56 protein-coding genes (1 of these 56 only partly in view) are annotated in these 55,470 nt (G+C 63.6%); 31 read left to right on the top strand and 25 right to left on the bottom strand.

The features are described from left to right. Positions 1–317 carry the 5' portion of a Zn-ribbon domain-containing OB-fold protein gene (locus AC0GNR_RS13275; protein ID WP_472901421.1) on the bottom strand. The gene continues 82 nt to the left of window position 1, outside the view, so only the first 317 of its 399 coding nucleotides appear in the window; it begins with the start codon at positions 315–317; its stop codon lies off the left edge, out of view. A gap of 138 nt (positions 318–455) precedes the next feature. Between AC0GNR_RS13275 and AC0GNR_RS13270 the strand changes: the two genes are divergently transcribed. The 3 genes from AC0GNR_RS13270 to AC0GNR_RS13260 all read left to right on the top strand — a co-directional run bounded on the left by AC0GNR_RS13270 (position 456) and on the right by AC0GNR_RS13260 (position 2,748). Continuing rightward, positions 456–1,151: an SDR family oxidoreductase gene (locus AC0GNR_RS13270; RefSeq protein ID WP_472901420.1), complete on the top strand. Its 696-nt coding sequence runs from the start codon at positions 456–458 to the stop codon at positions 1,149–1,151. Further along, the gene (locus AC0GNR_RS13265; RefSeq protein WP_472901433.1) at positions 1,151–1,675 is read left to right on the top strand and encodes a bacteriohemerythrin; all 525 of its coding nucleotides are present in this window, start codon (positions 1,151–1,153) and stop codon (positions 1,673–1,675) included. Before AC0GNR_RS13270 ends, AC0GNR_RS13265 begins: the two co-directional genes overlap by 1 nt. 62 nt (positions 1,676–1,737) lie before the next feature. After that, the gene (locus tag AC0GNR_RS13260) at positions 1,738–2,748 is read left to right on the top strand and encodes a fumarylacetoacetate hydrolase family protein (RefSeq protein WP_472901419.1); all 1,011 of its coding nucleotides are present in this window, start codon (positions 1,738–1,740) and stop codon (positions 2,746–2,748) included. 34 nt (positions 2,749–2,782) lie between these two features. Here the strand turns inward: AC0GNR_RS13260 and AC0GNR_RS13255 are convergent, their stop codons facing one another. After that, positions 2,783–3,415, bottom strand: a complete 633-nt coding sequence (locus AC0GNR_RS13255) for a TetR/AcrR family transcriptional regulator (RefSeq protein ID WP_472901418.1) — start codon at positions 3,413–3,415, stop codon at positions 2,783–2,785. Positions 3,416–3,513: 98 nt separating this feature from the next. On the opposite strand from AC0GNR_RS13255, the gene AC0GNR_RS13250 reads away from it, so the two are divergent. The 5 genes from AC0GNR_RS13250 to AC0GNR_RS13230 are packed head-to-tail and all read left to right on the top strand — an operon-like array spanning position 3,514 to position 9,063. Further along, positions 3,514–4,263, top strand: coding sequence for an SDR family NAD(P)-dependent oxidoreductase (locus AC0GNR_RS13250; protein ID WP_472901417.1), 750 nt, complete (start codon positions 3,514–3,516; stop codon positions 4,261–4,263). A 54-nt stretch (positions 4,264–4,317) separates the two neighbouring features. Beyond that, positions 4,318–5,601 (top strand): acyl-CoA dehydrogenase family protein, encoded by a 1,284-nt coding sequence (locus tag AC0GNR_RS13245; protein WP_472901416.1) that lies wholly within the window; start codon positions 4,318–4,320, stop codon positions 5,599–5,601. Continuing rightward, the gene (locus AC0GNR_RS13240; RefSeq protein ID WP_472901415.1) at positions 5,598–6,647 is read left to right on the top strand and encodes a phosphotransferase family protein; all 1,050 of its coding nucleotides are present in this window, start codon (positions 5,598–5,600) and stop codon (positions 6,645–6,647) included. Before AC0GNR_RS13245 ends, AC0GNR_RS13240 begins: the two co-directional genes overlap by 4 nt. Beyond that, entirely contained in the window at positions 6,644–8,272 is a 1,629-nt protein-coding gene (locus tag AC0GNR_RS13235; protein WP_472901414.1) for an AMP-binding protein, read from the top strand. Before AC0GNR_RS13240 ends, AC0GNR_RS13235 begins: the two co-directional genes overlap by 4 nt. Before the next feature lie 23 nt (positions 8,273–8,295). Next, positions 8,296–9,063, top strand: coding sequence for an SDR family NAD(P)-dependent oxidoreductase (locus tag AC0GNR_RS13230; RefSeq protein WP_304834773.1), 768 nt, complete (start codon positions 8,296–8,298; stop codon positions 9,061–9,063). Positions 9,064–9,078: 15 nt separating this feature from the next. Here AC0GNR_RS13230 and AC0GNR_RS13225 read toward each other — a convergent pair whose 3' ends face one another. Next, positions 9,079–10,191, bottom strand: coding sequence for an aldo/keto reductase (locus AC0GNR_RS13225; RefSeq protein ID WP_472901413.1), 1,113 nt, complete (start codon positions 10,189–10,191; stop codon positions 9,079–9,081). A gap of 139 nt (positions 10,192–10,330) precedes the next feature. On the opposite strand from AC0GNR_RS13225, the gene AC0GNR_RS13220 reads away from it, so the two are divergent. The 8 genes from AC0GNR_RS13220 (at position 10,331) to AC0GNR_RS13185 (ending at position 19,681) form a co-directional block, all read left to right on the top strand. After that, a complete protein-coding gene (locus tag AC0GNR_RS13220) occupies positions 10,331–11,350 on the top strand; it encodes an amidohydrolase family protein (protein ID WP_472901412.1) in 1,020 nt (339 codons plus the stop codon). A gap of 391 nt (positions 11,351–11,741) precedes the next feature. Next, positions 11,742–13,142, top strand: a complete 1,401-nt coding sequence (locus AC0GNR_RS13215; protein ID WP_310565290.1) for an aromatic ring-hydroxylating dioxygenase subunit alpha — start codon at positions 11,742–11,744, stop codon at positions 13,140–13,142. Between the two features lie 37 nt (positions 13,143–13,179). Next, complete coding sequence (locus AC0GNR_RS13210) at positions 13,180–13,749, top strand: aromatic-ring-hydroxylating dioxygenase subunit beta (RefSeq protein WP_348683918.1); 570 nt, start codon at positions 13,180–13,182, stop codon at positions 13,747–13,749. Positions 13,750–13,785: 36 nt separating this feature from the next. Then, positions 13,786–15,066: a cytochrome P450 gene (locus AC0GNR_RS13205; protein ID WP_472901411.1), complete on the top strand. Its 1,281-nt coding sequence runs from the start codon at positions 13,786–13,788 to the stop codon at positions 15,064–15,066. Positions 15,067–15,195: 129 nt separating this feature from the next. Beyond that, positions 15,196–16,506 (top strand): amidohydrolase family protein, encoded by a 1,311-nt coding sequence (locus tag AC0GNR_RS13200; protein WP_348683915.1) that lies wholly within the window; start codon positions 15,196–15,198, stop codon positions 16,504–16,506. Between the two features lie 83 nt (positions 16,507–16,589). After that, complete coding sequence (locus AC0GNR_RS13195; protein WP_472901410.1) at positions 16,590–17,516, top strand: quinone oxidoreductase family protein; 927 nt, start codon at positions 16,590–16,592, stop codon at positions 17,514–17,516. A gap of 175 nt (positions 17,517–17,691) precedes the next feature. Further along, complete coding sequence (locus AC0GNR_RS13190) at positions 17,692–19,092, top strand: aromatic ring-hydroxylating dioxygenase subunit alpha (RefSeq protein ID WP_310565294.1); 1,401 nt, start codon at positions 17,692–17,694, stop codon at positions 19,090–19,092. A gap of 52 nt (positions 19,093–19,144) precedes the next feature. After that, positions 19,145–19,681, top strand: a complete 537-nt coding sequence (locus AC0GNR_RS13185; protein ID WP_348683909.1) for a 3-phenylpropionate/cinnamic acid dioxygenase subunit beta — start codon at positions 19,145–19,147, stop codon at positions 19,679–19,681. Between the two features lie 15 nt (positions 19,682–19,696). On the opposite strand, the gene AC0GNR_RS13180 is transcribed toward AC0GNR_RS13185, so the two are convergent. Further along, complete coding sequence (locus tag AC0GNR_RS13180) at positions 19,697–20,437, bottom strand: DUF2889 domain-containing protein (protein ID WP_472901409.1); 741 nt, start codon at positions 20,435–20,437, stop codon at positions 19,697–19,699. A 122-nt stretch (positions 20,438–20,559) separates the two neighbouring features. Between AC0GNR_RS13180 and AC0GNR_RS13175 the strand changes: the two genes are divergently transcribed. Further along, positions 20,560–21,360, top strand: coding sequence for an SDR family NAD(P)-dependent oxidoreductase (locus tag AC0GNR_RS13175; protein WP_348683905.1), 801 nt, complete (start codon positions 20,560–20,562; stop codon positions 21,358–21,360). A gap of 20 nt (positions 21,361–21,380) precedes the next feature. On the opposite strand, the gene AC0GNR_RS13170 is transcribed toward AC0GNR_RS13175, so the two are convergent. Beyond that, the gene (locus AC0GNR_RS13170) at positions 21,381–23,012 is read right to left on the bottom strand and encodes an ATP-dependent acyl-CoA ligase (protein ID WP_472901408.1); all 1,632 of its coding nucleotides are present in this window, start codon (positions 23,010–23,012) and stop codon (positions 21,381–21,383) included. A 146-nt stretch (positions 23,013–23,158) separates the two neighbouring features. Between AC0GNR_RS13170 and AC0GNR_RS13165 the strand changes: the two genes are divergently transcribed. After that, positions 23,159–23,953 carry a TetR/AcrR family transcriptional regulator gene (locus AC0GNR_RS13165; protein WP_472901407.1) on the top strand — a complete coding sequence of 265 codons (795 nt, stop codon included), beginning with the start codon at positions 23,159–23,161 and terminating at the stop codon, positions 23,951–23,953. 28 nt (positions 23,954–23,981) lie between these two features. Here AC0GNR_RS13165 and AC0GNR_RS13160 read toward each other — a convergent pair whose 3' ends face one another. Next, positions 23,982–25,028, bottom strand: coding sequence for a universal stress protein (locus AC0GNR_RS13160; protein ID WP_472901406.1), 1,047 nt, complete (start codon positions 25,026–25,028; stop codon positions 23,982–23,984). A 224-nt stretch (positions 25,029–25,252) separates the two neighbouring features. Between AC0GNR_RS13160 and AC0GNR_RS13155 the strand changes: the two genes are divergently transcribed. The 10 genes from AC0GNR_RS13155 to AC0GNR_RS13110 all read left to right on the top strand — a co-directional run bounded on the left by AC0GNR_RS13155 (position 25,253) and on the right by AC0GNR_RS13110 (position 33,447). Next, positions 25,253–26,329, top strand: a complete 1,077-nt coding sequence (locus tag AC0GNR_RS13155; RefSeq protein ID WP_472901405.1) for an amidohydrolase family protein — start codon at positions 25,253–25,255, stop codon at positions 26,327–26,329. Further along, complete coding sequence (locus AC0GNR_RS13150) at positions 26,326–27,171, top strand: fumarylacetoacetate hydrolase family protein (RefSeq protein WP_472901404.1); 846 nt, start codon at positions 26,326–26,328, stop codon at positions 27,169–27,171. Before AC0GNR_RS13155 ends, AC0GNR_RS13150 begins: the two co-directional genes overlap by 4 nt. Positions 27,172–27,190: 19 nt before the next feature. Continuing rightward, positions 27,191–28,096 carry a 3-hydroxyacyl-CoA dehydrogenase gene (locus tag AC0GNR_RS13145; protein ID WP_472901403.1) on the top strand — a complete coding sequence of 302 codons (906 nt, stop codon included), beginning with the start codon at positions 27,191–27,193 and terminating at the stop codon, positions 28,094–28,096. Beyond that, complete coding sequence (locus tag AC0GNR_RS13140) at positions 28,093–29,268, top strand: thiolase family protein (RefSeq protein WP_472901402.1); 1,176 nt, start codon at positions 28,093–28,095, stop codon at positions 29,266–29,268. The genes AC0GNR_RS13145 and AC0GNR_RS13140 overlap by 4 nt, the downstream gene beginning before the upstream one ends. Continuing rightward, positions 29,265–29,798 (top strand): carboxymuconolactone decarboxylase family protein, encoded by a 534-nt coding sequence (locus tag AC0GNR_RS13135; protein WP_472901401.1) that lies wholly within the window; start codon positions 29,265–29,267, stop codon positions 29,796–29,798. Before AC0GNR_RS13140 ends, AC0GNR_RS13135 begins: the two co-directional genes overlap by 4 nt. After that, complete coding sequence (locus AC0GNR_RS13130) at positions 29,795–30,343, top strand: glutathione peroxidase (RefSeq protein WP_472901400.1); 549 nt, start codon at positions 29,795–29,797, stop codon at positions 30,341–30,343. The genes AC0GNR_RS13135 and AC0GNR_RS13130 overlap by 4 nt, the downstream gene beginning before the upstream one ends. Continuing rightward, entirely contained in the window at positions 30,330–31,526 is a 1,197-nt protein-coding gene (locus tag AC0GNR_RS13125; RefSeq protein WP_472901399.1) for an MFS transporter, read from the top strand. The genes AC0GNR_RS13130 and AC0GNR_RS13125 overlap by 14 nt, the downstream gene beginning before the upstream one ends. A 65-nt stretch (positions 31,527–31,591) precedes the next feature. Beyond that, on the top strand, positions 31,592–32,170 hold the full coding sequence (locus AC0GNR_RS13120; RefSeq protein ID WP_472901398.1) for a glutathione S-transferase family protein: 579 nt from the start codon (positions 31,592–31,594) through the stop codon (positions 32,168–32,170). A 64-nt stretch (positions 32,171–32,234) separates the two neighbouring features. After that, complete coding sequence (locus AC0GNR_RS13115; protein WP_472901397.1) at positions 32,235–33,011, top strand: SDR family oxidoreductase; 777 nt, start codon at positions 32,235–32,237, stop codon at positions 33,009–33,011. A gap of 1 nt (position 33,012) precedes the next feature. Continuing rightward, positions 33,013–33,447, top strand: a complete 435-nt coding sequence (locus tag AC0GNR_RS13110; RefSeq protein WP_472901396.1) for a dihydroneopterin aldolase — start codon at positions 33,013–33,015, stop codon at positions 33,445–33,447. On the opposite strand, the gene AC0GNR_RS13105 is transcribed toward AC0GNR_RS13110, so the two are convergent. Genes AC0GNR_RS13105 through AC0GNR_RS13070 form a run of 8 tightly spaced genes read right to left on the bottom strand, consistent with a single transcriptional unit; the run spans position 33,441 to position 41,097 of the window. Next, positions 33,441–34,661: an MFS transporter gene (locus AC0GNR_RS13105; protein ID WP_472901395.1), complete on the bottom strand. Its 1,221-nt coding sequence runs from the start codon at positions 34,659–34,661 to the stop codon at positions 33,441–33,443. The two genes, AC0GNR_RS13110 and AC0GNR_RS13105, sit on opposite strands and share 7 nt — an antisense overlap. Positions 34,662–34,707: 46 nt before the next feature. Beyond that, a complete protein-coding gene (locus AC0GNR_RS13100) occupies positions 34,708–35,550 on the bottom strand; it encodes an SDR family NAD(P)-dependent oxidoreductase (protein WP_472901394.1) in 843 nt (280 codons plus the stop codon). After that, positions 35,547–35,969: a nuclear transport factor 2-like protein gene (locus AC0GNR_RS13095; protein ID WP_472901393.1), complete on the bottom strand. Its 423-nt coding sequence runs from the start codon at positions 35,967–35,969 to the stop codon at positions 35,547–35,549. Before AC0GNR_RS13095 ends, AC0GNR_RS13100 begins: the two co-directional genes overlap by 4 nt. A 24-nt stretch (positions 35,970–35,993) precedes the next feature. Next, positions 35,994–36,344, bottom strand: coding sequence for a Cif family virulence factor (locus AC0GNR_RS13090; protein WP_472901392.1), 351 nt, complete (start codon positions 36,342–36,344; stop codon positions 35,994–35,996). 15 nt (positions 36,345–36,359) lie between these two features. Next, positions 36,360–37,391, bottom strand: coding sequence for a hypothetical protein (locus tag AC0GNR_RS13085; protein ID WP_472901391.1), 1,032 nt, complete (start codon positions 37,389–37,391; stop codon positions 36,360–36,362). Between the two features lie 17 nt (positions 37,392–37,408). Next, positions 37,409–38,698, bottom strand: a complete 1,290-nt coding sequence (locus AC0GNR_RS13080) for a cytochrome P450 (RefSeq protein WP_472901390.1) — start codon at positions 38,696–38,698, stop codon at positions 37,409–37,411. Between the two features lie 52 nt (positions 38,699–38,750). Next, complete coding sequence (locus AC0GNR_RS13075) at positions 38,751–40,328, bottom strand: phytoene desaturase family protein (protein WP_472901389.1); 1,578 nt, start codon at positions 40,326–40,328, stop codon at positions 38,751–38,753. A gap of 43 nt (positions 40,329–40,371) precedes the next feature. After that, on the bottom strand, positions 40,372–41,097 hold the full coding sequence (locus AC0GNR_RS13070) for a TetR/AcrR family transcriptional regulator (RefSeq protein ID WP_472901388.1): 726 nt from the start codon (positions 41,095–41,097) through the stop codon (positions 40,372–40,374). 249 nt (positions 41,098–41,346) lie between these two features. Between AC0GNR_RS13070 and AC0GNR_RS13065 the strand changes: the two genes are divergently transcribed. The 3 genes from AC0GNR_RS13065 to AC0GNR_RS13055 are packed head-to-tail and all read left to right on the top strand — an operon-like array spanning position 41,347 to position 44,407. Further along, positions 41,347–42,618: a cytochrome P450 gene (locus AC0GNR_RS13065; protein ID WP_472901387.1), complete on the top strand. Its 1,272-nt coding sequence runs from the start codon at positions 41,347–41,349 to the stop codon at positions 42,616–42,618. A gap of 13 nt (positions 42,619–42,631) precedes the next feature. After that, positions 42,632–43,618 carry a Bug family tripartite tricarboxylate transporter substrate binding protein gene (locus tag AC0GNR_RS13060; protein WP_472901386.1) on the top strand — a complete coding sequence of 329 codons (987 nt, stop codon included), beginning with the start codon at positions 42,632–42,634 and terminating at the stop codon, positions 43,616–43,618. Between the two features lie 9 nt (positions 43,619–43,627). Then, positions 43,628–44,407 (top strand): SDR family oxidoreductase, encoded by a 780-nt coding sequence (locus tag AC0GNR_RS13055; RefSeq protein WP_472901385.1) that lies wholly within the window; start codon positions 43,628–43,630, stop codon positions 44,405–44,407. On the opposite strand, the gene AC0GNR_RS13050 is transcribed toward AC0GNR_RS13055, so the two are convergent. The 11 genes from AC0GNR_RS13050 to AC0GNR_RS13000 form a co-directional block, all read right to left on the bottom strand. Further along, complete coding sequence (locus AC0GNR_RS13050; protein WP_472901384.1) at positions 44,404–44,817, bottom strand: VOC family protein; 414 nt, start codon at positions 44,815–44,817, stop codon at positions 44,404–44,406. The two genes, AC0GNR_RS13055 and AC0GNR_RS13050, sit on opposite strands and share 4 nt — an antisense overlap. A gap of 58 nt (positions 44,818–44,875) precedes the next feature. Then, positions 44,876–46,063 carry an MFS transporter gene (locus tag AC0GNR_RS13045; protein WP_472901383.1) on the bottom strand — a complete coding sequence of 396 codons (1,188 nt, stop codon included), beginning with the start codon at positions 46,061–46,063 and terminating at the stop codon, positions 44,876–44,878. Positions 46,064–46,111: 48 nt separating this feature from the next. Further along, positions 46,112–46,432 carry a 2Fe-2S iron-sulfur cluster-binding protein gene (locus AC0GNR_RS13040; protein ID WP_305335799.1) on the bottom strand — a complete coding sequence of 107 codons (321 nt, stop codon included), beginning with the start codon at positions 46,430–46,432 and terminating at the stop codon, positions 46,112–46,114. 28 nt (positions 46,433–46,460) lie between these two features. Beyond that, complete coding sequence (locus AC0GNR_RS13035; RefSeq protein WP_472901382.1) at positions 46,461–47,585, bottom strand: acyl-CoA dehydrogenase family protein; 1,125 nt, start codon at positions 47,583–47,585, stop codon at positions 46,461–46,463. Between the two features lie 29 nt (positions 47,586–47,614). Further along, entirely contained in the window at positions 47,615–48,430 is an 816-nt protein-coding gene (locus tag AC0GNR_RS13030; protein ID WP_472901381.1) for a crotonase/enoyl-CoA hydratase family protein, read from the bottom strand. Next, positions 48,427–49,542, bottom strand: a complete 1,116-nt coding sequence (locus tag AC0GNR_RS13025; RefSeq protein ID WP_472901380.1) for an acyl-CoA dehydrogenase family protein — start codon at positions 49,540–49,542, stop codon at positions 48,427–48,429. Before AC0GNR_RS13025 ends, AC0GNR_RS13030 begins: the two co-directional genes overlap by 4 nt. A gap of 9 nt (positions 49,543–49,551) precedes the next feature. Further along, on the bottom strand, positions 49,552–50,721 hold the full coding sequence (locus tag AC0GNR_RS13020) for an acyl-CoA dehydrogenase family protein (protein ID WP_472901379.1): 1,170 nt from the start codon (positions 50,719–50,721) through the stop codon (positions 49,552–49,554). Positions 50,722–50,757: 36 nt separating this feature from the next. Beyond that, positions 50,758–52,065 (bottom strand): amidohydrolase family protein, encoded by a 1,308-nt coding sequence (locus AC0GNR_RS13015; RefSeq protein ID WP_472901378.1) that lies wholly within the window; start codon positions 52,063–52,065, stop codon positions 50,758–50,760. Positions 52,066–52,431: 366 nt separating this feature from the next. Then, on the bottom strand, positions 52,432–53,400 hold the full coding sequence (locus AC0GNR_RS13010) for a porin (RefSeq protein ID WP_472901377.1): 969 nt from the start codon (positions 53,398–53,400) through the stop codon (positions 52,432–52,434). Between the two features lie 8 nt (positions 53,401–53,408). Beyond that, on the bottom strand, positions 53,409–54,380 hold the full coding sequence (locus AC0GNR_RS13005; protein WP_472901376.1) for a Bug family tripartite tricarboxylate transporter substrate binding protein: 972 nt from the start codon (positions 54,378–54,380) through the stop codon (positions 53,409–53,411). 103 nt (positions 54,381–54,483) lie between these two features. Next, a partial coding sequence (locus AC0GNR_RS13000) for an IS630 family transposase (protein ID WP_472901375.1) occupies positions 54,484–55,470 on the bottom strand: 987 nt, incomplete at its 5' end.

Genomic DNA, 55,470 nt, shown 5'->3' with positions numbered 1-55,470 from the left:
TGTTCGGGCGGCATCCCCACCACATTGCTGAGCAGGCGCAAGCCGGGCTGATCATCGAGCTCGATGATGGCGACGACGTAATGTTCGGTCAGCTCGGGTTTCCAGGCCTGGTGATTCACGGTGAACGTGGCCACGTGGCCGCGACCACTTGTGGGCTCCGGGGCCACCTCCATCGAGCCGCAGCGTGGGCACATCGGTGCGGGTGGATGGAAGAAGCGCCTGCAGGCGCCGCAGCGATGGATCATCAGCCGACCAGATTCCCCGCCCTGCCAGAAGGCCGACGAATCGCTGGTGATCTGGGGCAGTTTTCGTGGCATGGACAGGTGGTGTGTGAAGCAGACAGCGGGTGTGGTCAGGGTCACCACGAATTGACGTGGAGGGTTCGAACGAGTTTAATAGCTGAACAGATTACGTCAATATGTCTAACTACTGGTTTACACCAACTACCCGCACTTATGACTGAACTTTCTTTGGCGAACCGCCATATTGTTGTGACCGGTGGCCTGGGCGTGCTGGGCCGCGCGGTCGGGGCCGTGCTCGCCGAGCACGGCGCGCGCGTGGTCCTGCTCGATCGTGCCCCAGCTCACGATGTACCCGGAATGGCTGCTGTGATCGGTGGCGTTGATCTGACCGACCCGGACGCCACACGGTCTGCGTTCGACCAGGCTGGTGAGCGGCTCAATGGCTTCGACGGTCTGGTGAACGTGGCCGGTGGTTTCCGCTGGGAAACGCTGGAAACCGGGAGCCTGGAGTCCTGGGACGCACTCTACGCGATGAACCTGCGCAGCACCGTGGTGGCGTGCCGTGAGGCCTTGCCCCGTCTGGTGAAGGCGGGCGGGTCGGGCATCATCAACGTGGGGGCTCTGGCCGCTCAAAAGGCGGGTGCGGGCATGGGTGCCTATGCGGCGTCCAAGGCGGGCGTCGCCCGGCTGACCGAAGCACTGGCCGAAGAACTGAAAGACCGCGGTGTGCGTGTGAACGCGGTTCTGCCGAGCATTCTGGATACCCCCGCCAACCGGGCCGACATGCCCGACGCAGACGCCACGCGCTGGGTGCCACCACGCTCGCTGGCTGCAGTCATCGCATTTTTGTTGTCGGACGACGCCAGTGCTGTCACCGGTGCCTGCATCCCTGTGGCGGGTCGGGTTTGATGATGGACAACCTGAACGTGTTTTCCGAGTCTTCTTCATCCACGGCCGCCGGATCGACGGGCGGCAGCACCATGACATGGTCCGACCGCTACCTGCTCGGGCACAACGGCATGGACGACACCCACCGCGAATTTGTCGAGTGCGTGGCAGCTCTTCAATTGGCAGAAGATGCCGACCTCGCTGAATGCCTGGCCGCTTTCGAGGCACATGCCGTCGAGCATTTCGAACAGGAAAGGCGCTGGATGGACAGCACCGCATTTCCTGCCGCGCAGTGCCACGTGGACGAGCACACCGCGGTCCTCAACTCCGTGCATGAGGTACAGGAGATGCTGCGCAACGGAGGGTCCCGGCAGGTGGCTCGCGATCTCGCCCGTGCGCTCGCGGACTGGTTTCCCGGACACGCGGATTACATGGATGCCTCTCTCTCCCAGTGGCTGATCAAACGCAGTCATGGTGGGAAACCCGTGGTGCTTCGCCGGCGGATGGACCCCGCTGACGCACCGGTTCCGCCCGAGGCCGATTGAATCCTCGCTCACGCCAGGTTCGCTGTTGACCCTGGTTTCCACTTTCCCCAAAGAGACACGCTATGAGACTTGTGACATTTCAGACACCAGGTGAAGCGGCCCGCGCCGGCGCATTCATCGAGAGCGATCAGGCGGTGCTGGATTTGCGGCAGGCCGCACAGGCCGTGCACGGCGGCAGCGCCGATGCGCTGGCCAGCGTGCTGTCGCTGATCGAAGCGGGGCCTGCGGCTTCCGAGCTGGCGCGAGGCTTGATCGCGCGCGCGCCCAGCGTGGCGGTTCGGCAGCGGAGCGAGGTCAAGATCCTGGCGCCCATTCAACCCCCGCCACAGATGCGCGATGCCTCGTGTTTCGAGCTGCACCTGCGCCAGAGCTTCGCGGCCGCGCGGCGGGCCCGCGCGGCGCGCACACCGGACCCAGAAGCCACGCTGAAGGCCATGAACACACGCGCCGACGATCGCGTGATCGAGACCTTTCAGCGCCAGCCCATCTACTACAAGTGCAACCGCTTCGCGACCATCGGCGCGGACGACGATGTGGTCTGGCCCAGCTACAGCAAGCTGCTGGACTTTGAACTCGAGTTCGGTTTCTACATGGGTGCGCGGGCCAAGGACGTGCCCAAAGAGAAAGCGCGCGAGTTCATTTTTGGCTACACGATCTTCAACGACATCAGCGCGCGCGATGCGCAGGCCGTGGAAATGGGCGGCATGCTCGGGCCGGCCAAGGGCAAGGACTTTGACACCGGCAACGTGATGGGCCCCTGTCTCGTGACGGTCGATGAACTGCCCGATCCCTACAACCTGAGCATGGTCGCCCGCGTCAATGGCGAGGAATGGGGGCGCGGCAACTCACGCGACATGTACTGGAAGTTCGAGGACGTGATCGCGCACATTTCGCGCTCCGAAACCCTGTACCCGGGCGAGTTCTTCGGGTCGGGCACGGTGGGCAATGGCTGCGGCCTGGAGCAGATGCGTTACCTCAAGCCCGGTGACATGGTGGAGCTGGAGGTCGAAGGCATTGGCCTGCTGCGCACGCGCATCACCCAGCCATCCACCCAGCCCATCCCCCAGCTCTGAGGAAGGGGCCGCTCGCGGGTACTGGGCGCCGTCGTCATGAAGGGGAGGCGGCGCACAACATGCCTTCGAGCGCCGTGAGCAGGTTGCTTAACGTGCCCTCGGCCGACCAGAACGCATGGGTGGTTTCGGTGCGTTCCAGGCTCGCCTCACGGGCCGCCAGGATGGCGCGCAATGAAATGCTCATGAACACCAGGCGCTGTTCCAGCACCGCCGCAGGGACGGCCGTGACCAGCTGCCGGATGTGCGCCAGGCAACGCTGGTAGCCCGTGTTCAGGCCGCCCTCCAGCACCTCGTTGAGCAGCCCCCGGTTCTGCAGCGCGAGCAGGCTGATGAAGCGCAGGTAGGTGTCTTCCTCGCCGTTGGCCTCGCCCAGGTTGATCGAGGGAAACACCAGCACTTCCAGGACCTGGCGCAGGTGCCTGGGCCCACCCTCGGCCTCCATCTGGTCCAGTGCGGCGTTGCGCCGGTCGTCGATCAGTTTTGCGGTGTCGACGATCAGTTCACGGACGAGGGCGTCCTTGGTCCGGAAGTAGTAGTGCAGCGACCCGGAGTTCTTTTGCTCGCTCGCGGCCACGATTTCCCGCACGGTCACGCCGTCGATACCGCGCCGGGCAAACAGCCGTCTGGCCGAGAGTTTGATGTGCTCACGGGTGTCGTTTCCGCTCATGGATGGCTTCTTTTCTTTGGGGGTTGCATGAATTAGGTCATTTGCTTTAACATGATGACCTAAATGCCCGAGGGCAGGCATTCATCCTACTGGACACCATGGAGGACACCTTGCAAGAACTCAATTTCGACCAGCGCCGCGTGCTGGTGGTGGGGGGCTCCAGCGGCATCGGCAATGGCATCGCCCAGGCATTCCGGGGGCGCGGTGCCGACGTGCACGTGTGGGGCACGCGTGCCAGCGCGGTGGACTACGCGGCAGAAAAGGGCTCCAACCTGGAGGGGTTGCACTACGCGCAATGCGATGTGGCGAACAGCGCTGCCGTTGCCGCCCTGCAGCCCGGTTTTGATGCGCTGGACGTGCTGGTGCTGTGCCAGGGCATTGTTCGGTACGGGCGGGACGAGTTCGAGCCCGAAGGGTTCCGCAACGTGGTGGATGTCAATCTCAACAGCCTGATGGATTGCGCACACAAGTTCCACGGCATGCTCAAGCAGCGCCGGGGGGCGCTGATCATCATCAGCTCGCTGGCGGGCTTTGCGGCCCGCATCGGCAATCCGGCCTATGCGGCTTCGAAGGCGGGTGCCATCTCGCTCACCAAATCCCTGGGTGAGGCATGGGCCCGGGACGGCATCCGTGTCAACGGCGTGGCCCCCGGCCTGGTGCCGTCCAAGCTCACCGGGGTCACCTTTGACGACCCCGATCGGGCCGCCAAGGTGCTGCGTGGCATCCCGGCCGGCCGCTTTGGCACGCCACAGGACATCGCAGGCCCGGTGCTCTTCCTGGCCTCGCCCCTCGCGTCGTACGTGGTGGGGCAAACCATCCTGGCGGATGGCGGCAAAGGCCTGTCCTGACGGACTTGGGCGCCACTCACTCTCCTTCACGAACTTCAAAGACGAGGCATCACCATGGGCTGGGATTTCGAGACCGAACCTGCTTTTCAGGCCAAACTGGACTGGATCACCACCTTCGTGCGCGAGGAGGTGGATCCGCTGGAATTCGTGCTGGGCAACCACTACGACGTCAAGCACCCCGACAACGTGCGCTTGATCCGGCCGCTGCAGCAGCGGGTCAAGGCCCAGGGTTTGTGGGCCTGTCACCTGGGCAAGGAACTGGGCGGGCAGGGCTACGGCCAGGTACAGTTGGCGCTGATGAACGAGATTCTGGGCGCCGCCCGGTTCGGCCCCATCGTTTTTGGCTGCCAGGCGCCCGACACCGGCAACGCCGAAATCCTGGCGCACTTCGGGACCCCCGACCAGAAAGTCCGCTACCTGCAGCCTTTGTTGGACAACCACATCGTGTCCTGCTTCTCCATGACCGAGCCGCAAGGCGGCGCCGACCCGCTGGAGATCCGCACCCGTGCGGTGCTGGAGGGCGATCATTGGGTGATCGAGGGCGAAAAATGGTTCGCGTCCAACGCCAGCCTGGCGGAGTTCTTCATCGTGATGGCGCAGAGCGAGCCCGATGCCGCGCCTCACCAGCGCATCTCGGCGTTCATCGTGCCCGCAGAAACCCCCGGCATCGAGATCGTGCGCGACTGCGGCTACGGCACCGGGACCAAGACCCACGCGTACGTGCGTTTCCATCAGGTCCGTGTGCCGGCCGACCACATCCTGGGCCAGCGGGGCCAGGGTTTTCTGGTGGCGCAAACCCGGCTCGGGGGCGGGCGCATTCACCATGCCATGCGCACCATCGCCAAGGCCAAAAAAGCGCTGGACTACATGCTGCGGCGGGCCGTCTCCCGCAGCACCAAAGGCTCGCTGCTGTCACAGAAACAGATGGTGCAGGAGCGCATCGCGGACTCGTGGATCCAGCTCGAACAGTTCCGGTTGCTGGTCATGCGCACGGCTTGGCTGATCGACAAGCACCAGGACTATCGAATGGTTCGCAAGGACATCGCGGCGGTGAAAGCCGCCATGCCCAAGGTGTTGCACGACATCGCCAGCCACGCGCTGCAGGTGCACGGTTCGCTGGGCTTGTCCGATGAAATGCCGTTCATGCACTGGATCACCGAGTCGTACTTCCTGGGTCTGGCGGACGGCCCAACCGAGGTGCACAAGGTGACGGTGGCAGAACAACTCACGAGGCATGTTGTGCCCGACGACAGCCCCTTTCCCGACTACCACCTGCCGCAGCGCGCACAGGCGGCCAGAGATCGGTATGCCGACATGCTGGAGGCCGATCTGCCATGAGCGATGCACAGGAGAGGCTCGCGTCCATTGACTTTCTGCGCCTGAATCACTGGCTGCGGGTGCAGGGTCTGGCCGATGGGGAGGTGGAAGCCCCCACCCTGCTGGCCGGCGGCACCCAGAACCTGATCGTGCGTTTCCGCTGTGGTGGTCGGGCGTTCGTCTTGCGCAAGGCGGCGGGCACGGCCTACGCCAACGGCAGTGAAACCATGCGTCGTGAAGCCCGGATCCTGGCGGCGCTGGCCGGCACCGACGTGCCCCATGCCCGCCTTATCGCGGCCTGCGACGACGATGCGGTGCTGGGCGGCGCGTTTTACCTCATGGAGCCCGTGGAGGGCTTCAACGTGGGCATGGGCATGCCCGAGCCTCACGCCAGCCAGCCCGCGATGCGGCGCGCCATGGGGTTCGCTCTGATCGACGGGTTGGCCGCGCTGCGACGTGTGGACCCTGTGGCTGCGGGTCTTTCCGACCTGGGCCATCTCGATGGTTTTCTGGAGCGCCAGGTCGGCCGCTGGCGGACCCAGCTGGAGAGCTATGCCCGCTACGAGGGCTGGCCAGGCGCCAACGGGCTGCCGCAGGTGGAAGCTGTAGGGCGCTGGCTGGAGCAACACATGCCCAAAGGTTTCACGCCCGGCATCCTGCACGGCGATTACCACATCAAGAACGTGCTGTTCCGTCCAGACAGTTCGGCGCTGGCCGCCATCGTCGATTGGGAACTGAGCACGGTGGGTGACCCGATGATCGACCTCGGGTGGCTGATGGCCACCTGGCGGGGGCAGGGCGCGGACGACCCCGGATCGCCCATCGAAATCGAGCCCTGGTCGGGGTTCCCCACGGCGGTCGAGCTGGTGGACTGTTACGCCGAGCGCACCGGAGCCGATGTGTCTCAGGCGCGTTGGTACGGCGTGTTGGCCTGCTACAAGCTGGGCCTGTTGCTGGAAGGCACCTTTGCGAGGACTTGCGCGGGCCAGGCCGATCAGGCGCTGGGCCAACGCTTTCACCACAACGCCGTCAATCTGCTGCAACGTGCAGCGAGGTGGACCGAATGAACACACCCATGGACAACACACCGGGGTGGACCACTGGGAACCGCGACACCCCGGTCGCGGCCCTGGCGCGCGCCGTGGCCGCGCACCCGCACAAAGTGCTGTTCGATTTCAGCGGGGAAACCACCACCTACGCCGAGTTCGACGCGCTCACCAACCGAATGGCCCATGCGCTGAGGGCATTGGGGGTGAAGACCGGCGCCACGGTCACCTCCTTGTTCGACAACCACCTCGACGCGGTGGTGCTCTGGATCGCGCTCAACAAGCTGGGTGCCGTGAGCGTGCCGCTGAACACCGCGCTCAAGGGCGAGTTCCTGCGCCACCAGGTGGTGGACTCGGGGGCCGAGATCGTCGTGTGTGACGCGGTCTATGCGCCGCGCCTGTTCGAGGTCTCGGAGCACATCGGCAACGTCAAGCGCGCGCTGGTTCGCGGAACGCTGGAAGTCCGTCCATCCGTTGGCTTTGCGATCGAACACCTGGACGAGCACCGGGGGTTTGATGCCGCGCCCATAGCCGAGCTGCCCGACCCTGCAGCGCTCAACGCCCTGATCTACACCTCCGGCACCACCGGCCCGTCCAAGGGCTGCATGATCAGTGGCAACCAGATGTGCCACGTGGCCCGCCTGCTCTTGCGGGCGGCGCCGTTCGGCCCGGACGATGTGCTCTGGACCCCGCTGCCGCTGTACCACATGAACGCGATCGCGACCGGCGTGGTGTCCACGTTGCTGGTCGGCGCGACGATCTCGATCGCCCCAAGGTTTTCGGTCAGCGGCTTCTGGCCCGCCGTGGAGGCCTCGAGCGCCACCGTGGTGTCGATCCTGGGCGCGCTCGGCACGCTGCTTGCTCAGGCGCCGGACAACGACGCCATGCAACGCTGCTTTGGCCAGATCCACACGGTCAAGGGCAATCCGTTCCCAGAGGAAATCAAGGCCATCTGGCGCACGCGTTTCGGTGCACGCCAGATCGGATCCAACGCTTATGGATTGACGGAGGCACTGATCACATCGGTGCCCGCAGGTGAACCGGTGCCGCCGGGTTCGTCGGGACGCTGTGCGCCCGAGTTTGATGTGCGCATCTTTGACGACCAAGACAATCCGCTGCCGCCGGGTCAGGCCGGTGAGGTGGTGTGTCGCCCCCTGCACCCCGACATCATGTTCAAGGGCTACTGGCGCCGCGCCGAGGACACGCAGAAGGTGATGGGGAACATGTGGTTCCACACGGGCGACATTGGCAAGTTCGACGAGGCCGGGTTCTTCTATTTTGTGGACCGAAAGAAGGACTACCTGCGCCGACGCGGGGAGAACATCTCCAGCTTCGAAATGGAGTCGGCGATCTTGCTGCACCCCGATGTCGAGCAGGTCGCGGTGCATGCCGTGCGGTCGAACCTGGGCGAGGACGATCTCAAGGTCACCGCCATGCTGGTGGCGCACGCCCAACTCACCGAGGAAGCCTTGTGCCGCTGGCTGGTGGACCGGGTGCCTTACTACGCTGTGCCCCGCTACATCGAGTTCCGGTCGGGGCTGCCGGTCAACCCGCAAGGGCGGGTGCTGAAGTACCAGCTGCGCGACGAAGGCGTGACACCCGCCACCTGGGACATCGAAAAGTCCAGCATCAAAGTGCAGCGCTGAAGCTCACGTTCAAGGAAACCCCCATGTCTGTTTCTGAATTGACCGGTCGCCGCATCCTCATCACCGGAGGGGCCAGTGGCATGGGCGAAGGCCTGGTGCGTTCGCTCACGACCATGGGCGCACGGGTGGTGTCCCTGGACCTGAACCGCACCAGCGGTGAAGCCATTGCCACGGCCGCGGGCGCCCGGGGTTTCATCGAGGTCGATGTGGCCGACGAGGCCTCAGTGGCGCAAGCCGTGGACGCTGCCTGCGCCGGTCTGGGTGGCCTGGATGTGCTGATCCACGCCGCCGGCATCGCGCCGTCCTCGCCAGCGCAAGACACCAGCCTGGCGCTGTGGGAGAAGGTCTTCGCGGTCAACGCTACCGGCACTTTCCTGATGAACCGGGCTGTGTTCCCCCACCTGCGGGAACACGGCGGCAGCATCATCAACTTTGCGTCCGCAGCCGGTGCGCTGGGCCTGCCCAACAAATCGGCGTATTCGGCCGCCAAAGGGGCCGTGCTGGCCTGGACCCGCACGGTGGCGCAGGAATGGGCGCCCTACAACATCCGCGTGAACGCGATCGCCCCGGCCATCTGGACACCGATGTACGACAAGACCCGCGCCGAAATGAGCCCGGAACAACTGACCGCGCACGACGCCATGATGGCCAGGGTGATTCCGCTGGGGGGCCAGCTGGGCGACATGGAGCGCGACCTGGTGCCCGTGCTGGCCTTTCTGGCTTCTCCGGGCGCGCGCTTCATGACGGGGCAGACCTTCGCCGTGGACGGCGGTACCCTGATGGTTCGCTGATCGGGAGAAGGCGCATCAGCGCCAGCCGCCGCTGCGGGCTGCGGGGGGCTGATCAAAGTGCGGGGGGCGCACCGACACGCTGGCACCGCCATGCAGGCGCGGCTGCACGGCACCCAGGAAGTTGTACGGGAACAGCGCCGGCAGAGCACCCACCTGGTCCAGCCGGTCGCGCAGTTCGGGCGGCAATTCAAAGTCCAGGGCGCGCAAGCCGTCTTCCAGTTGTTCCAGCCGGGTGGCGCCGAGAATCACCGAACTGAGGGCAGGGCGACCCGACAGCCAGTTGATGGCCACCCGTGCCATGGGTTGCCCCAAGGCCTTGGCGACGGACTCCAGCGCTGCAACGATCTCCCAGTTGCGGGGTGTCAGCTTGTTCAACGCAGGCGTCGCCACCGCAGCGGTGGTCTTGATGCGGCCAGCCTGTTGGGCCTGCGCCTCGACGTTGGGAAGGTACTTTCCGGACAACAGCCCTCCGCCCAAGGGGCTCCAGGCCACCAGCCCGAGCCCCAGCTCCTGGCACATGGCCGGAAACTCGTATTCGATGCCGCGCTGCACCAGCGAATACTCCAGCTGCACGGCGCATGGCCCTTCGAGGCCGTGACCCTGAGCCAGGGTGGTGATGCGGGCGGCGTACCAGGCGGGCACGTCCGAGAGCGCCCAGTGGCGGATCTTTCCGGCCCGCACCAGGTCGTCCATGCTGCGAAGCACCTCCTCTGCCGGCGTGATGCCATCCCACGCATGCAGGTAGTAAAGATCCACGTGGTCTGTTTTCAGCCGCGTCAGCGAGGCTTCGATGGAGCGCATCAGGTTCTTGCGGCCGTTGCCGGCAGCGTTCGGGTTGCCTTGCGGGTTCTGGTGGTTGAAGCTGTATTTGGTGGCCAGGACCACGCGATCACGCGTGCCCGTTTCGGCCATGAGCTCGCCCAGCCAGGTTTCGGCGGTCCCTTGGGTGTAGATGTCGGCGGTGTCGATGAAATTGCCACCCGAGGCCAGGTAGGTGTCGAACATCGAGCGCGCGGTCGCCCGGTCGCAACCCCAGCCGTTTTCGGTGCCAAACGTCATGGTGCCCAGCGCAAGGCGCGAGACGCGCAAACCGGTGCGGCCCAGCAGGTGGTACGGGGTGGGTGTCATCGGATGCTCCTGATCTTGTTTTGTATTAATACAGATTGACAAAAAGTGTTCAATCATTAGACTGTTCGATCCCTGCTCATGTCAAGTACGGGTGGCCGTTCGAGGGCCCTTTCCTCGTCTCTTCCCACTGTTTCAAATCATGCTGATCGACGCCCACGCCCACCTGATCACCCCCGGAATGCTCAATCGCCATGCCTTCTGGGGGCCGTTCATGAAGATGCAGGGTTTCACCGTCGGAGACTTTTCGCTGGGTACAAAACAGAAATCCAAGGCGGCCAGCGATGAAGAGGCGGAAGCGAACCTGTTGGCGAAGATGACGCACGCCTCGCGCCGTGAGTTGATGGCACAGCGGGGCGTGGACCAGATCGTGGTGTCCACCCCGTCGCATGCGTTCATGTACTGGGCGGACGACTTCGGCAGCGAGTACGCGCGCATCTGCAACGAAGAGATGTCCGCCTATTGCGCCCATGACCCGGCGCACTTTGCCTTCTGGGCCCACGCCAACCTGGCCGAGCCCGCTGAAGCCGCGCGCGAGATCGAGCGCGCCGTGACGCAACTCGGGGCCAAGGGGGTTTGTGTGGGCGGCGCCAACTTCAAGGGCTTGCAGGCCTATAGCGAGGAACTGTTCCCCGTCTGGGAAGCCGCCACCCGGCTGGACGTTCCGCTGATGGTGCATGGCTACAACCAGTCTGTGTGGTGGGGCGACAAGCACGCGGAAGACCGCTTTGAAACCACCTCGATCGTGGGCGACTGCGTCGATGAGACCCTGTTTTTCTGGTACCTGATCTGTGGTGGTGCACTGGACGTTTTCCCCACGCTGAAAACCTACATCAACCACGCCGGGGGCATGTCGGTGTTCCAGCTCGGTCGTCTGGCCGAGCTGAACAAGTCGATGGCACCCGACGCCCGCAACAAACGCCCGTTCATGGATTACCTGCCCAGTTTCTGGTTCGACCTGGATGTGCACCACCCGGCCCTGCGTCGCGCTGTGGTGGAGGTGGTGGGCGCTGACCAGGTCCTTTACGGCACCAACTTTGGCGGTGCCTACGACAACGGCGACCTGACCGCCGGGCTCGGCCTGTCGGACGCCGACGTGGCCAAGATCCGCAGCGGGAATGCGTGCCGTCTGCTGAAACTCGACGCCCCCGTCGCGGGGTAACAGGCTTTGTCCTCAGCCGGCGCCAGGTCTGGCTGCCGGTGTGGATCACCCCGTTATAGGGGGGGCACTGGCCCTTCATCAAGTTGGTTGTCAGAGCCTGCCCCGAGGTGCCGTTGCAGGCCTGTCCATGCTGCTGAGCCTGCCTTGTCTATGGGGTGGGCAAGTCAATGCATGAGCCTCTGCGTGTACCCCGGAGGCATCGCCTTGCGGTCGACTAGAACAGAATCCGATCAACTGCTCAAACAGCTGAAAAAGACCCTAAATGTTTGAGGTAGATCAAGAGCGCACATGTTTCGATTTCGGGTAAACCCTTGTAAGTTATACACAAACAATAAAACTGTCTTAAATTAGTTTCCATGCCTGCAATGGTGCTGGCTCCAAGGAGACTGATATGTTGACGCGTAGCAATCCGGTGTTGGCCGATGGAACCAAGATCTCGGACCTCATCAACCTGGACACCCGTGAAGTGAAGATGCGGGTTTTGTCCGATACCGAGCTGTACCAGCTCGAGATGGAAAAAATCTTCGCCAAGACGTGGGTATTTCTGGCCCACGAGACGGAAATACCCAACTCGGGTGATTTTGTTCAGCGGGACATGGGATCGGATTCGGTCCTTGTCACGCGCGACCGCGAAGGCTCGGTGCATGTGGTGCTCAACGCCTGTACCCACCGGGGCATGAAGGTGTCCACCCTGGACATGGGCAATACGCAGGCCCACATGTGCATTTACCACGGCTGGGCCTTCAAGCCCAACGGTGACTTCATTGGTGCACCCGTCGATAAAGAGTGCATGCACGGGAAGATGATGAGCAAGGCAGAGCTCTCATTGACCAAAGCCCGTGTGGCGATCTATGGCGGCATGATCTTCGCCACCTGGAACATCGAAGGTCCGTCGTTTGACGAATTCCTGGGCGATGCCAAGTTTTACTACGACACCATGTGGTGCCGCACCACCAAGGGCATGGAAGTGCTGGGCCCGCCGCAACGCTTCATCATCAAGGCCAACTGGAAGACTGCGGCTGAGCAGGGGGCTTGCGACGGTTATCACACGCTGACCTTGCACCGCTGGCTGGGGGAGATTGGCCCTTACGCGAAGAAGCCCGGTGCCGAGGGCGGCGGTGCTGACCTGACCCCGGAGATGTACGGTGTTGAAGTCTGGACCGACCACGGCCACACCATGCGCTGCATCGATCTGGATCGCAAGGTGCGTCGCATCACCGGCCAGGACCCGTCCGAGCTGACACCCGAGCAGAAGCTGGCGGTGCTGCCACCCCCGGGTTTGACACCGGAGATGATTCCCGACGTGGTGAGCCGCCTCTCGCCCGAGCAGGTCCGGGTGATGAGCTCCAACCCGCCGCAGGTGGGCAACTTTTTCCCCAACGGCCTGTTCGAGTTCATCTACCTGCCCACGGCCGACGGCAAAGTGACCGGCGCGATGGCACTGCACACCTATGTGCCCTTGGGGCCGGACAAGTTCATGTTCATGAACTGGATCCTGGCGGAAAAAGACACACCGCCCGAACAGAAGGCCGCCATGCTGCGCATTTCCTGCCAGTTGCTGGGCACCTCCGGCATGGTCGAGCAGGACGACTCCGACACCTGGCCGCACCAGACCATCGTGTCCAAGGGCGCCATGAGCAGGAACATCACGCTGAAGTACCAGGCGAAATATGAGACCGGCAAGCCCGATGGTTGGCCCGGTCCCGGCCATGTGGGCAGCGGCTTTACCAAGGACGACACCAACTGGAGCTTCTGGCAGTACTGGCACGAACTGATGACTCAGGCGTCTTGAGTTGCCCATGCCAGCCCCACATCACCAGGAGATCACCATGCTTGCCCATTTGCTCGAACCCACACCCTTGCCACCTACCGTGCGCAGCAACCGCCTGCCCGTCGGTAGCCCGTTGTACAACGAATGCGTTGAGTTCCTCATTGATGAAGCCGAAATGCTCGATGAGCTTCGCTTTGCCGAATGGAGCCAACTTCTGGCGCAGGACATTGAATACAACGTTCCCCAGCGCTTGACACGGCCCGTGCGCATGCAGGACGGCACCATCATCCGCACGGTCCAGCACATGCACGACAACCACGCGTCGTTGATGCTGCGCGTGCGCCGCATCACGGAGACCCGCAGTGCTTGGTGCGAAGACCCGCCATCGCGTACGCGCCGCTTGGTCAGCAACGTGCGTGTCTACAGGACCGAAAGGCCGAATGAATTCAAGGTGCAGAGCTACATGCTGCTCACCCGGAACCGGTTCGACTTCGACTACTTTGACCTCATCCCCTGTGACCGGCACGACGTGTTGCGCAAGGACGGAGACACCCTGCAGTTGGCGCGGCGCGAGGTCCTGATCGACCAATCCGTGCTCGGAACGCCCAACCTGGGCATCTTCCTTTGATCTGTCCTCCCACCCTCTGCTGATCAGGATCAAAAAATGACCACCACCTACCGCTCCGAAAAGCTCGAACAAGCGTTCGCAGCACTGTCGGCCAACTACCGGGGAACCGACATCGACCTGTATGCGGCGTGCCGCGACAGGCGCGCGAAAACGCCGGTCGCGACCGGCGACTTCATGAGCAGCATCGGCGTGCCCACCCATGCGGGCGCCAATCACGGCCACCCGACCTTCACCCTGTTCAAGTACAACGATGTCAAGACCGTGCTGCAGGATTCCGCCACCTTCAACAGCCGCTTCATGGCCAAGGGCTTCGGCAGCTTTTTCAGTGCCGATGGGCTCGTCATCACGGCCATGGACGGTGAAGCGCACCGCAAGGCCCGCGGGCTTTTGCAGCCGGTGTTCGCACCCGACGCGGTGCTGCCATGGCGCACCGCCATCGAACACCAGATTCGCGACGAATTCATCCTGCCGCTGGTGCCGGAAAAGCGCGCCGACCTGATGGACTTTGCCCTGTACTTTCCGATCCGGGTCATCTACGGACTGATCGGTTTTCCGGACGAAGAGCTGGGCAACTTTTACGAGTACGCGGCGATGGGACTGACCGTGCTGGCCGGTCCCAAGCTCGACCCGACCGAAGAGGCGGCATCCCGCGAACGCGCCATGAAGGCCACCAACACCTTGTACGAGGCCGTGATGGCGCTGGTCAAACGCCGCCGCGCCGAAGGTGCGCCCGGTGACGACCTGGTTTGCCGCCTGTTGCGTGCCGAGTTCGAGGGCCGCAAGCTCGATGACCACGAAATCACGACCTTCGCTCGCTCGATGGTGGCCGCCGGCGGTGAAACCACCACTCGCACCTTCAGCTCGATCATGACGCTGCTGTTGCAGCGCCCTGCTTTGGTCGAGCGGGTTCGCAACGATCGCAGCCTGGTGGCCAAACTGATCGACGAGAGCGTGCGCTTCGAGCCGGTGTCCACGGTCAAGGTGCGCCAGGCTGTTCGCGATGTCGAGATCCGTGGTGTGCAGATTCCCAAGGATGCGATGGTGCAGTGCGTGGTCGCTTCGGCCAATCGCGACGAAGAGGTGTTCGACAACAGCGACACCTTTGACATCGATCGCCGCCAGAAGCCGTCCTTCACCTTCGGCTTCGGCCCGCACATGTGCATCGGCCAGTACCTGGCAAAGATGGAACTGTCCATCGCCATCAATGCGGTGCTCGACCTGTTCCCCAACGTTCGACTCGACCCGGATCGCCCCGCGCCCGTGATCGCCGGCAGCATGTTGCGCGGCGCTTCCTCGGTTCCCGTGATTTGGGACTGAAGACCCTGACCATGAAACGTGGCGTTCCAACGGTCGTCGACTTTGACGAACACGCCATCGACACCCTGATCGACCCGCCGGTGATCAGGCCCCCACACCTCTGCACATTCCTTTGATCTGGAGACCCTCATGAAACTCGACGACCTCATTCTTGTCAGCGTGGACGACCACGCGATCGAACCGCGCGGTGCTTTTGACCGCCACATGCCAGCCAAATTCAAGGGCCGCGAGCCCAAGGTGGTGCAAAGCAAGGGCCGTGATGTCTGGGTCTTTGAAGGCCGTGCCACGGGCTACATGGGCCTGAACTCGGTGGTGGGTCGGCCGAAGGACGAATACGGCATGGAACCTCTGGGCTATGAACACATGCGCCGCGGCACCTGGGATATCAAAGCCCGTGTCGAGGACATGAACGCCAACGGCGTTCTCGGGTCGATCTGCTTTCCGACCTTTCCCGGTTTCGCGGGTCAACGCTTTCAGCAGTACAAGGACGCGCGGGAGGTCTCGTTTGCAGCCATCCAGGCGTACAACGACTGGCACCTGCACGATTGGTGCAATGCCGCACCGGGTCGGTTCATTCCACTGAGTCTGATTCCCTGGTGGGACGGTGCATTGGCGGCTCAGGAAATCCGGCGCATGGCGAAACTCGGCGTTCACGCGATTTCGCTCTCGGACAACCCGGCACTGCACGGATTCCCGTCGATCCACGCTGACCACTGGGACCCGGTATGGCAGGCCTGCGCGGACAACGATGTCGTGATCTGCTGCCACATCGGTACCGGCGTCAAGGCCGAGCATGCCTCGGACCTCACGCCGATCGATGCCTGGATCACCTCGATGCCGATCTCGATCGCCAACTCGGCCGCCGACTGGATCTGGGCACCCATGTGGAAGAAATACCCCAACCTGCGCATGGCCTTGTCCGAGGGCAGCATCGGGTGGATTCCCTATCTGCTTGAGCGCGCCGACTTCACTTACCGGCACCACCACGAGTGGACCAACACCGACTTCGGCGGCGGAAAGCCCAGCGATGTTTTCAGAAAGCACATCATCACCTGCTTCATAGAAGACGAATTTGGCCTTCGCAATCTGGCCGACATCGGTGAAGACAAGGTGACCTGGGAATGCGACTACCCGCACTCCGACTGCACCTGGCCGGGTTCGCCGGAGATCTTCCATGCCCAGACCCAGCACCTGACCGATGTGCAGATCGACAAGATCGGCCACCTCAATGCCATGCGGGAGTTCTCCTACGACCCGTTCTCGATTCTGGGACGCGAGAACTGCACGGTGGGCGCGCTGCGGGCGCAGGCCCAGCACGTGAGTGTGGAACCCATGCTGGGCATGGGGGGCGCCAAGCCGGTGCGTGTGGCCGGCAAGCCGGTGACTTCGGGCGACATCAATAGGATGTTTGCCGATGCGGATGCCGAAACCGCGCTGTAACCCCAGGAGCACCCGATGAAACAAACCAACGATGGGCCGGGTCAGGTCGATGCCTGGCACCTTGACCCTCAGGAGGTCGCATGATGCGCGCCGCTGTCATCACCGAGCGCGGCCTGGGACCGGTCCTGCAGGACTTTCCTGCTCCGCAAGCACGCGAGGGCGCGACCTTGATCAAGGTCGACACCGCCGGACTGGGAGGCTGGGACGTTCTGGGCGCCTACCGTCTGGGGGTGCAATTCCCTTGCGTCATTCGTGGCGAGGGGGTCGGCCGTGCGTCGGATGGGCGCCGGGTCTATTTTGGTGAGCGCTCGGTGGCGCCCTTTGGCGCCTGGGCCGAGCAAACCCTGGTGCCGACCGAAGAGGTGTGGGACGTGCCCGACGATGTGGACGATGTGCTCGCCATCACCATGGGCATCGCGGGCACGGGCGCGCTGCTGCCGCTGGAGCAGGCCGCTATCAAGCCCGGCGAGAACGTGTTGATCCTCGGCGCGACCGGAACGCTGGGGCAGATCGCGCTTCAGCTCGCGCGCATTCTGGGGGCGGGTCGTGTGGTGGGAGCGGCCCGCGATGCGGCCGCGCTGGAACGCCTGCGCGCCCGCGGCCTGGCCGATGCGGTGGTGGCTCTGGGCAGCGACGACGATGCCGCAGCCCTCAAGGCCGTGGCGGGGGAGGGCTTCGACGTGGTGCTCGATGGCGTCTGTGGACCGCCCCTGCTCGCTGCCCTGAAGGCCACACGCTGGGGGGCACGCATCCTCACCATCGGCACCGGCGCCGGGCGCGACATCCAGCTCAACATCGCCGATCTGCTGTTCCGAACGCTCAGCTGTGTGGGCACTGGTCAGCGTTCACCGAGTGATCGTGAGGCCACCTGGCGCAGGCTCTTGCAGCTGGCACGTGAACACCAGATCACTTTCGATCATGTGGGTTACCGCTTCGATCAGATGCCTGATGCCTGGGCGGCGCAGGTGGCGGGGCCTCATGCCAAGATCACGGCCTCCTTTCGGGGCTGATGCGCATGCTGTGGATGGGCTGATCCAGCAGCAGGGCAATGAGTGGGGTAGAAGATCGGTGTTAACCCTTATTTTTTGCCGCATTTTGCAAATACGAGGGGCTTTATATGTACACAGTTGGATGAATTGTTTATATTAAGTCTTCACCGCTGCTTAACAGATGAAGGAGACGCGCATGCTGAGCCCGACACACCTCACACTTTCCGATGGAACCAAGGTCTCTGACCTGGTCAATGTCGCCACCCGGGAGGTGCAGATGCGCGCGCTCTCGGATCCCGAGCTCTACGAGATGGAGATGGAACAGATCTTCGGCAAGATCTGGGTATTCCTCGGTCACGAATCGGAGATTCCGAACTCCGGCGATTTCATCACCCGCGACATGGGTTCCGACTCGGTGCTGGTCACGCGCGACAAGTCGGGCGAGGTCCATGTGCTGCTCAACCTGTGTTCGCACCGCGGCATGCGGGTTTCAACCCTGGATGCGGGCAACACCCAGATTCACACTTGCATCTACCACGGTTGGGCATTCCGCCCGAACGGTGCCTTTCTCGGTGCGCCGGTTGAGAAGGAGACGATGCACGGCAAGATGATGAGCAAGGAGCAACTGGGGCTGAAGAAAGCCCGGGTCACTCTGTATGGTGGGCTGATCTTTGCGACCTGGAACATCGACGGGCCTTCGTTTGATGACTTTCTCGGCGATGCCAAGTGGTACTACGACATTCTTTTCAAGCGCACGGACAAAGGCATGGAAGTGCTGGGTCCGCCGCAACGCTTCACGGTTCGCGCCAACTGGAAGGCTGCCGGCGAGCAATCGGCCGCCGACGGGTACCACACGCTGACCCTGCACCGCTGGCTCGGCGAGGTCGGCAATTACTCCAAGAAGGGTGAGGGTGAGGGCGGCGGCGGTGATCTGAGCCCCGAGATGTACGGCGTGGAAGTGAGCTCTCCCCATGGCCATGCGCTGCGCTGCATCGATCTGGGGCGAAAGATCCGCCGCATGACGGGGCTGGACCCCGATGTGCTCAGCGTGGACGAAAAGCTCAACGCCTTGCCACCGGCCGGCATGACCAAGGACATGGTTGAGCAACTCAAACGCAACCTCACCCCTGAACAGCTGAAGGTGCAGACCAGCATGCCACCCCAGGTGGGCGGCATTTTCCCGAACGTGCTGTTTGGCTTTGTCTACATCCCTCAGGCCGATGGCACCGTGGTCGGCTCGATGACCATGCACGCCTACGTGCCGAAGGGGCCCGACAAGCTGGAGTTCGTGAACTGGATCTTCGCGGAGAAGGATGCGCCGCAGGAACTTCGCGACAAGATGCTCAGGCAGACCATCCAGCTGTTTGGCACATCGGGCATGGTCGAGCAGGACGACTCCGACACCTGGCCTCACATGACCCTGGCCGCCAAGGGCGCACAGGGCAAGAAGGCGACGCTGAAGTACCAGGCGGTCTACGAAACCGGCGCCCCCGAAGGCTGGCCCGGCCCTGGCATCGTCAATGAGGGCTTCACCAAGGACGACACGCAGTGGCATTGGTGGATGTATTGGCGCCAGCTCATGGGCGGCACGGTCTGAGCCCCCTTCGAGACTTCCTCGCAATTCGTACCCCCCATTTCCGGAGATTCCCATGAGTGAAGCCCAAGGCGCCCTGGTGCCGATTGGATCGCCTGTTTACAACCAGATCCTTCAATTCCTGTACGTCGAAGCGCGGCTGCTGGACGAGATTCGCCTCAAGGAATGGGGTGACACGCTGGCCCAGGATCTGATCTACACCGCACCGCTGCGGGAGACCCGGCCGGTGAATCAGCAGGCTGCGTCGGTGGTGCGCACCATGCAGCATTACCACGATGACTGGCGTTCCGTGATGGGACGCATTGTCCGCCTCACCGGTACCAAGAGCGCCTGGGCGGAAGACCCCCCATCGCGCACGCGGCGGCTGGTGACCAATGTCCTGGTTGAAGAGACCGACAAGCCCCAGGAATACAGCGTGCGCAGCTACCTGCTGGTGACGCGCAGCCGTTTCAACTTCGACGAGTTTGACCTGATCAGCGCCGAGCGCCGGGATGTGCTGCGGGTCGATGGCGAGAGCTTCAAGCTGGCGCGCCGTGAGATCCTGCTGGATCAGGCTGTGCTGGGAACTCCGAACCTGGCCATCTTCCTCTGAGCCTGTTGATCGCCTTCAGACCTTGAAGGCGATCCAGTCCTGGTCGTCCCGGCACAACTGGTCGGGCTGCCAGGTGAAGTTCCAGGTCGAACCCACCTGGCGCAGAGCCAGAGGGGCCCGTTCAGGCTGTTGCGCATAGCAGGCGCCGCTCAATTGGGCGTGCCGTTGGGCATCAAGTGGGCGGTTCTTGCCCATGGATATCACCGCACATCGCCGCAACACCAGGGCCGCCTCGGCCATGTCTTCGCTCAGGTGGCTCAGAGCCCAGCGCGCCATGCCCTGGCGCAAACCGATGCCGCTGTAGGGCGGCGGTCCTTCGATCTCAAGATCCTGGACATCCCAGGCCAGCAGCCGGGTGCCGTCCCGGTCCAGGGTGGCATGGGTGCGCCCGTCGACCCGCAAAGGTATCTCGATGTCATAGCGCCGTTGCTGCAGAGCGCGTGCCGCGGCCGCGGCCGTCAGGCCACTGAGTTCCAGCATGTGGGTGCATTGCTGGCTGGCATCGACCTGGCGCATCACCGCGTGTGCTCTGGTGGCTGGGACCGTACCCACCAGCTGCTGGAGCTGGTCTGCCGCAGAGGGGCACAGGCTGTAGGGGTGGCGGGGCGCTTGCGCGTGCAGGGAGGCGATGAGGCCATCCCGGACCACCAGTTCAACCCGGAAATGGTGGAAGTCGTCCTCAAGCGCAGCCCGGTACCGGATGCCGATCTCCATGGGGTCGGTGGCGATCAGAATGCGTCGTCGGAACAGGGGCATGCGGACTTTCTAGGGTTTCTACCGAGCAGGAAATCCACGGTGTTCACGTCTTCCCGGCTGACACGAGTTGTCTTAAAGTGTACGATAAATAAGATTGTGTTCAATATATATCTGGAGACTCGATGGATCTGCTGAAAGACAAAGTGGCCTTGATCACAGGGGCCGGGGGCGGCATCGGTCGGGGCGTTGCTCGATGCTGCGCACGAGAAGGTGCGGCGGTGCTGATTGCCGAGCTTGACCCGGTGACGGGGGCTGAAGCCGAACTCGAGCTCAAGCAGATGGGTGCCCGCGCCCTGTTCGTTCCGACCGACGTGTTGCGCAAGGAAAGTGTGGAGGCTTCGGTCCAGGCTGCGGTGGACCATTTCGGGGGGCTCGACATCCTGGTCAACAACGCCTTTGTGCCTTCGGAGAACGTGTTGCTGGAGGACAAGACGGACGCGATGCTGGAGCGCACCCTGACCTCGACCGTCTGGGCCAGCTGGTGGGCGATGCGTGCGGCCATGCCGCACATGCGCCAGCGCGGTGGTGGGCGCATCATCAACTTCACCTCGATTGATGTGGACATTGGCGCCTGGCAACACGCGGACTACAACACGGGCAAATCGGGTGTGGTCGGGTTGACCCGCAGCGCAGCCGCCGAGTGGGGGCGCTTCAACATCACCTGCAACGCCATCGCGCCGACCGCCATGGGCGCCACCTTCCACAAGCTGGCCGCTGAAATCCCCGGTTTTGCCGAACGCTCAGCCGCCGCTCGGCCGCTGGGTCGGTCCGGTGACCCGGAACTGGACATCGGGCCTGTGGTCGTTTTTCTGGGCTCGGAAATGGCGCGGTTCGTGACCGGGATCACCATGCATGTGGACGGTGGCCTGCACCTGCCCGGCTACAACTCACGCCCGGCCCATGTGCCGGTGCGTGAATACTGATGGACCATGAAGCGCTGGGTTTAGCGCTTCTTGACCTGGATGCTGCTGGTCTCCTGATCCCAGGTGGTCGGCGTACAGCCCTGGTCACGCAGTTCGTACTTGAGAACCCGCCCCTGTGGATTCTTCGGGAGGCTGTCGCGAAATTCGATGTAGCGCGGCAACGCGTAATAAGGCACCGCGTCAATGGCCCACCGGAACAGGTCCTCGGGACTCAGCGTCATGTCGGGGCGCAGCATGGCCGTCACCTTGACGTCGTCCTCTCCCTTGTCAGACGGCACGGCGTGCACAGCGACTTCAGCGAGGGCCGGATGACGCGCAAACGCCGCCTCCATCTCGAAGCTGGAAATGTTCTCGCCGCGCCGGCGCAAGTAGTCCTTCTTGCGGTCCACGAAGTAAAAAAAACCTTGCTCGTCGAACTTGCCAATGTCCCCGGTGTGCAACCAGAGATTGCGCATGATCTTCAGCGTGTCTTCTGGCCGGCGCCAGTAGCCCATGAACATGATGTCCGGGCGCAGCGGTCGCACCACGATCTCGCCGGAAGTCCCGGCCGGTACCTCGCGGTCGAGGTCGTCCACGATGCGCACGTCGAAGTCGGGAATGCGGGTGCCGGACGAGCCGGGCGCTGCGTATTCGCCACCGGCGAGCGAGGTGATCACCGCCGCCTCCGTGAGCCCGTAGCCGTTGCCGCCCACCTGCTTGGCGCCAAAGCGCTCGCGCCAGATGGCTTTGACTTCTTCGGTGAACGGATTGCCGCGCACCGTGTGGATCTGCCCCTTGCAGCGCTGTCCCGCGTCGGTGTCGGGCGCGTTGGCCAGCATGGCGCCCATGCTGCCCAAGATGGAGGCAATGGTCGCCCCGCTGCGTTCCACCTCGGGCCAGAAATTCGACACCGAAAAGCGCGGCACAAAGGCGACACGGGCACCGACCAAAATCGACGCCAGCACACCTACACACATGGCGTTCATGTGGAACAGCGGCAGCGGCGTGATCGTGACGTCGTGTTCGTTGGCCGGACCGGCACGCAGTTGCAGGCGCGCCAGGTTGCACATGTAGTTGTAGCTGATCATGCAGCCCTTGGATGGCCCGGTGGTGCCCGAGGTGTAGATGAGGCAAGCGAGTTCCCAGGGGTTGGGTTTGCGCTCGATCGCGCTGTCGTCATGACCCTGGTGCTCGCTGAAAGGTGCCAGTGGCAGGGTGCCACACTGTCCGTTGCCGGGCTCACCCCGGGTCAGCACCTGCTTCACGTCCGGCAGCCCATCCGAGACCGCCGCGATGCGTTCGACGTAGTTCGCTTCGCAGACCACCAATGCTGCTCCTGCATCGGCGATCTGGTGGCGCAGAAATTCGCCCTTGAGGGCCGTGTTGATGGGGACGCTGACAGCGCAAAGCTTGTTGATGGCGAACCAGCAGAGCACCGCGTCGACGTTGTTGTCGAGCATCGTCACCACGGTTTGCCCAGCTTGCACACCGAGTGCTGCAAACGAATGGGCCAAGCGGGTCGATTGGCGATCCACCTCACCGTAAGTATGAAATTCACCCGAAAAGTCGAGCAGAACCCGGTCAGGGTGTTTCGCTACCGCGCGTTCAAGCGCTGCAATGACCGTATCCTGTTGACCGAGAGACCATGTGTCTGGGTTGCCAATGCCTGCCATGTGAAAAGCTCCAAACCGTGACGAAAGCCACAGATTATTCTGTATATAGACAAGAATTCTAAATGCAGATTTCACAACGGATGTGCTGGTAAACCCTTGACTTTGCCCCGTTGCAGCAACTTCACCGACCTTCAGAAAGTATGGAAATGAGTCTCAAGAGTGCGAAGAAACAAACCTCAGTCGCTCTGGCTTTGGACGTAGAAGCCGAACCTGACGCCCAACCCGAGGGCAAGCCCCGTCCCAGAGTGGCGAAAAAAGTCGTTGCTGCATCGGTGGCAAAAAAGCCCTTGGCCGCTGTCGCGGTGCCAGAAAAAAAGCCGGCGACCGTGGTGCCGGAAGGTGTCCGGCGCGTGCGCAGCAATCGGCGATCCGAGCAGACCATTGCGAACATCCTGGCGGCCACCGAAAACATCGTGTTGGAATCCGGCGCGGAGCGCATTTCTATTTTGGATGTCTGCCGGGCGGCTGATGTTTCTCGGGGAACGTTCTACCGCTACTTTGCGTCGCAAGATGAGCTGCTGGATGCTTTCTCACGACACAAACGGGAACGGTTTCATGTGGCACTGGCCGAAGCCGTCGAGGCCTACGAAGACCCCGACGAACGCTTTGCAGCACTGGTTCGCTATCTGGATCACTACCTGGAGCACGGCCGGGCGCGCCGGCTGCTCGTTGTGGCGCCCGAGTACGCCCTGGGGTTTTTTCGGCGCATCTTCCACGATTCTGTCGTCAGATTCCAGGATGTGTTGGCCGTGGTGTTTGACGCTTGGGAAGCACGTCTTGGCGTCAAGCTCGACCGGGAGCTCGTGTGTGAAATGTTGATACGCTACGTGCTCAGCGAGCAACTGGTCCCGGGAGACACGGATCGAAAGACGGTGCCCCGGCGCATCGGACGGATGGTGGAGTCCTTGACGATGGGCGCTTCCCCGCGAGCCCGGCGCTGAACCGAACGGCATCCACCTTGCGTGGCCCTCACTCCGGTGAGGGATCTGACGTGTCCTGCCTCAAAGCGGTCGCAATGCGTGCGAACAACTGCTTGACCGGCACCTCGGACGGCTGGGTACGCAGCGGGTCCTCATGGGCCGTGAAAGCCTGGTAGACCGTTGACCATTCGGCGCTGGAGAGATGGCGACGGGCTGCCGGGAAAATCACGGACTCTTCAAGAGACATGTGTTCCCAGATGGCGCCACTGAGGCGCTGAACCGCTGCGCTGATGGCTGCCTGGGCGTCTGGCTGTCCGCGCTCCTGCCGGGACAGGGCGTCGGACAAGCTGTCAACCAACGCGTTTTCCAGGGTGTGCTGTCGCTCCAGTTCGTCCAGCACGGCGTTGTGCTCGTCCGTGTGTTGCCGGAGCAAACGAAAAATGAATGTCTCTTCCTTGGGGTGGTGCAATTTCGCCGGACACTGGCGGAGGTAGTCGACCATCAGGTGCATCAACCCCAGATCGGGCGCCTTGCCGTTGATGCGCCCGGCTTGGTCCAGTTGCTGAAGTCCACTCAGTACCGCAGCGATGGAGCGATGTTCTCCCAGCACGATGGCGAGTGCACGGTTGGCGTCGGCCTCATCGTCATTCGACTCTATGCTGGCCACATGCACCGGCAGGTCGGCGATCTGCAGCAGGCGGTGGGTCACACTGCCGTGCAGCCAACCCCGCAAACCCGGCAAACGGCCGTGCGAACTGACGAAAAGAAGGTCGCAGGCATGCCGGTGTGCTGCGTCAAGAATGGCCTGGGCCGGGTGGTCGCTGACGCTGGCGTCTGTCGAGCACACCACGCCACCGATTCTGGCCGCGTTGCTCGCTTTGAGCAGCACCGCATGCCGGGGCATATCGCTCTCGTCGCTGAATGCCTGCCGGTCGAGGGAAAACAGCATGGCACCTTCGCCGGTGGCGGTCAGGTCGGGTGCGGCGTAAAAAAAGGTGATTCGAGCTCCCAGGACGCGCGCGAATTCAACCGAACGGTTCACGGTGGTCACCCCGAGTGGGGTGTCGTCCAAGGCAACCAGCAGGTGTTTGTACATAAAAAATCTCCATGCAAGACAGTGTGCAGAGTACCTGCATCGGGTCAGATCGTGATCTCAGTGTTTTCGATAACTTGAACAGAATCGCATTTTCTGATTAATATCGCATTGATGCAGCGCAAATCCATGTCGAATGTCTGGCATGTACCGCGACTGCTTCGGTGACACACGAAACGACATCCGCGTCTGCCCCTTTGGCTACGCCTGAACCTGAAAGAACCACCATGCTGATCGATCTCCACGCCCACGCACCGCTACCCGGTTACTACAACCAGCACCCGTTCTGGGGGCCGTTCTTCGAAAGGCATCCGGACGGCGATGTCAAACTTCGCGTCGGCCACTGGGTGCTGCGCCTCGGCTCGCCCGAGCGCAAGGCGGCTGTGCGCGCCGGCAATGGTCCGAGCGTCGAGGAATACATGGCGCGTTGGGCTGATCCGAAAAACCGCCTGAACGGCATGGACGCCGCGGGCCAGAACGCGCAAGTGCTGTCGGTCCCTTCGCACTGCTACATGTACTGGGCCGACCCCGAGTTCTCGGTCCGTTTTGCCACCAAAGTCAATGACATCCTGGCCGACTACTGCTCGGCAGCGCCAGACCGCCTGATGTTCTGGGCCCATGCGCCGCTGAATGCACCGCACGATGCGGCGAAGGAAATTCGCCGTGCCTGCACCGAGCTGGGTGCCAAAGGCCTGGTGGCTGGTGGCGCGAACTTCGGCGGTCTGGAAGCCGATTCGCCGCAACTCGATGTGGTCTGGAAAACGATGTGCGACCTGGATCTGCCGATCTTCATTCACGGCTACAACCAGTCGGTTACCTGGGGCATGCAGGCCGACCACGACAAGTACGAGACCACGGCCATCGTGGGGATGAACTACGACGAAACGCGTTTCTTCTGGTACCTGATCAACGGTGGCGTGCTGGATCGCTTCCCCGATCTGAAGGTCTACATCACGCACGGTGGCGGATACATCCCCTACCAGCTCGGTCGTCTGGCCCAGACCAACCGCAATCTGGATGTGAAATTCAACAAGAAGCCCGTCGAGGAATACCTGAAGAACTTCTGGTTTGACGTGGAGCTGCACGAAGTGCCGATGCGCCAGGCCCTGGTCGACATCATCGGCGCCGACCGCGTGCTGTATGGCAGCAACTTTGGTGGCAGTGACGCCGTTCGCCACGACCTGACCGATGGCCTTCGTCTGTCGGATGACGACCTGCAGAAAATCCGCTGGAAAAACGCGTGTGAACTGCTGCATCTCGATCCGGCCAAGCTGGGCAAACCTGCCACCAAAGTCGTCGCATGAAACTCGCACGCTGCTCCGATGGCGGCGCACCGTTCTGGGCGCTGGTGGATACCGAACGAGGGGAGCTTCGCCCGATCGAGGGCGGCGTGCCCGATTGGGGGCCGGCGGTCACGCGTGGTGAGGGGGTGTCCGCGCTGCGGTTCACCGGGGCGGTGCTGCTCATGGGTTCGGTGAGACTTCTGCCCCCGATCGAAAAGACCAACCGGGTGGTGGTGGCGGGCGCCAACTACGCCAAGCACCTCGCGGCGGACTTCGGCATCAAAAGCCACAGCCAGCCCATCGCCTTCCTAAAGGCCTACGGCGCAATCATCGGTGCCAACGACGCGCTGCGTTATCCCCCCTTGACCCAGGAGCTGGACCACGAAGTGGAGCTGGTGGTGGTGATCGGTGATGTGGTCAATCGCCAGGACCCGATCGCCAGTGTGTTGGGGTATACCGTGGGCAACGACGTGAGTTCGCGTGATCTGCAGCGCAGTGGCCCGCCCGGTGTGGGGATGGACCTGTTTGCAGCCAAAAGCGGCGACCAGACCACGGGACTCGGACCCTGGATCGTGACCCGCGATGAATTTCCCTCTGCAGGCAAGTTGTCGCTCCGTCTTTTGCTGCGCGTGAATGGCGAGCTTCGGCAGGACGGCGACACCGCCGAGATGACCTGGGATGTGGCGGAGCTGGTGAAGTTTGTGGACGAACGTTCGAGCTTCGAAAGCGGCGATGTCATGTTCACCGGTTCGCCCGCCGGCACGGCGCAGGGTTCCGGCAAGTTTCTCCAGGTGGGTGACGTGGTCGAGGCCGAAATTCCGGGCATTGGTGTCCTGCGCAACACCGTCACGGCGAAGCAATAAACATTCAGAAAGACAGCAAATGAGCATCACGCAAAACAAAGTGGTCGTCGTCGGTGGCGGCCTCATGGGCACTGGCATCGCACACGCCTTCGCCAGTTCGGGGTTCACCACCGTGCTGGTGGACAGCAACGAGGCCGCGGCCGCCAAGGCGCTCGCCGCCGTCGCCAAGATCCTGGACGACGGCGTTCGCCTCGGCAAACTCGATGCTGCGGTGGCCGAGGCCGCCAAGGCGCGTCTCACCACGCAAGGTGATCTGGCCACGGCATCCGCAGGGGCGGCGTTGCTGGTCGAGACCGTGACCGAAAACATCGTGGTGAAGAAGCAGGTGGTGGCCACGGCCGCCGCCCACATGCTGCCCGACGCCATCATCGCCAGCAACACCTCTGCGCTGAGCGTGACCGAGATCGCCACGGCCGTGCCCAACCCCGAGCGCGTGGTGGGCATGCACTTCTTCAACCCGGTGCACAAAATGAAACTGGTCGAACTGGTGCGCGGCATCGCTACCAGCGACGAAACGGTGGCCAAGTCCCGTGAGTACAGCGATGCCTTGGGCAAGACGTCGATCATCGTCAACGAGTCCCCCGGCCTGACCACCAGCCGCATGTCGGCCATGCTGGGCAACGAAGCGATGTGGATGCTGCAAGAGGGCGTGGCCACCGCCGAAGACATCGACACCGCGCTGCGCATGGGTTTCAACCATCCGATGGGACCGCTGGAGCTGGGCGATCTGACCGGATGGGACACCCGGCTGTCGGTGCTGCGCTACCTGCATTCCACACTGGGTGACAAGTTCCGCCCGTGCCCCCTGATCATCAAGATGGTGGCCTCCGGTCGCCACGGCCGAAAGACCGGCGCGGGCGTCTACCAGTACGACGACAAGGGCCAGCGGATTCCCGGCTCCGGCCTGAAAGCGAGCGTTCTGTGAGCCGCGCTGATGTCGTGATCGTCGGTGCGGTTCGCACGCCCGTCGGAAAATTCAAGGGCAGTCTGGCGGGCGTTCGCGCCGATCACCTGGGGGCCGTGGTGCTGGACGAACTCATCACCCGTGCCGGGCTTGAACCGGAAGTGGTGGACGACGTCATTTTCGGCTGCGTCACCCAGGTGGGCGAACAGTCGGCCAACATTGCACGCACCGCACTGCTGGGTGCCGGCTGGCCTTGCTCGATTCCCGGCCTGACGATTGATCGCAAATGCGGTTCGGGTGAGGAGGCCGTGCACGTGGCCGCAGGCCTGATTGCCTTCGGATCGGCCGACGTGGTCGTGGCCGGCGGTGCCGAGAACATGAGCCGGGTGCCCATGGGCAGCAACCGCAGCATCCACGGCGAGGCTTTTGGCTGGATGGCCGCCGACCGTTACGAAATGACGGGACAAGGCGAAGCCGCTGAACGTCTGTGCGATCAGTGGGGACTGGTGCGGGAGGAACTCGATGCGTTCGCGGTGGAAAGCCACCGCCGTGCGGCCGCCGCCGCGCTGGCTGGCCATTTCCAGAAAGAAATCGTGTCGGTGCCTGTGGCGCAAGTGCGTGAGAAGAGCGCCGAGGGCGAGGCGCAGCTGTTCTCTGCGGATGAAACGATCCGTCCAGGTACGGCGGCTGAAAAGCTGGCGACCCTCAAGACCAGTTTTCGCCCAGACGGGCGCCTGACCGCCGGGAACTCGTCACAGATTTCCGATGGTGCGGCCGCGTTGCTGCTGATGTCCTCGGCCAAGGCCGAGTCGCTGGGTCTCAAACCCCGCGCCCGCATTCGCGCCATGACCACGGTGGGCTCCGACCCCACGCTGATGCTGACGGGGCCGATCGCGGCCACCCGCAAAGTGCTGGCACAGGCGGGCCTCACGATGGACGACATCGACCTCTTTGAAATCAACGAAGCGTTCGCGCCGGTGCCGATGGTGTGGATGAAGGAGCTGGGTGTGTCCGCCGAGCGGTTGAATGTCAATGGCGGCGCCATCGCGCTGGGCCACCCCCTGGGGGCCAGTGGTGCGCGCATCATGACCTCGATGCTGCACGAGCTGGAGCGCCGCGGTGGCCGCTATGCGCTGCAGGCCATCTGTTGCGCTGGTGGCATGGCCACCGCCACGCTGATCGAGCGTCTGTGACCGTGGCGCGTTTGCCGCTGGTTCCGCTGGCCGATTTTCCGGCGCCACTGGGTGAGGCCGTGCAGCGGGGCGTGGACACCCGCATGCTCAGTTCCACCGTGCCGGTGCAGGTGTGGGCCCACCGGCCGCAGGCGGCGCTGGCCTGGCTGGCGCTGCTGGACCAGTTCCACAACCATGGGGTGCTGGACTCGCGCCTGCGGGAGCTGGTGCGCCTGCGCATCGCCAGCATCACGCAGTGCCAGGCCTGCCAGCTGGCGCGCAAGAGCGACCGCGTGGACGCGCAAGACATTGAAGCCCTCAACTGCCTGCAGACCGGCAGCGAGCACTTCACGCCTGCCGAGCGCGCGGCACTGACCTATGCCGAGCTGTTCGCGGCCGACGCACACGCCGTTGATGAATCCCATTTTGCCGCGCTGGCGGCGCACTTTTCGACCGCTGAAACCGTGGAGCTGCAGATGTTCTGCGCGTTGATGCTGGCGGGCGGCCGCATGACTCTGGTTCAACAAGCCTACGAGGAAATGCCACCGTGAGCTCATCGATTTTCGGCATTCCTGTTCAAGCCTTGAACGGCTCCGACACCAGCCTTGCCCCCTTCAAGGGGCAGGCGATCCTGGTCGTCAACGTCGCGTCCCAATGTGGGCTGACCCCGCAGTACGCCGGCCTGCAGGCCCTGCACGACCGGTTTCACCTCCGTGGACTGCAGGTGACGGGATTTCCCTGCAACGACTTTGCGGGGCAGGAGCCGGGAAGCGAGAGCGAGATCCGAGATTTCTGCGACACCGAGTACCACGTGAACTTTCCGTTGTTCTCTAAATTGCGGATCAACAGCGAACCAAGGCACCCGCTGTATGCCGCTCTCATTGCCGCGCAGCCACAAGCCGTGGCGTCCGGCGACCCGTTGCTGCGCGACACCTTGGCCAAGCACCAGCTGCTTCCCCAAGGGGAGCGCGATGTGATGTGGAACTTCGAGAAGTTCCTGATCGACCGCGACGGTGTGGTGGTGGCCCGTTTTGCCCCCGATGTGGCACCCGATGACGCACGGCTGATCTCGGCGATCGAGGATGCTCTCGGTTGACCCGGCGGCCCGCAGCGAGCGTTCCCGGTTCGGGTGGACGCTGCTGACGCTGGTCGCTGCCCAGGTCGGTTTGCATGGCTGCCTCAACGGCATGCGCATGACCATCCCCTTGCTGGGGGTGAACGAGGCGCGTGGCGCGGCCGTGATCGGGCTGCTGATGGCCCTGTTTGCCGTGTTCCCCTTTTTGCTGGCCATTCCCGCCGGTCGTCTGGTGGACCGGCGGGGGTACCACCTGGCGACGCGCATCGGCGCCTTGCTGGCCCTGGTGGGGGCGGTGCTCGCAGCGTTGAGTTCCCATGTGTGGGCACTGGGAGCCGCCGCCGCCCTGGTGGGCGCAGGCTCGGCGATGGGCATGATTGCGCTCCAGCGCACCGCCGGCCGGCTGGCCCGTGGCGAGGCCGAACGCCTGAAAATTTTCAGCTGGGTGGCGCTCGCTCCGTCCATCGCCACGTTTCTCGGTCCCTTGCTGGCGGGCGCGCTGATCGACCAAGTGAGCTACCGCGCCGCGTTTGTCGGTTTGGCGCTGTTTCCCTTGGGGACGCTGCTCGCCACCACCCGGGTGCCTGCTGAAGCACCCCGGGCGCCGGCCAAACCGGTGGCCGCGCCACAGAAGGCCTGGGACCTGCTGGGGAACAGCGATCTTCGGCGGCTGTTCTTCATCAACTGGCTGATTGCCGCTTGCTGGGACGCACACGCATTTGCCTTGCCGATCCTGGGCCATGAGCGGGGATTGAGCGCATCCGCCATTGCCATGGTGCTGGCCAGTTACGCCGTCACGTCGGCCTCCGTGCGACTGGCGATTCCATTCATGGCGGAGCGTTTGCAACCCCGGTGGGTGATGACCGGCGCGCTGGCCCTGACGGCGTCGGTGTTTCTGCTCTACCCCTGGCTGGACAGTGCGTGGGCCATGGCCGTCTGTGCTGGCACCATGGGCCTGGGGCTGGGTGCCATCCAGCCCGCGGTCATGTCCAGCCTGCACAGCTTCACCCCGCCCGAGCGCCAGGGTGAGGCGCTGGGGCTTCGGTCCACCGTCATCCACTTCTCCACCCTGGTGATGCCCTTGAGTTTTGGTGCCGTGGGCGCCGTGCTGGGTGTCGCGCCGGTGTTCTGGATGACAGGGGCGGCGCTGTCTGCGGGCGCCTGGGCCGCATTCGGCTTGCCTTCCCGGGCCAGGCACGCCTGACGGGTGCAGCACACCACTGTGCACCCACGCCAATCATTCCGGTCAAACCACCGCAAGGAAACACGATGCTGAAGCTGTATCACTCACCCGGTTCCAATTCAACGCGCATCCTGTGGCTGCTGGAGGAGCTGGGCGCCGACCGGGAGATTGTGGTGGTGAAGTACCCGCGCGCCGACGGCAGCGAGGCCGATCCTCGCAACCCGCATCCGCACGGATTCACGCCGGCACTGGAACACGAGGGTCATCTGGTGTCGGAAACGGCGGCCATTGCTCTGTACCTGACCGATCTGTATCCCGATGCGGAAGTCGGTGTGCCGGTGGGCCATGCGCTGCGCGGCGCCTACCTCACCTGGCTGTTCTATCAGGTGGGCTTGACCGAACCGCTGGTCTACATGAAGGGGCAGGGTCTGCTGGCGCAGGACCCGGCGATGGGCGGCCTCAACGAATCGATGATGCGGCACATCAGGCACACGCTGCAACGCGGCCCCTACCTGCTCGGCCCACGCTTCACCGCTGCCGACATCCTCTTCATGAGCCTGTTCGAGATGGCGCGGCCGCTGCTGGGGGACTGTCCGGTCATCGACGCCTACCTCGCACGTGCCGACCGCCCCGCGCGGCGCCGTGCTTTGGCCCTGGACCGCTGAGTCGCCGCACGGTAGTCAACCGTTTCCTCGCCCGATCCCCATTCGTTATCTGGAGCGCACATTGATGTCCCGTTCTGTCGTACTTGTCACCGGCGGCGCACGCCGCATCGGGCGGGCCATCGCGCTCGACCTGGCTACCGCCGGATGGAGCGTCGCGTTCAGCTACCGCCATTCGTCGGCCGAAGCGCAAGACACCTTGCGGGAACTGCGCCGCCACCCAGGGCAGGCGGAAGCCCTCTTTGCCGATTTGAGTGACGAGGCCAGTTGCTGTGCGCTGGTGCCCGAGGTGGTGAAGCGTTTCGGCCGCATCGATGCGGTGGTGAACAACGCATCCACCTTTGAGTACGACAACGCCGAGACCTTCGGACTGGCTGCCATGGAGCGGCACTGGAAGGCCAACACCGCGCCCGCCATTTTGCTGGCCCAAGGTCTGTACCAGCACCTGAAAGACACCGGGCGCACGGGGTGCGTGGTGAATTTGCTCGATCAGAAGTTGTGGAATCCCAACCCTGACTACTTCTCCTACACCCTGTCCAAGGCGGCGCTGGAGGCGGCCACCAAGATGCTGGCCATGGCCATGGCGCCGCAGCTGCGTGTGAGTGGCGTGGCCCCGGGTCTCACCCTGCTGTCCGGACCGATGAGCGAACAGGAGTTTGCTGTGGGCCAGCGACTCAATCCCCTGGAGCGCAGTTCACCCCCGGAGGACATTGCCGGCGCGGTGCGTTTCCTGCTGACCTCACCCGCCACGACCGGCTCCACGATCCTGGTGGACGGTGGCCAGCACCTGTCTCGCCAGGCGCGCGACGTGATGTTTCTGGCACGCGAAATGGAAGCCCACTGACATGCCCCACGCGCTCCTGATTTCCGAACTGGCGCAATGCAGGCGTCTGTTCCTGCGTAACCATGAGGTGGATATCGGCATTGGGGCGCATGCCTTTGAACAGGGGCGCCGGCAACGCGTTCGGATCAATGTGGATCTGTACGTGCCACTTGCTTGCAGCACGCCGGTGGGCGATGCGCTGGATGAGGTGGTGGACTACGACTTTGTGCGTGAGATCGTTCGTGAACGGGTGGATCGAGGGCACATCCAGCTGCAGGAAACGCTGGCCGATGATCTGCTGCGCGCGTTGCTGGCCCATCCCCAGGTGCTGGCCGCGCGGGTCTCGACCGAAAAGCCCGATGTCTACCCCGACTGCGAAGCGGTCGGGGTGGAGGTGTTTGGATTCAAAGACGCCAGGCAGCACCCCCTGGGCGTTCAGGCACAGCAGACTCAGTGAGGGGTGCGATCTTCCAGGCTGGTGCCACGGGTCCACAGCAGCAGCAGCACGCTGAACACCGCGGAGACCACCAGGGATGAACTCACCGAGGTGTGCTCGGCCACCACGCCCCACAGAACAGCTCCTCCGGCGCTGCCGCCCATGATGCTCATCTGGTAGATCGCCATGCCGCGGGCGCGCAGCTTGGTGGGCAGCACCAGCTGAGCCGACATGGTGAGCGTGTTGGCCACACACAGCCAGACCGCACCCGAGAGCGCCAGCGCGGGTGCCAGCGTCCACGCGTTGGGCGCCCAGACAGCGCCCAGCGTGGCCAGCGCGTGCAGCCAGACGCCGGCATCGATGATGCGGTTGCGCGCCGCCATGGCTGGCAGACGGGGCAGGGCCATGGCTGCGAGCACGGCGCCCGCGCCCATGGCCGCGAGCAGGGCGGTGTAGGTGGCTTCGTTGGCACCAAGACCTTTGGCGACCAGAGGCAGCAAGGCCACCAAGGCCACGGCCTGGGCGAAAAACACGAAAGCGCGGAACAACACCGCCCGGAGGATGGGCGAGGCCCGTGCGTGGCCCACGCCATCGCGCATGGCCTGCAGCAACCGGGTGCGCTCGGTGGGGGGCGTGTGCGGGGGAATAGGGGCACGCCAGATCAGCACGCCGGCCAGGATGGACAGCACGGCATTGAGCGCAAACACCATCGCCGACCCTTGCCAGGCCAGCACGATGCCCGCGACGATCGGACCCAGCACACGTGTCAGGTTGATGGCCAGCGCGTTCAGGGTCAGGGCCGACGAGAGCAGGCGCCGCTCGACCAGGTCGGGCACCAGGGCCGAAAACACCGGGAACCGGAACGCCAAGCCGATGCCATTGAGCAGGCACAGCAGCAACAGCGTTCCTGGCGTCAGGGCATTGCTGCCGGCGAGGACCGCCAGAACCGCCGCCACCACAGCGATCCAGGCTTGTGCCACGGCCAGAAAACGTCTGCGGTTGAGCAGATCGGCCAGGGCGCCGCTGGCCAGACCCAGCACAAACAGGGGCAGTGTGCCGGCCGCCTGCACCCAGGCCACCCAGACGGGGCTTTCGGTGAGCTGGGTCATGCGCCAGGCGGCCGTCACCTCGTGCATCCACATGGTCATGTTGCCGGACAGCCAGGCCAGCCACAAATAACGAAAGCCCGAACCCCGGAAGGGTTCGAGCAGCGAGTTGGAGGGCGTGTGTGGCATCAGGTCGGCCTGCCCATTGGCTGGCGCCGTCCGCAACGGGAGAGGTTCACCGGGTTCCATGGCTCTTGGATTTGGCCATGTCGACGAGGTCGGCCATGGTCGGGTTGTGGGCCAGCATGCCGCCGTCGACGATGTAGGTCTGGCCGTTGATGTAGCGCGCTTCACTCGATGCCAGGAAGCACACCAGCGCGGCGATGTCTTCGGGTTCACCGAATTCAGGCACCAGCAAATGGCGCTGCATCACGTCGATCACGCTGGCCGCCGCACCGCGCGTGCCCGGTGTCAGCACCAGGCCCGGGGCAACGGCATTGCAGCGCACGCCCTGGGCGCCATGGTGGGTGGCGATCTGGCGGGTCAGGCCGATGATGGCCGCCTTGGACACGCTGTAGGCCATGCGCGTGATGTCACCCGAAAACCCACCGGTGGACGCGGTGTTCACGATCGCTCCGCCGCCCTGGGCGATCATGGTCGGCAAGGCGTACTTGCAGCCGGCCAGGTAGCCGCGCAGGTTCACGGCCATGACCTGATCCCAGACCTCGAATTCGATGTCGATGGCGTTCTTGTCTTTGGCGTGTATGGCCGGAGAACTCAATGCCGCGTTGTTGTGCAGCACATCCAGGCGGCCGAAACGATCCACCGTTCCTTGTACCAGTTGCTGGATGCTGCGCACGTCGGCAGCGTCAAAGACCTGTGCACTGGCACGCGGGCCCAGTTCTGCGGCCAGTGTCGCGGCACGTTCGGCGTTGACGTCGGCCACCACCACGGTGGCGCCTTCGGCGACGAGCCGCCGGCAGGTGGCTTCACCGATACCTGAAGCACCCCCGGTGACGATGGCGATCTGGTCTTTGAAGCGGCCTTCGTGGGGGCCGGGAAGGGTGGGCTTGCTCATGGCGTCTCCGGTGTGCTGGTGGCGAAGCCGCGGAACTGTTCGAGATTCACGCTGGCGTCCTGGGGTGGTTGCAGGAAGTAGCGCACGTGCAGGGTGCCCGGGCCAAACCGGTAGGTCTCGATGCTCTCGATCACCTGGCTGCTGCCCACGATGCAGTTGCGGTGGTGCACGGCGGCCTCGTTGCCGTTGATGATGGTGTTCACCACCTCCAGGCGGAACTGGTGGTTGTGTTTGTCGAACATCTCTTCGATGACGAGCCAGCCATCGGCCTGCTCGGCGCGGCCCACGTATTCGATGTTCAGTTCGGCAGGGGCCATTTCACGGTAAAGCGCCAGCAGACCGGCCTTGTCGTGGTGGTTCCAACAGCGAACCTGGCCGGTCATGAAACGTTGAATCTGCTCGGGGTTGATTTGGGACATGGTGTTTTCTTTCGGTGCAGGCACTCAAGGTTGGCGAACGAAATAGCGCACGGTGAGCTTGCCGTTGTCAAAGCTGTAGAGCTCGATGGTCTCGATGGCCAACGTGCTGCCGCGCACGTTGTTCCGGTTGTGACACGCGGCCTCGTTGCCGTTGATGATCAGCGCGACTTCTTCGATCTCGATCTTGGCGCTCTGTTGGGCCCACATGCCCTCCAGCACCGGCCAGCCCTCGCCCGCAGGCCCGCGGCCCACGTACTCGATCTGCAAGCCCTCGGGTGCTGCTGTGCGGTAGGCGGCGAAGAAGCCCTCCTTGTCGCCCCGGTTCCAGGCCTGCACCTGGGTGTGCAGAAAGTGTTCGATGGTGGATGTGTCCATGGCGTGGTCTCCGGTTCAGGTTTCGGTGCCACGGACATTGCGTGCCGTGCCGTTTCGTTTGTCGCTTTCGCCCCAGGCCATCCAGCGGTCGGGCTCACGGGTGTCACCCACCTTGCGCCAGCGACCCTCCTGCTGGGCGGTGATGGGGAAGCCGCCCACGAAATCGATCATCCGGCCCCTCGGGTCGGGCAGGAATTCCCACTCCTCCTTGCCTTCCAGCACGATGCGAGCCTCTTCGGCAAACCAGCCATCGGCTTCATGGCGCACCGTGCCCTCGGTGTCCGTGGTGCAGCGGACCTCACCCTTTTCGTTCTGGAAAATGGCGTAGCCCAGTTTGTCGTGACCGACCAGGAAGGAGCCGACGTCCCAACTCCCGTCCTTGTAGATCGTGGCGAAGTTCCACCAGATGACGTGCATCTTGTTGTTGACCACCAGGTCCTTGTGCATGTGGATGGCGGCGCCTTCGGCCATCCAGGCCTGGTCCAGCGAAATGATGCCCTTGACCTGTTTGCCCTCGCAGGTGCCCTGCACGTCGTAGAGCTGCGCGACGTAGAAGGTGCCCCAGTCCACACCCGGCAGGTACCACTGCATGCCGTTGCCGATGAGCTTGCCGGTGAGGTCGAACAGGCCTTCTTCCTTCCAGCTGAAGTCGGTGCCCGAGGCGGTCAACCGCCAGGGTTGGCCGGGTTCTTCCGGGTGGCTGGACCACCAGGCGGTGTCGCCATCGAGTCCGCGCGCCGGGAACATGGTGAGCGCCCGGGGGGCGATATTTTCCTTGTCGATGCGGATGTTCTTTCCGTCCAGGCGGGTGCTCTGGTAGATGAACTTGGTGGGGTTGGGCGTGCTGCCCGGCGCGTTGAGGGCGCGCACCATGGAGTAGATGTGGCCGTCTTCGTCGCGCACGCTGCCGAACGGCATGTGCTTGGTGAGCTTGAGGCCAAAGTGGTCGCGCAGGTCAGCCAGCTGGGCGCCGCTGACCTTTTGCGGGCCGACCAGGCACTGGTAGCCGAAGTCGGAGCGCTCGGGGATGGTGTCAAAAGTTCGCATGATCGGATGGGCCTCGCTCAGTCCCAGATCACGTGCACGCTTTTGGCACCGCGCAGGTGGGCGCCTTCGATCTTCGGCGCGGGTTGCTCGGGGTCGAGCCGCACATTGGGGAAGAGATCCAGGATGCCGTTGATCGCGCAGTTCAGTTCGAGCTTGGCCACAAACTGGCCAATGCACATGTGCGGTCCGAAGCCGAAGCCGAAAGACGGTTTCTGGCGGCGGTCGATGTCGAACACGTCCGGGTTCTCGAAGGCGCTTTCGTCGCGGTTGGCTGATGCGACCATGCACTGCACGAACGAGCCCTTGGGGATCAGGACGTCGCCGATCTGCACATCGGCCGAGGTCTCGCGCACCTTGAAGGTGGAAGAGGGTTCGAAGCGCACGGCTTCGTCGATCAGCTTGGACACCAGGGCGCGGTCGTTGCGCACGCGGTCGATCAGGCCGGGGACGGTCAGCAGGAACGTCATCGCGGCGCTGAAGGTGCGTGTGGTGGTTTCGCCGGCGGCGGGCAGCAAGGAGCGGGCGAAGGTGGCGACCTCGTGGTCATCCAACTGGTGGCCTTCGTATTCGGCGTTCATCAGGCGGGTGATCAGGTCGTCGCCCGTGGCGCCCTCGGCGCGGCGCCGCTTCACCTGTTCCATCAGCGCGTCGTACAAGCTCTTGACGGCAATCGCGGCGATGCGCCGGCCTTCTTCGGCCTTGGCCTTGTCCAGCTGGTTCGCCGCCAGCATCGACAGCGCCCAGACCGCGTATTGGTTGTACTGATCGGGGTTGTCTTCCGGGAAGCCGACAAGGGCGTACATGGCACGCACCGGGAAGTTCAGGCCCATTTCCATGAGGTCGGCTTTTTTGTTGGGCAGCAAGGGCATGAGGAAGTCCTCGCGCGCGACCCGGTCGATCTTCGGGCGCCACTTGTTCACGTTCTCGGGCATGAAGGCCGGCTGCAGCAGGGAGCGCACCTTGCGGTGGGCATCGCCGTCCATGCCGAGGATCATCAGACCGTCCCACACCTTGCCCATGCCTTCCAGGATGAAGCCGCTGGTGAAGGTGTTGGCGTCCTTGAGCACGTTCATCACGTCCTGGTACTGGAACACTGCGTAGGTCGGTTTGGTCTGGAGCCCCGCGTTGGTCGGAACCCCCAGGAACTTGGCGATGAAGTCTCCTTCGTAGACGCGTGTGGTCTTGCGCATCTCGCGGCAGGCGGCGTAAAGGTCGTCCGTCTTGCCGCGGTACAGGTCGGACACGCTGGCATAGGCGGCTTCGAGCTTCTGGGCGTTTTCGGTGGTGGTTTTTGGGGCGGTACTCATGGAGCGTCTCCTTCAGGGTTGGAAGTGGGTTTCGAGGCAGGGGATGGCGGACTTACTTCAGATAGCGTTTCACGCGGCCCGCCGCGATGCGGCCGGGCAGCCCGTTGATGCCGCCACCGGGATGGATGCCCGCTCCACCGAAGAACAGGCCCTTGACCGGCAGCGTCTCGCCACCCAGCCCGAAGGCGGGGCGCATGAGACCGGTTCGCGAGGCGCCGGTGTCGATGTGCACCACGCAGCCGTTGGGCACGTTCAAGCGCCTCGAAAAGTCTGGCGCGGCCTCCGCGCGCCGACCGATCTCCAGCGCCTTGAGGCCGGGGAGGTAGGCCTCCGTCTGGTCGATGACCGTTTGGGTCACCTGGTTGCGGATGGCATCCCATCCTTCGCGCGGTTCCAGTGGCATGGCGATCGGGTACAGGTACGCAATGTCCTGGCCCTCGGGCGCCTGGGTGGGATCGACCGCGCTAGGCGCCGTGGCCCACAGGTAGGGCAGCTGGGACACTTCGCCGCGGGCGGCGCATTTGAAGTTGTCGAGCACCGCCTCCACGGTGCCGATCAGCAGCACGCTCTTGCGCAGGCTCAGCCCGTCGCTGCGCAGGGCTTCGTGGCGGCTCGCGCGCACCTGACCGCTGAGCGCGATGTCGATCTTCATGGGCGAACCGCCATGGCCGTTGGCGGGGGCCAGATCGACCCGCGTCAGGTAGCGACGCTCGACGGCGCCGGGCGTCACCATGTGCAGCGCCACTTTGGGGTGCACCGCAGCGATCACGCTGCGTGATTTCAGCACCTCACCACTGGCAAGACGGACACCTTGGGCTTGGCCATTCTTGGCCACGATCTCGGCCACGGGCGTGTTGAGCCGGATCTCGCCGCCGAGCTCGGTCAAACGGGCCGCCAGCGCGTTGGACAGCGTCTGCATGCCCCCCACGGCGCGGCCCAGGCCAAAGCGCTGGATGAAGCCCAGCAAAGCGAAATACACGCCGGTGGCTTCCCCCGTGATCGGGCCGGCAGCGCCCAGCAGGCAGCACAGGGCGGACTGCGTCACCGGGTGCTCGAAGCGTTCCATGATCGAGGTGTAGGCGGGGCTCCCGATCAAGCCCATGAGCTCCGGCTTCATGTGCCGGTTCTTGATCAAGACCTTGAGCGCCTGCCATTTCGCCCCCAGGTTCTTCTGCGCCGGATCGACCCGCATCATGGGGATGGCCAGGTCGATGAAGGTGTTCACCAGCTTCATCAGGGCCAGGAATTCCGTGGCGTCTGCTTCGCTGAAGCGGCGGATCTCGGCGGCGGTCTGCTCCGCACTGCGGCCGAACACCAGCGAGCTGCCGTCCGGGTGCAGGTACACATAACCGGGGTCCATTTCGGTCTGGCGAAAACCATGCCGTTCCAGCTGCAGTTCGAGCGGCATCATGGGGTGCACGCGCAGCGACATCAGGTCCAGCGCGCAGGGGTGCACCAGGTGCTTGGGCGCCTCGGGGATGAGGTAGCCCGACGAGGCCATTCCGCCGACTTTGGCGAGGGATTCGAGCACGACGACCTTGCGGCCCTCGGCGGCGAGGTAGCAGGCAGAGGCCAGTCCGTTGTGGCCTCCGCCAATGACGATGGCGTCGTAAGGGGTGTTCGTGCTCATTCAGGTTCCAGTGGGAAAGGGGCAGATTCGCGGAAGGGCGGATTCAGACGGGGTTGACCGGCTTCCACCAGTGCAGGTGTTCGGAGGCGCCTTGCAGCAGCTGCCAGGCGGAGTCGACGGCGCGGCGCGCGGCGGGCCGCTTCATGCCCAGGCCCAGCAGCAGCATGACCACGGTCTCGCGGATGCAGGCACCGTCGAGCTGGCCGGTTCGGGATATGCGCCTGGCCCCTTCGATGCTGGTGCCGATCACCAGGTCGAAGGCGGCCTCGATGGCGCCGAATTCAAAGATGCCTTGATCGCGCCCACGGTTCAGGCTGCGGTACACCTGCTGGCGCCGGGGATCGTCGCCGCTGATACGGTCGACCATGTCGGCGTGCGAAATGATGGCGCCGTGAGCAGGGTCCATGGCTGCGCGAGCCAGGGCCATCAGCGGGCCCGTGGCCAGCATCACCGCGCCATCCTCCAGCGGTCCGAACAGGCGGTCGTAGCTGAGCAGCATCTCGCTCGCCGCGCTGTGGCCTATCTCGGTCAGCACCTCGTCCAGCGTGTCGAAGTACTTGTAGAAAGTGCCGCGCGAGACATCGGCCGCACGGATCACGTCGTCGATCACCGGGCGGCGTCCCCCGGTGCTCTGGCTGTAGACATCCATGGTCGCTGCGATCAGGCGCTCCCGCATACGGGCACGGCGCTCGCTCGCCACGCGGTGGCGGTGATCGGCTTCAGGCTGTTCGGCCTCAGGTGGTTCGAGGTGGACCGGGCGGGCGTTCATGGTCTTCGGGTGGCGCGGTGGATGTCTTGAGCTGAACCAGGTTCGAGTCCTGCTGGAGCAGGTCGAGTTAATATTGAACAGATATGGTGATTGTGATCATATTAAAACCAGAGTGACATAGGTGTTTACTATGATTCGTTGCAGGTTTACCCGCTTGTGGTTTCGTGTTAAGTAATGCAGAATTTCTAAAACTGTTCATAAATAAATCGATGTCCTACGCGCCTGTGAAGGCCGGGCAGGAAGCCTGAAATGACCACCACCACCACCAGCAGCCTTGAGAAGGCCTTTGCGGGCGTCGCAGACAACTACCGGGGTTCCGATGTCGACCTCAACGCGGTCTACGCGGTCATGCGCCGCGACTCGCCAGTGATCGCGGAGAACTTCATGGCGGGTCTCGGTGTTCCCAACATTGCGGGGCTGGACGCGAACCGCCCGACGTTCACCGTCTTCAAGTACCGCGATGTGATGGCGGTGCTTCGGGATGCGACCAACTTCACCAGCGGCTTCATCGCGGAAGGTCTGGGCGCGTTTTTCGACGGCCTGATCCTGACCGGCATGGACGGCGACGAGCACCGCAAGGCCCGCGCGTTGCTGCAGCCGATCTTCATGCCCGAGGTGGTGAACCGGTGGAAGCCGAAGATGGACGCCATCGTCCGCAGCGAGTACCTGCAGCCCCTGGTGGCCAGCAAGCGTGCCGATCTGATGGACTTTGCGTTGCACTTCCCGATCCGCCTGATCTATTCGCTGATCGGCTTCCCGGAGAACGAGCCTGAACGTGTCAAACAGGTTGCGGCCTGGGCACTTGCGATCCTGGCAGGCCCTCAGGTCGACCCGGAAAAGGCGGCCCAGGCACGTGGGGCGGCCATGGAGGCCGCCAAGCAGCTCTACGACGCGGTCAAGGAGGCCGTGGTTCAGGTGCGAGCTGCGGGTGCGACGGGCGACGACCTGATCAGCAGGCTGATCCGCGCGGAGTACGAAGGCCACCAGCTCGACGACCATGAGATCACCACCTTCGTGCGTTCGCTGCTGCCGGCGGCCGGCGAAACCACCACACGCACGTTTGGTTCGCTGCTGGTGTTGCTGCTGGAGCGCCCGGAGCTGCTGGAACGGGTTCGCAACGACCGCGCGCTGGTGGGCAAGGCCATCGATGAGGCGGTGCGGTTTGAGCCCGTTGCCACGTTCAAGGTGCGCCAGGCGGCGCAGGATCTGGAGATCGATGGGGTGAAGATTCCCAAGGGGGCCATGGTGCAGGCCATCGTGATGTCGGCCAACCGAGACGAAGAAGCTTTTGAGCACGCGGACCAGTTCGACATCGACCGCAAACCCAAGCCGTCGTTTGGCTTTGGCTTCGGCCCGCACATGTGCATCGGTCAGTTCATCGCCAAGACCGAGATGCAGGTGGCGCTGAACGCGGTGCTCGATCTGTTGCCCAACTTGCGACTGGATCCCGCGCAGCCCGCGCCGAGGATCACTGGTGCCCAGCTGCGTGGGCCGCACGAATTGCATGTGGTGTGGGACTGAGGAGCCAGACGGTATGAAGCGCTCGTTTGTGATGTCCCGTCGCCAGTGGCTGCTGGCCAGTGCAGCCATTGGGTTGTCCCCGCTGCTGGGCGCCCAGGAAGCCTTTCCCGCCAGGGCCGTGAACCTGGTGGTGCCATTTCCGCCTGGTGGACTGGCCGACAGCGTGGCGAGGTTGCTGGCCCCCTCGCTGGAGCGGGCGCTTGGGCAACCCGTGGTGGTGATGAACCGGGCCGGTGCGGCGGGTGCGATCGGGGCGGCTGCGGTGGCCACCGCCAAGCCCGATGGCTATTCGGTGCTCTTCGCCCTGTCGAGTGTGTCCACCCTGCCTGAACAGGCCGTGGTCAATCAACAGAAGCCGGCCTTCTTGTTGAGCCAGCTCAGGCCGATCGCACGCGTCAGCACCGACCCCCTGGCCATCGTGGTCAGGGCCGAGAGCCCTTTCAAATCCTTGGGCGAAATGATGGTCCAGGCGCGCTCAAAGCCGGGTGAGGTGAGCTACGGCTCGTCGGGCAACTACGGCACCGTGCACGTGCCGATCGAGATCTTTGCCCATGAAGCGCAGCTGAAGCTCAACCACATTCCTTATGCGGGCGGCGGTCCCTTGATGGTGGGGCTGCTGGGTGGTCAGGTGGACTTCACCATGCTGCCTCGCTCGTCGATCACGTCCCAGGTCCGTGCCGGCAAGCTGCGCATCCTGGCAACCGTGGGCGCTGAAGCGTGGCCGCAGTTTCCTTCGGTTCCAAACACCGCGGCTTTGGGTCTGAATGTGGATGTGCAGCCCTGGACGGGCGCGTTTGTTCCCCTGGACACCCCTGCTGCCGTGGTGGACCGGCTGCGCTCTGCGTTTCGGATGGCCACAGAGAATGCCGAGTTCAAGCAGGCGTTGCTCAAGGCAGAGGGCGGCCCGGCCTACCTGGACGCGGCCAAGTTCCGGACCTTTTGGGACCAGGATGCCGCACGCCTGACCCAGGCGGTCCGGCGCATGGGCAAACTCGAATAGGCGGCCACGATGGACCTGGGCATTGCGGGCCGAAAGGCCATCGTCTGCGCTTCATCGCGGGGGCTCGGAAAGGCCTGTGCCGTGGCGCTCGCGCGCGAAGGCTGCCTGGTGGTGATCAATGGTCGCCACGCGGACACGCTGCATGCGACCGCTGCGGAGATCGCTTCCATCTCGGGACGCCCTCCCGTCGTGGTGGTGGCGGATGTGAGCACCGATGCAGGCCGCACGGCGCTGCTGGCCGCCTGCCCGGCCCCCGACATCCTGGTGACCAACAACGGGGGGCCGGCGCCCGGTGAGGCCGGGCAATGGGACCACGCCACCTGGATCGCCGCCGTCGAGGGCAACATGCTCAGCGGCATTCTGCTGATTCAGGCGGTGGTGCCCGGGATGCGGGAGCGTCGCTTCGGGCGCATCGTCAACATCACGTCGGCGATGGTGAAGTCACCCAAGTTGATGCTCGGGCTTTCCACCGCTTCGCGCGCGGGCCTGACCGCTTTCTCAAAAGCGATGTCCAACGAGGTGGTGCGCGACAACGTCACCATCAACAACCTGCTGCTCGAACGCATCGAGACCGATCGCATTCGGTACATGACCGGGCAGCTGGCCGAGCGCCGGCAGATCACGCTGGAACAAGCGCGCGCCGAATTGCTCAAGCCGGTCGCCGCCAGGCGTTTTGGCCGACCCGAAGAGCTGGCGGATGCCTGTGCCTTTTTGTGTTCGGCGCAGGCGGGGTACATCAGTGGCCAGAACCTTCAGGTGGATGGCGGCAGCTACGAAGGCCTGATTTAGCGCACACGACCCGAGAGCGTTTTCCAGTCGTCGGGTGGCGTTTCGGTCTCCGCAAAATCCAGCTCAACTTCGACGCCGTTGGGGTCGTTGAAAAACAGCTGCCATGTCCTGCTCGCGCCCGGGGAACGGATCAAGCGCAGGCTCACACCGTGTGCACGCAAGCAGGCGATGGTGTCCATCAGTCCTTCGGCCCAATACGCCATGTGGTCGAGCGCACCCCGTCGGGGCGTGGGCATCTGGTCCACGGCCACCACGTGCAGGACGGGGTGGTCGTGCACATAGAGCCACAGTCCCGGGACCGGGAACGGAGGTCTCGGGCCCTCGCGCATGCCCAGCAGGTCGACGTAGAAGCCGCGGGTGGCCTCCAGCTGGTCGGTCACGATGGTGAAATGGTCGGGTCGCTGGATCACAACAGGCTCCTTGGCTCTCGCCGGTTCGGTCGCGCGGGGTGGATCGGGTGGGGTGCCTTCAGGCGCTGGAACGGTGGACGGTTCGGCGAAGCTGCATCACCAACAGGAAGCCCGCGATGCCCAGCAGCCCCGAGACCAGGAACACCTCGGCGTAACCCCAACCCGATGCGATCAAGCCCATCAACGGTCCGGCCAGGCCCACCGCCAGATCAAAGAACAGCGACAAGGCACTGAGCGCCGCACCCCGATTGGCAGGGGGTGTGCGCTCAAGGGTTTCCACCCCCAGCCCCGGGTAGACCCATGAAACACCGATACCGGTCAGCCCGGCACCGAGCATCACCAGTTCGGGTGAGGGGGCCTGCCATATCAGCAGCAAACCCAGGCTCTGGACGAGCATGCACGCCGCGACCACCCGGTAGCCACCGAACCGAGGCAGCAAGTTGGGGGAAACCAGTCGGGTGACGATGAACGCCACACCGAAACTGCTCAGGCAGTAGGCGGCGTTGTCCCACCCGAGGCTGTTGAAATAGAGCGCGATGAAGGCGGTGAGGCCGCCAAAACCCACCGAACTGCAGGCCATGGCGATGCCGTTGGGCACGACCGCCAGGAACACATGGTGGAAGGGTTGCCGGGCGCCCGACACGATGGTTGCCGCTGGCCGGGTCGAGGCGAACAGCAGGGCCAGAAGGCCGAGCAGGGCGGTGCACAGTCCGATGCCGATCAGGTGTGTTCCATCGCGAACGATCACGCCCAGAGGAGCTCCCAGCGCGGTTCCACCGTAGGCGGCAATGCCGTTCCACGACATCACGCGGGCCGTGTTCTGGGTGCCGTACAGGCCGATGGCCCAGGTGCAGCACGGTGTCGATACCAGGGCAGAGGAGACGCCCAGAACCACGCGTCCCGCCAGCAGCAGCCCTGCGCCCAGCCAGAGTGGGGCATGTAGGAAGATCGCGAGGCTGGTCAACACCCCGCTGAGAACCAGTCCGCCGAGCCCGTACAGCACCACGCGTTTGGAACCCCATCGGTCGGCCAGCTGGCCGCCCAGCGGGCGCGACAACAAAGTGGCCATATACTGCACGCCGATCACCAGCCCGGCAAACACGGGACCCAGGTCCAGGTCGCTCAGCACATAACCGGGCAGCACCGCGAGCGGCAGCCCGTTGCAGACGTAGGACGCGAAGTTGAAACAGACAATGGAAACGATCCCGAGGTTGATCCGCCCAGGCGTTGCCGCAGGTTCGCTCATGTGGGGGCCTGGGCCGCGACCGAACCCTGATCGGGGTGTGATCGGAGACTATTGCACGGCGGGCAACCGCACCACCATGCCGTCCAGCGCAGCAGTAACCATCAACTGGCAGGACAGTCGGCTGTTGGGCTGACGGGGCTCGCCCGTGCAGTCCAGCATGGCGTCTTCGGTGTCACCGACGGCGGCCAGTTGATCGGCCCAGGGTTGTTCGACATACACGTGGCAGGTCGCGCACTGGCAGGCCCCGCCACAGTCGGCGTTGAGGCCCGGAAGACCGTTGGCCAGCGCGGCTTGCATCACGCTGGTGCCTTCGGTGACCTGCAGCTCGGTTCGTTTGCCGTCGGGGGTGACGCAGATGATGTTGGGCATGGGTGTTTCCTGAAATAAAAGGAGGGGGTCACAGCGATCGGCTGATGATCTCTTTCATGATCTCGCTGGTGCCGCCGTAGATGCGGGCCACCCGGGCGTCGACCCAGGCGCGGCTGATCATGTACTCGCTCATGAAGCCGTAGCCGCCGTGCAGCTGCAGCAGCTCGTCGAGGATTTTTCCCTGCATCTCGGAGCCCATGAGCTTGCACATGGCGCCGACTTCGGCACTGAGTTCGCCTCGCATCGCTTTCGCGAGGCAGTCGTCGACGAACACGCGCAACATGGTGGCCTGGGCCTTGCATTCGGCGAGCTTGAATTTGGTGTTCTGAAAATCGAACACCGTCTTGCCGAACACCTTTCGGTCGCGTGTGTACTGAACCGTCTGGTCAATCAGGGACTCGATCGAGGCCGCCGCGCGGATGCCGATGATGGTGCGTTCCCAGGCCAGCTGGTGGGTCAGATACTTGAATCCCTGTCCCTCTTCGCCAAGACGGTTCTCCAGCGGAACCGACACGTTGTCGAAAAAAAGCTCGGACGTGTCCTGGCCCTTCAGGCCGATTTTTTCGAGCAGGCGGCCCTTGGAGAAACCGGGCTGGTCGGTCTCGACGCAGATCAGCGTCAGCTCTTTGGCGGCGGGGTCCAGCTTGGTGGCCGTCACCGCCAGGTCCGCGTTGCCGCCGTTGGTGATGAAGGTTTTCTGGCCGTTGATGGTGTAGCTGTCGGCGTTGCGCACGGCGGCAGTGCGCATGCTGCGCAGGTCGCTGCCCACACCGGGTTCGCTCATGGCGATCACGCCCACCATCTCGCCGCTGACCATCCTGGGCAACCACCGCTGTTTTTGGGCTTCGGTCCCGTAGGCCACGATGTAGGGTGCCACGATTTCCGAGTGCGTGGTGAAGCCGACCGCGGTGGCGTTGACGCGCGCCAGCTCTTCGATCATCACGGCGGAATGGCCGAAGTCACCGCCCGCACCCCCGTAGGCTTCGGGCACCGTGGAGCACAGCAAGCCGGCTTCACCGGCCTTGATCCAGAGGCTCTTGGGCACGATCCCCTCAGACTCCCAGGTGTGCAGGTGAGGCACGATCTCACGGTCAATGAAGCGGCGGGCCTGTTCACGGAACTGCTCGTGGTCTTCGCGGAATACGGGGCGCATGGAAATGTCCTGGCTGTGGGATCTTGCAATCAACGTCCGGTGAACTGCGCAGGGCGCTTGTCCAGAAAGGCGTTGACCGCTTCAAGGTGGTCGTCGGTGTGGTGGGCCAAGGCCTGGTAGGCGGCCGAAAGCTCCAGCAAGGTGTCGAGCCGCGTGTGCTGGCCTTCTCGCAACAGGCGTTTGGTCAGTCGCAATGCGTGAGAAGGGTTGAGCGCAATGCGCTGCGCCAGCGCCTGTGCCTGAACCATCAGCTGGTCGGCGGGCACCACTTCGGCGACCAGGCCCCAGTCGAGCGCCTTGGCTGCATCGATCATGTCGCCAGTGAAGGCCAGCAGGCTGGCTTTGGGCATGCCGATCACACGCGGCAACAACCAGGCACCGCCATCGCCCGGCACGATGCCCACTTTGACAAAGCTCTCGGCAAACAGGGCTTTGTCGCTGGCGATGCGGATGTCGCACATGCACGCCAAGTCCAGGCCTGCGCCGATGGCCGGGCCGTTCACGGCGGCGATCACCGGCACGTCGAGCTCGTACAGCGCCAGGGGAATGCGCTGGATGCTGTCCCGGTAGCTGTCGCGCACCTGGTAGGGGCTGCCGGCAAAGATGCCGCCGCGCTGCTGCATGTCTTTCACATTGCCACCGGCGCAGAAGGCACTGCCTTCGCCGGTCAGCACCAACACCTTGATGCTGTGGTCGCTGCGGATCTGACGGCACAAGTCCACCAGTTCATCCATGTGCGCCGGATCGGTCAGGGCGTTACGGGTTTCGGGCCGGTTCAGGCGAGCCGTCAGCACGGCGCCGTCGCGTTTGATCAACAAGAAAGGGGTAGGGGTCTGCTGGCTCATGGTGTGTCCATCGGGGATGAGGCCAAGGCGGCCAGTTGGCCACTGGTGACAGCCGGCCACAGCGAGGCCGCCCCACCTTGGGCAACGGCCTGCCCCAGCCGCTGGGCCCAGTGACCCAGGTTGCCGAATTCGCTGCGCCAGGCCCAGAGGCGGCGGGTGCCCAGTTGCAGTGCGTGTTCATGGGTGAAGCCAATGGCGCCATGCACCGCATGCGCCATGGCGGCCACCGCGCCCGCGGCTTCGGCGCCACAGACCTTGGCCGCAGCGATCTGCCAGGCCGCCAGTTGCTCATCCGACTCGGCGAAAGCGGCCTCCGCACTGACGATGGCGCTGCCCGTCTGCTGCGCCATTTGCGCCAGCTGGTGCTGGATGGCCTGAAACGCGCTGATGGGTTTTCCGAACTGCACGCGCTCCGTGGCGTAGCGGGTGCTCAGGTCCAGCGTGGCTTCGAGCGCGCCGGCCATTTGGGCCGTGCGCAACAGGGAACCGCCCCACCAGAGCACATCGTCGCTCAAGTGCCCGGGCAGGTTCGCGGTGGCCAGGGGGATAGCGTTCTTGAAGCTGAGGTCGTCGCGCGGTTCACCGGCGGTGTTGCGCTTGGTGCTGATCTGCGCATCGCTGCGTGCCAGCACCACCAGCGTGGTTCTTTCTCCTGGGATGACGGCCACCACATGGTTCACATCGCGGCCCCAGGGGACATCGAGCAGCACGCCGTGAACGCGTGTGTCTGCGGGCGCGACCCAGGGCACATCGAAGAAGGCCCCGCTGGTGGCCGCATGGTCCAGGCTCAGCGTGCTCCGCATGGCGATGCCCAGCGGCTCGTTGCGCGCCTCCAGGCCGCACTGGCCCAGCAGCCAGTTGGCCAGCATGGTCTCGGGCAGTGGCAGCGGCAGGTTGTGGCGCCCCGCTGCCTTCACGACCCCATACAGATCGCCCCAGCTGGCACCAGAACCGCCCAGGGACTCCGGCGCTGCGGCCACGGAAAACCCCGATTCCTCAATGGCTGCCCACAGCTCGGTGGGCCATTGACCCGCTTCGCCACGGCGAACCAGTTCCGGGGTGATCAGGTCGGCCAGCAGCCGCTCGATGGTGGATTCAAACAGTTCGCGCATGGTGTGTTCTCAACGCAGTCCAAGACCACGGGCAATGATGCCGCGCAGGATTTCGCGTGTGCCCCCACGCAGCGAGAAAGAAGGGGCCATCTGCATCAGGGCCGCCAGCACCTGCGCGTGGTCGCTGCCGCCGTCAACCGCGGGCGCCACGTCCAGCACCTGTTGGGCGAGCTCGGGAATTTCCTGCTCGAACGCGGCGCCCAGGTCTTTCAGGCAAGAGGCGGCCCAGGCTGGATTGCCGCCTGCGGCCAGCTCGGCTGTGACCGCCAGCGACATCTGGCGCAGCACCACCAGGCGGGCACAGAGGCGCCCCACGGCGTTGGCCTGCAAGGCATCGGGCTGGGGACCTACCGCGTCGATCAAGGTATGCAATAAGGCAATGCTGCTCAGGAAACGTTCCGGTCCGCTGCGCTCGAAGGCGAGCTCCGCGGTGACCTGTTCCCAGCCCTGGCCCTCGGTGCCGATCAATGCATCGGCGTCCAGCCGGACGTTGTCGAGGTAAACCTCGTTGAAGTGTTCGCCCCCGGCCAGGTCGCGGATCGGGCGCACCGTGACGCCGGGCGCCTTCAGGTCAATGATGAACTGAGACATGCCCTCGTGGCGCGCGGCCTTTTCGCTGGTCGGGGCCCCCGTGCGCACCAAGGCGATCATGTATTGCGCGTGGTGGGCGTTGGTGGTCCAGACCTTCTGGCCCGTGACCCGCCAGCTGCCATCGCCCGCCGCCTCATCGCGAACCGCGCGGCTGCGAATCGAGGCGAGGTCTGAGCCTGAATTGGGCTCGCTCATGCCAATGCAGAAATAGACCTCGCCTTGGCAGATGCCCGGCAGGTATTTCTGGCGCTGGGCTTCTGTTCCGTAGCGCAGGATCAACGGGCCGCTCTGGCGATCGGCGATCCAGTGCGCCGAAACGGGCGCCCCGGCAGCCAGCAACTCTTCGATCACGACGTAGCGGGCCCAGGGGCCGGCATCGTGACCGCCGTACTCACGAGGCAGGGTCATGCCCAGCCAGCCTCGGCGCCCCAGCTCGCGGCTGAACGCCGGGTCGGCGCCCATCCACGAATCGGCTCGACGCAGCGCGCTGCGGTCTTTCAGCGCGGTGGCCAGAAAGCGCCTGACATCGGCACGGAGCGGCTCGGCTTCTGCCGGCACGCGGTGGTATTGAAAAGATGCAAGCGCCATGGGTTGCCAGGTGTGCGGGATCGGTTCGGGTGCGGTTTACAGCGCGGTTCCGGCGTCGGCGGAGGCAAACATCCGGTTGATGTCGCCCGAGGTCACCGGCTTTTCCAGTTCACGCAGGGGTGCAGCGCCGCCCATGCCACAGGCTGGCTCGATGCTCACGTGTTTGGCTTGCGCTTTCAGCGCGCCGACGGTGCAGTTCTCCCGACCCAGGATCGAGAAGGGGTCGTAGGAAAACTCGCGCATCGTGTTCAGGTGCGTGATCTTGTTGATGATCTCGTCGCTCAGGTGGCCGGCCTGCCGCCAGAACACATCAGCCGATTCTGGCCAGGTGCAGTCGGAGTGCGGGTAGTCGCATTCCCAGCAGGCCATGTCCACGTTGATGGAGTCGAGGTTCTTCAGGCCGAACGAGTCTTCGATGAAGCACGTGATGATGTGCTTGTTGAAGATGTCGCTGGGCTTCTTGCCGTCGAAGTTGGAGTTGGTCCAGGCGTTGTGGTGGTTGTGCGTGAAGTCGGCACGTTCCAGCAGGTAGGGAATCCAGCCGATGCCACCTTCGGAAAGCGCCATGCGCAGCTTGGGGAATTTCTTCCACATCGGCGCCCAGATCCAGTCGGCGGCCGAGTTGGCGATCGAGATCGGCATCGAGGTGATCCATGCGTCGATCGGCGATTCGTCCGAGGCGTGGGCCGCTTTCGCGCCGGTGCCGATGTGGCAGCAGATCACGACATCGTTGTCTGCGCAGGCCTTCCACAGCGGGTCCCAGTGGCTGTTGTGGATGGAGGGGTAGCCGTGCACGGTGGGGTTGTCCGAGAACGTCACCGCGTGCACACCCAGCTTGGCCATGCGCGCGACCTCGGCAGCGGCGGCCTGCATGTCGAACCACGGCACCATCATCAGCGGGATGAAGCGACCGGGGGCCGCGTTGCACCAGTCCTGCAGGTGCCAGTCGTTGTAGGCCTGGATCGCGGCCAGCGACACACCCCGGTCGTCGTAGCTCTGAAACCGCTGCCCAGCGAAGCCCGGGAAGGTGGGAAAACACATCGAGCCCAGCACGCCGTTGGCGTTCATGTCGTCGACACGGGCTTTGATGTCCCAGGTACCGCGGCGCATCTGCTCGTAGCCCAACGGCTCCATGCCGTATTCCTCTTTCGGGCGCCCGACCACCGAGTTCAGGCCCATGTAGCCGGTGGCCTTTTCTTCGAACACCCAGACGTCACGGCCTTTGTGGTTTTCAACATGGGGTTCGCGTCCCTTGTACTTCGCGGGCATGTGGCGAGCGAATGCGTTCGGCGGTTCGATGGCGTGGTCGTCAACGCTGACGAGGATGAGGTCTTCGAGTTTCATCTTGTCTCCAAGGGGTGGTGCGGCGGGGTCCGGCACAGTGGCAGCTGAACCAGAGGTGGAAGTCTGGATGCTAGATTAAATAATGAACAGAATCAATAAAAATGTTCATATTAAAGTCAAAAACGCGGATTTACTAGGGAATACCACTACGCGGAGTTGTGGGGAGGAGCGATCGTGTGATCGCCTGCACCCGGTGTACAGACCGAACTTGGCTGTGGTCAAGCACCGCGTCCCACGTAACCGGTTCCGCACCAGTGCTCCTTATGGGCGGTGCAGGCGAGAAAGCTGAACCGCCGATGTGACTGGGTGTGCGAGCAGCCCACCAGCGGTCGATGGGCGAGGGTCAGTCAACGCCAGAGTTAAGCGTCAAAAGTTGTGCTGAAGTCCGAGATCAAAGCCGCTCCTGTTGGTGGCAACCGCTTTGTCGTGAGCCAGATTGGCATACAGGAACGTGCGTTTGGACAGATCGTGGTTGTAGCCAATCGCAAACTTCTTGGTCAGATCGGTGTGGGTCGTGGTGTTTTCGAGTTGGCCGTATGACAGCTTGACGCGGCCAGCATTTGTCTTGAACGCAGCTCCCAACATGGCGCTCTTGCGCTTGTTGTTCACATTGTCTTTGCCTGAGCCAAAGCCCGCGGTGAGCGTCCAGCGGTCCAGGACGTACCTTGCTGCGATGAAATTCCAGCTGTCGTTTGCCCCACCGGGGTTTTCATGGCTCCATCCGAGGTAAACGGGACCCGCCTGGTAGGAGAGGTACCCATTCACTGGGCGGTCGATCGTGCTGGCGGCGGGCAAGGTTGCGCTGTTCGGGTTGACGTCACTGGCCGTCTGCAGGGCAAAACCAAAAGCACCAAGCTGGCTTTTGTAGGTGATCGCGCCATCATTTCGGACGGTTCCGATGCCGCCGGTGCCGACCGAAACGAAGGATGACACGCCCGTGTGGATGAACGGATCCGGCGTGATTTGAACTTCGGTGTACCCAGCGACGTAGTCACGGCCCAGAGACACCTTGCCCCAGCCTCCTTCGATCGCTACGATGGATTGGCCCTGAAAATAGCGAACGGCGGTCAGCGCGCCCGTGTTGGATCGGAATCGGTTCTCCAGCCAGAACGACACTTTCAGTCCCTGACCCAGGTCCTCTGTGCCACGCAGTCCAAAACGACTTTGGGCACCTTCGCCCAGTGTGGTCGTACCCGTACCAATCGCACGAACCAGTCCGGCATCAACCTTGCCAAACAGGGTCAGGCTGCTTTGTGCCTGAACGTGGCCGGACAGCAGGACGAAGGCGGACAAGGGGAAAAGTTTGAGCGCGTTTTTCATGATGTTGGGATGCATACAGGTGTTTACTCGGGTTGAATGCCTGCGGCTTTGATGATCTTTCCCCACAGCTCGCGTTCTTTTGCCTGGTACTTCTCAAGCTGACCCAGGGGTTGGACGAATTCGAACGTGCCAGATGCCTTCATGGCGGCCTGCACCGCCGGCGTTTGGTTCGCCTGCACCAGCAGAGCGTGCATTTTTTCTACCACCGGTTGGGGGGTCTGTGCCGGGAGGTAGGCCGCCAGCCAGAAGCCGATGTCCATACCCTCGATGCCGTTTTCCCGGAAGGTCGGCAGGTTGGGGGCAAACGGGCTGCGGACGTCATCGGTCACGCCCAGCGACTTGAGCTTTCCGGTGCTGACATGGGTCCACGCTGAAAAGTCGGTAAACATGAAGTCAATCACGCCGCTCATCAGGTCCGGCATCATCGAGGCACCACTGCGATAAGCAGCACCCACCACCTTCACTCCGGCGGTCTGTTGCAGCACCTCGGCAGGCAAGCGGCTGGTGATGCTCGTGTACCCGAACGTGTACTTGCCTGGATCGCTTTTGAGTTGCTGCAAAAACTCCTTGGCTGAGGTCGCCTTGACCTTGTCCGGATTGGCGTACAGGTACATGGGGCCTTTGGACAGCGTCGTCAGAGGTATGAAGCCGTTGACAGGGTCGTAGGGCAGGTTTTTGATCACATGCGGGTTGCCGGTGAACGCCACATTTCCCGAAATCAGCAAGCTGTATCCATCCGGTTTTGCTGAACCGACACTTTGTGCGGCAATGCCGGAACTGCCACCAGGACGGTTCTCGACAATGACGGGGACTCTTGCTGCTTTGGACAACTCGTTGGCCAGTGCGCGGGTATAGCCATCGGGGGCCGATCCCGCCGTGAAAGGCGTCACGATGCTGATGGCTTCTTCCGGAAACTCGGCGGCAGTGGTGGCGCCGGCACCCAGCAGGACGCACGCCAGTGAGAGCGACTTGGAAAAGGCTTTGACTTTCTTCATTTCATGTCCATGTTGTATAAAGAATATTATTCTGTATGCAGAATAAATGTATTCTGTTGCGGCCGCGTAAGCCTGAGAACTATTGATCCGGCCCTGTGAAGTCTTAAGCTGCATATCGAACGTGACGGTCCTGGAAGTAGCTCATGACGCGCTCGGGGTTTTGCTCCAGCATCGCCATGTGATCGTTGGCCGCATCGCGTAGCTTGGCCTTGGTTCGCACCGGCACGCGCTTGCCCATCTCCTGCTTCAAGTCCGCATTGAGCCGCTCCTCTGGGTTGAGCTGTGGGCTGTAGCTGGGCAGGTAGAACAACTCGATCTGGTCCTGCCGCTCAGCCACCCAAGCCTTCACCAGCTTGCTGTGGTGGACCCGCAGGTTGTCCAGAATCAGAAAGACTTTTTTACCCGCGTCCTTGATCAAAGCTTGTAGGAATTCGATGAGCTTCTCAGCATCGAAAGCCTCGTCAATGATCATCCACCGCGTCTTGCCCTGGTTGGTCACCGTGGCAATCATGGAGAGCTTTTGACGGGTGCCGCCCACGGCCATGGCCACCGGTGTTTTGCCCGCTGGCGCGAAGCTCCTGCCGCGCACATCGGTGTTGACCAAGGCCGTCTCGTCGCCCCAGTGAATCTCGGCCCCCTCGGCCCTGGCGCGCTGCTCAATGCCGGGGTACTCGCCCTCCAACCAAGCCTGCACGGCAGCAGGGCTTTGCTCGTAAGCGCGCTTGATGGGCTTTTGCGGTGTGAAGCCCCAGCGGGTGAGGTACTTGCCGATGCTGCGCACTTGCAGCTTGATGCCAAATTCCTGTTCGATGAGCTGACCCACTGCGGCCCGGCTCCACAAGCTGAAATCCATCTTGAGCTGCTCGGGGCGTTTGTCGATGATCAGGCGCTGGATGGTGTCTTCCTGCGCCTGACCGAGCACCCGGCCATCGCCTCTGGCTCGTCCACGAACAGCGGGACGTATCGCACCCCAGCCGCCAGCGTCAAACAGATCGATAGCCGTTCGCACTGTCGGGTAGCTCAGCCCCGTCATCGTGACGATCTGCATGATCTTGGTGCCTTGTCTGTACAGCCTCACGACCTGTTTGCG

This window comes from Hydrogenophaga sp. LT287 (genome assembly GCF_055702805.1).
Note: the sequence above shows the minus strand (reverse complement) of the source record. Positions and strands in the feature narration are given on the sequence as shown.

Excerpts from the sequence above, each read along its gene's own strand:
- AC0GNR_RS13195 (WP_472901410.1), top strand. The coding sequence starts at position 16,590 with ATGCGCGCCGCTGTCATCACCGAGCGCGGCCTGGGACCGGTCCTGCAG.
- AC0GNR_RS13160 (WP_472901406.1), bottom strand. The coding sequence starts at position 25,028 with ATGTACAAACACCTGCTGGTTGCCTTGGACGACACCCCACTCGGGGTG.
- AC0GNR_RS13185 (WP_348683909.1), top strand. The coding sequence starts at position 19,145 with ATGAGTGAAGCCCAAGGCGCCCTGGTGCCGATTGGATCGCCTGTTTAC.
- AC0GNR_RS13070 (WP_472901388.1), bottom strand. The coding sequence starts at position 41,097 with ATGAACGCCCGCCCGGTCCACCTCGAACCACCTGAGGCCGAACAGCCT.
- AC0GNR_RS13265 (WP_472901433.1), top strand. The coding sequence starts at position 1,151 with ATGATGGACAACCTGAACGTGTTTTCCGAGTCTTCTTCATCCACGGCC.
- AC0GNR_RS13250 (WP_472901417.1), top strand. The coding sequence starts at position 3,514 with ATGGAGGACACCTTGCAAGAACTCAATTTCGACCAGCGCCGCGTGCTG.
- AC0GNR_RS13065 (WP_472901387.1), top strand. The coding sequence starts at position 41,347 with ATGACCACCACCACCACCAGCAGCCTTGAGAAGGCCTTTGCGGGCGTC.
- AC0GNR_RS13025 (WP_472901380.1), bottom strand. The coding sequence starts at position 49,542 with ATGCGCGAACTGTTTGAATCCACCATCGAGCGGCTGCTGGCCGACCTG.
- AC0GNR_RS13155 (WP_472901405.1), top strand. The coding sequence starts at position 25,253 with ATGCTGATCGATCTCCACGCCCACGCACCGCTACCCGGTTACTACAAC.
- AC0GNR_RS13105 (WP_472901395.1), bottom strand. The coding sequence starts at position 34,661 with ATGCCACACACGCCCTCCAACTCGCTGCTCGAACCCTTCCGGGGTTCG.
- AC0GNR_RS13175 (WP_348683905.1), top strand. The coding sequence starts at position 20,560 with ATGGATCTGCTGAAAGACAAAGTGGCCTTGATCACAGGGGCCGGGGGC.
- AC0GNR_RS13090 (WP_472901392.1), bottom strand. The coding sequence starts at position 36,344 with ATGGACACATCCACCATCGAACACTTTCTGCACACCCAGGTGCAGGCC.
- AC0GNR_RS13200 (WP_348683915.1), top strand. The coding sequence starts at position 15,196 with ATGAAACTCGACGACCTCATTCTTGTCAGCGTGGACGACCACGCGATC.
- AC0GNR_RS13015 (WP_472901378.1), bottom strand. The coding sequence starts at position 52,065 with ATGAAACTCGAAGACCTCATCCTCGTCAGCGTTGACGACCACGCCATC.
- AC0GNR_RS13010 (WP_472901377.1), bottom strand. The coding sequence starts at position 53,400 with ATGCATCCCAACATCATGAAAAACGCGCTCAAACTTTTCCCCTTGTCC.
- AC0GNR_RS13045 (WP_472901383.1), bottom strand. The coding sequence starts at position 46,063 with ATGAGCGAACCTGCGGCAACGCCTGGGCGGATCAACCTCGGGATCGTT.
- AC0GNR_RS13190 (WP_310565294.1), top strand. The coding sequence starts at position 17,692 with ATGCTGAGCCCGACACACCTCACACTTTCCGATGGAACCAAGGTCTCT.
- AC0GNR_RS13085 (WP_472901391.1), bottom strand. The coding sequence starts at position 37,391 with ATGCGAACTTTTGACACCATCCCCGAGCGCTCCGACTTCGGCTACCAG.
- AC0GNR_RS13270 (WP_472901420.1), top strand. The coding sequence starts at position 456 with ATGACTGAACTTTCTTTGGCGAACCGCCATATTGTTGTGACCGGTGGC.
- AC0GNR_RS13230 (WP_304834773.1), top strand. The coding sequence starts at position 8,296 with ATGTCTGTTTCTGAATTGACCGGTCGCCGCATCCTCATCACCGGAGGG.
- AC0GNR_RS13215 (WP_310565290.1), top strand. The coding sequence starts at position 11,742 with ATGTTGACGCGTAGCAATCCGGTGTTGGCCGATGGAACCAAGATCTCG.
- AC0GNR_RS13125 (WP_472901399.1), top strand. The coding sequence starts at position 30,330 with ATGCTCTCGGTTGACCCGGCGGCCCGCAGCGAGCGTTCCCGGTTCGGG.
- AC0GNR_RS13170 (WP_472901408.1), bottom strand. The coding sequence starts at position 23,012 with ATGGCAGGCATTGGCAACCCAGACACATGGTCTCTCGGTCAACAGGAT.
- AC0GNR_RS13055 (WP_472901385.1), top strand. The coding sequence starts at position 43,628 with ATGGACCTGGGCATTGCGGGCCGAAAGGCCATCGTCTGCGCTTCATCG.
- AC0GNR_RS13040 (WP_305335799.1), bottom strand. The coding sequence starts at position 46,432 with ATGCCCAACATCATCTGCGTCACCCCCGACGGCAAACGAACCGAGCTG.
- AC0GNR_RS13005 (WP_472901376.1), bottom strand. The coding sequence starts at position 54,380 with ATGAAGAAAGTCAAAGCCTTTTCCAAGTCGCTCTCACTGGCGTGCGTC.
- AC0GNR_RS13020 (WP_472901379.1), bottom strand. The coding sequence starts at position 50,721 with ATGGCGCTTGCATCTTTTCAATACCACCGCGTGCCGGCAGAAGCCGAG.
- AC0GNR_RS13080 (WP_472901390.1), bottom strand. The coding sequence starts at position 38,698 with ATGAGTACCGCCCCAAAAACCACCACCGAAAACGCCCAGAAGCTCGAA.
- AC0GNR_RS13220 (WP_472901412.1), top strand. The coding sequence starts at position 10,331 with ATGCTGATCGACGCCCACGCCCACCTGATCACCCCCGGAATGCTCAAT.
- AC0GNR_RS13165 (WP_472901407.1), top strand. The coding sequence starts at position 23,159 with ATGAGTCTCAAGAGTGCGAAGAAACAAACCTCAGTCGCTCTGGCTTTG.
- AC0GNR_RS13145 (WP_472901403.1), top strand. The coding sequence starts at position 27,191 with ATGAGCATCACGCAAAACAAAGTGGTCGTCGTCGGTGGCGGCCTCATG.
- AC0GNR_RS13060 (WP_472901386.1), top strand. The coding sequence starts at position 42,632 with ATGAAGCGCTCGTTTGTGATGTCCCGTCGCCAGTGGCTGCTGGCCAGT.
- AC0GNR_RS13120 (WP_472901398.1), top strand. The coding sequence starts at position 31,592 with ATGCTGAAGCTGTATCACTCACCCGGTTCCAATTCAACGCGCATCCTG.
- AC0GNR_RS13150 (WP_472901404.1), top strand. The coding sequence starts at position 26,326 with ATGAAACTCGCACGCTGCTCCGATGGCGGCGCACCGTTCTGGGCGCTG.
- AC0GNR_RS13030 (WP_472901381.1), bottom strand. The coding sequence starts at position 48,430 with ATGAGCCAGCAGACCCCTACCCCTTTCTTGTTGATCAAACGCGACGGC.
- AC0GNR_RS13035 (WP_472901382.1), bottom strand. The coding sequence starts at position 47,585 with ATGCGCCCCGTATTCCGCGAAGACCACGAGCAGTTCCGTGAACAGGCC.
- AC0GNR_RS13115 (WP_472901397.1), top strand. The coding sequence starts at position 32,235 with ATGTCCCGTTCTGTCGTACTTGTCACCGGCGGCGCACGCCGCATCGGG.
- AC0GNR_RS13240 (WP_472901415.1), top strand. The coding sequence starts at position 5,598 with ATGAGCGATGCACAGGAGAGGCTCGCGTCCATTGACTTTCTGCGCCTG.
- AC0GNR_RS13110 (WP_472901396.1), top strand. The coding sequence starts at position 33,013 with ATGCCCCACGCGCTCCTGATTTCCGAACTGGCGCAATGCAGGCGTCTG.
- AC0GNR_RS13075 (WP_472901389.1), bottom strand. The coding sequence starts at position 40,328 with ATGAGCACGAACACCCCTTACGACGCCATCGTCATTGGCGGAGGCCAC.
- AC0GNR_RS13205 (WP_472901411.1), top strand. The coding sequence starts at position 13,786 with ATGACCACCACCTACCGCTCCGAAAAGCTCGAACAAGCGTTCGCAGCA.
- AC0GNR_RS13245 (WP_472901416.1), top strand. The coding sequence starts at position 4,318 with ATGGGCTGGGATTTCGAGACCGAACCTGCTTTTCAGGCCAAACTGGAC.
- AC0GNR_RS13095 (WP_472901393.1), bottom strand. The coding sequence starts at position 35,969 with ATGTCCCAAATCAACCCCGAGCAGATTCAACGTTTCATGACCGGCCAG.
- AC0GNR_RS13225 (WP_472901413.1), bottom strand. The coding sequence starts at position 10,191 with ATGACACCCACCCCGTACCACCTGCTGGGCCGCACCGGTTTGCGCGTC.
- AC0GNR_RS13260 (WP_472901419.1), top strand. The coding sequence starts at position 1,738 with ATGAGACTTGTGACATTTCAGACACCAGGTGAAGCGGCCCGCGCCGGC.
- AC0GNR_RS13255 (WP_472901418.1), bottom strand. The coding sequence starts at position 3,415 with ATGAGCGGAAACGACACCCGTGAGCACATCAAACTCTCGGCCAGACGG.
- AC0GNR_RS13210 (WP_348683918.1), top strand. The coding sequence starts at position 13,180 with ATGCTTGCCCATTTGCTCGAACCCACACCCTTGCCACCTACCGTGCGC.
- AC0GNR_RS13180 (WP_472901409.1), bottom strand. The coding sequence starts at position 20,437 with ATGCCCCTGTTCCGACGACGCATTCTGATCGCCACCGACCCCATGGAG.
- AC0GNR_RS13100 (WP_472901394.1), bottom strand. The coding sequence starts at position 35,550 with ATGAGCAAGCCCACCCTTCCCGGCCCCCACGAAGGCCGCTTCAAAGAC.
- AC0GNR_RS13235 (WP_472901414.1), top strand. The coding sequence starts at position 6,644 with ATGAACACACCCATGGACAACACACCGGGGTGGACCACTGGGAACCGC.